The sequence below is a fragment of the Paracoccus sp. IB05 genome, assembly GCF_016405985.1.
Taxonomy (GTDB): domain Bacteria; phylum Pseudomonadota; class Alphaproteobacteria; order Rhodobacterales; family Rhodobacteraceae; genus Pseudogemmobacter.
Genome location: NZ_JAEFCF010000017.1, coordinates 1 through 54,776 on the forward strand (window position 1 = coordinate 1; position 54,776 = coordinate 54,776).

A 54,776-nucleotide genomic window follows, 5' to 3' on the forward strand; every position below is an offset into this window, starting at 1 on the left:
ACCCGCTGACTCACAAACATGAATCCGCAGATCAGAGGGATAGCGCAACAAAGCCGTGCAAGACAGTAATATTTGCGGTTCCGCAACTATTCGGAGATCAATAGGCGGGAAATACTGATATAAGAAGAAACCTGACCAGGTTCAATTTTATTACCCCCTAATTTTGCGCCGTGAGCCTTTTTCATTATCTCGTTTGGCTTCCAAATGTACAAATAATTTTCTTCTCTGATGTCGCTTGTGATATCCGGTACTCCAAAAACTGCGTCACGAAAATCAGGCGCAGTTGCGTTTCCTACCACTTCCCATCCGCCGTATTTTATGCACACATTAAGAAACACATGTGAAAAAAAGTCGCTTTTATTTCGTGATGTATTCTGTGGAGATTCAGGATTGAAGTTCTTCAGAGATACAATAATTTCACTATTGAGTTGCGTCTCGTCTATTCCAATGTAATGAACATACGCAGATCTATCATGATCTATGCTCAAGCGGAAAATGTCTCCGATCTTCTTTCTATATCGAGGCATCTTTCTGTAATTCTAATTTATCTTTGCTTCATCGAATCATCAGGAGAGACTTGCGTCTCACTGTGAGTTTGTTCGGCGTTTACAAACGCGGCCCATGTGCTTGCGTGGCAGATTCGGTCGTCGATGCAGGGGCGAGGCGTTCATGCAGGCATCCCGCTTTGCGTTAAGGATTCGCGCAAGCTATTACAACAGGACAGATTTCATGATCACTCTCGACACCAAGCCCGTCCGTGTCCAGTGTGATATTATCAAGTGCGCACTGGATCAGGCTGGGATCCAGTATCGCGTGATCGACCTGACCAAGGACGCTGAGGCTATGGCCTATGTCCAGAGCCTCGGATACCGGCAGGCGCCTGTCGTGGTCATAGATGATGGCCAGCATTGGGCCGGGTATCAGCCGGGGAAGATCGCCGCGCTGAGGTGAACGCCAGGCAAGGTTTCGGGCTGGAACCTTGCTGATCAAACTTTTGGCCCAGAAATCTGCAGAGAGCCGCCCCGGGATGGCCTGGGCGGCTCTTTTCGTTTCGGCGACCGGCGGCTATGCGGGACAAAGCAGTCATTCGCCGGTTTCAGGATGCGAGTGACGCTGTTGCTTGGCTCGCGACACAGCAAAGATCAGAGCGCCAATTCTAAAGGCCAACGCAGCCGGGATCATGAGCAGCGCACCGACCGAAAGGGCAAAACTGCCTGAAAACGCGATCTTACCCATGACGGCTTCCGGCTCGACATTCCACATGATGAGATGCAGGCAGCATGACGCGACAAAGAGAACAAAGGCCGCAAGGGTCCAATTCGGCAGGACCAGAATCCATGTGATCAACGCGGCGATCAGACAGGCTAGCGGCGAAGCAAACATAAGCGCGGCAAACAGAAAGCCGAAGGCACCTGCACCCGCTCCTCCCATCTGCCTGTCATCCTCACTGTGTCGGCCTCTCGACACAGTAGCATATACTGGGGCGAAAGGCAGCTAAGGGCTCAAAGCAACTTCCACCACCGGTGGAGGTTATCCCCGAAAGTGGGAAAAGCTTCTTCTGGCCGGGAAGAAGCTTGCGGTCCCCGGTTCTGGTGACCGCAAGTCAGACCAGGGATCACCGGTCTGGCAGGCTGGTACGAATGGCGTCCCGACCTCACACCCCGATTTCGGGGTCTGGCCTAAGCAAGAAACCTGGCTTTGCTCCCCCGTTCTGGGGAGCGATCGCTGTCCAGTGTGGACGGGCGGATGGCCTCAGATGTGAGGGCATCTCAGCGCCCTCATAGGGCTTCACGAATCGGAAATGTTCCGCTTATGTTCTAAGCATGAAGCACGCATTCAATCTCACATGCTCTTGCGGTCAGGGTCGACTGCTGCCCGCCCAGGATACCCCGTCTGCTTGGTTAGAGCCCGGCGGCCGGGTGATCAAGGAATCGGCCCTTTCAATCATGAAGTGCCTGCACTGCGGTCACCGTGGGGCGCCAGTAGAGGTATCGCTTGTGATCACTGAAGCGGTGTCAGCGAATGCTTAAGGACGAAGAGATGTGAGGTACCCTCTGCGAGGGCATCTCACTCCCTGAGCCTGCTACTGCTTGGACCTGCCGGTATCACGGCATAGCCACCCATACCGTGATCTCGCTGAATTCAGTGCGGGCACCCATACCGAATTCAGGTTTCAGCCCAGAGATCGCGACTTTGATCTCCGATTCGTACTTCACGGGGGAGGGTGGGGCTGCCTGCCGTAGAGGCATCCAAGGGTGGCGAGACTGTTCCCCCGGTGTTCCCCCGGCCCAGAACGAGAAAGACCCGCCCGAAGGCAGGCCTTTTCTATGTAGCTGATTTTCCTAGGAAAAACTGGCTCCGGCGGTAGGGATCGAACCTACGACCAATTGATTAACAGTCAACTGCTCTACCGCTGAGCTACGCCGGAACACGGGGCGACGTATAGCCAGAGGATCCTGGGGCGGCAAGAGGCAAAACCAGAAAAACATGCGAAAAAATTCTTTTGCGTCATCGGGCGGTTACCAGCGGTGAGGAGCCGGGCCAGGCGGTGGTTGTGACCTGCTCGCGGCTGGTCAGATCGGCGATATGGGCCAGAAGGTTGCGTCTTGCCGCGGGCCAGAGGGTCTTGGGCGTATCGGCGTAGACGATGGGCAGGAGGTCGTCCGGGCTCATCGGCTGCGAGGTGAGGGCGGCGAGGAGTTTCGCCTCGCGCTTCAGGCGGTGACCGATCAGCGCGGCGATTCTTGCGGCGGGATCGTCAATCACCTCGCCATGGCAGGGCAGGAGGCAGCTCCAGCTTTCTGCGGCAAGGCGCTGCAGTGACGTCATATAGGCGCCCATATCGCCATCGGGCAGCGAGACGAGGCTCGGCGCCCAGGCCATGACGTGATCGCCGCAAAACAACGCGCCGCGCCAGGCGAAGCTCAGATGCTCGGCGCTGTGACCGGGGGTGTGGAGGGTGCGAAAGGTCTCGGATCCGATCTGAAACTCCGCGCCATCTGCGAGGCGGATATCCGGCGCGAAGCTTCGGTCGATCCCCTCGCCACCGCTCAGGCCGGCTGCCTCAAGCGCCTGCATCGCCGGGGAACGGCCCGATCCGGCAGGGCCAAAGCCGTAAACCGGGGCGCTGGTCGCGCGGGCGAGATCCGGCACAAGCGCCGAATGGTCGAGATGCGGGTGCGTCACGAGGATGGCGGCGATTCTCTCGTGCGGATCCAGGGCCGCGACAATCGCGTCCAGATGCGCGGGCAAAGCCGGGCCGGGGTCGATCACCGTGACCGCACCGTGACCGACCAGCCAGGTCGTGGTGCCCGGCCCGGTCAGCGGCCCGGGATTATCGGCAAGCACCCGGCGCAGGGGCAGACCGGCAAGCGCTGCCTCGCCAACTGCCGCGGCGACTGTCCCGGCCTGCAAGGACGGCTTTTCTTCTTCGGACGACATCTCTAGCCTCTTCGCATGATCACATTGAAACATCTGCTACCGCGCGGGATCTATGGCAGGGCCGCCCTGATCCTGGTGCTGCCCATCGTCATCATTCAGCTTGTGGTGTCCATGGCTTTCATCCAGCGCCATTATGAGGGGGTGACCCGGCAGATGACGGGGGGGGTGGCGATTGATCTCGCCTATCTCCTGCAGGAATTCGGGGCCGGGAGCAGTGCGGAAGAGGCGCGGGCGCGGGCCGATGCGATTGGCGGGCCGCTGCAGATCACGGTGACCTTTCCGCCAGGTCCGTTTGCGCCGGTCGACGACTCGGTTGCGATCCTCGACTTTTCGGGCCGGGCAATTGTCGAGACCCTCCATGCCGAGATCCCCGAGATGCGCGCGGCAGATGTCTCGGGCGATGACCGGACGGTGCGCACCAGAATCGCGACGCCCTTTGGCGATATCCAGGCCGATATCGCGCGGCGCAGGATGTCTGCGACCAATCCGCATCAGCTTTTGGTGCTGATGGTGCTCACCTCGGTGCTGATGACGGTGATTTCGTTCTTCTTCCTGCGCCGGCAGCTGCGCCCGATCGCGAAACTGGCCGAGGCGGCAGAGGCCTTCGGGCGCGGCGAGCGCATCGCTTACCGGCCGCGCGGCGCGCTGGAAGTGCGGGCGGCAGGGCGCGCTTTCGTCGAGATGCGCGACCGGATCGAGCGGCAGATTGAACAGCGGATGCTGATGCTCTCGGGCGTCAGCCATGATCTCAGGACGCCGCTGACCCGGATGCGACTGGCGCTGTCGCTGATGCCCGAAGATGAGGACAGCCGCGATCTTCAGGCCGATGTGATCCAGATGGAGCGCCTCGTGGATGAGTTTCTCGCTTTCGTGCGCGGCGATGCGACCGAGGGGGAGGAGGATTGCGACCCCGCCGCCATCGCAACCGAGGTGATCCAGGCCGCCCGGCGCGGCGGCGGCACGGTGGCGGATCTTGTTGTGACCGGAGTGTCCCGGCGGGCGAAGCTGCGGGTTCAGGGGGTGCATCGCGCGCTGGAGAACCTCCTGGGCAATGCGCTCCGCCATGGCAGCATGGCGCAGATCAGCCTGAGCTTTTCGCCTCATACCCTTGTCTTCGCGGTGGAAGACAATGGCCCCGGCATTCCTGAGTCTGAGCGTGAAAAAGCGGTGCAGCCCTTTACCCGGCTCGGCAGCGCGCGTGACCCCAACCAGGGCGGCGGCGTCGGGCTTGGCCTTTCGATTACCGCGGATATTGCGGCGAGCCACGGCGGTGCGCTCTGGCTTGGGACCGGCAGGGATCTGGGCGGGCTCAGGGCCGAGATGCGGCTGCGGCGCTAGGGGCGAGGCGCGATGCGGCGGGGAAAGGTGGGAGCCCTCCCTTGCAGCCCCTCTGCCGCATGACTAAGATTCCGGAAACTTTCCGGCAGTAACACAGATTTTGAACTGAAGAGGCAGGCCCCGATGCGCGATCCCGTTGAACACTATATGAATACGCTGGTCCCCATGGTCGTCGAACAGACCAGCCGGGGCGAGCGCGCCTATGACATCTATTCGCGCATGCTGAAGGAACGGATCATCTTCCTCTCCGGCCCGGTGCATGACGGCATGTCCTCGCTGATCTGCGCGCAGTTGCTGTTCCTTGAGGCGGAAAACCCGACCAAGGAAATCTCGATGTATATCAACAGCCCCGGCGGCGTGGTGACCTCGGGTCTGTCGATCTATGACACGATGCAGTACATTCGCCCGAAGGTTTCGACGCTGGTGATCGGCCAGGCGGCCTCGATGGGCTCGCTGCTGCTCCAGGCCGGCGAAAAGGGCATGCGGTTCAGCCTGCCGAATTCCTCGGTGATGGTGCACCAGCCCTCGGGCGGCTACCAGGGCCAGGCGACCGACATCCTGATTCACGCCCGCAATACCGAACGGCTGAAACGGCGCCTGAACGAGATCTATGTCAAACATACCGGCAATGATCTGAAAACGGTCGAGGACGCGCTGGAGCGCGACAATTTCATGACCGCCGAGGAAGCCAGGGCCTGGGGGCTGGTCGATGAGATCGTGGCTGAGCGCGGTAAGGCTGACGATCTCGCCAAGTGAGAACCGGCCAGGGAAGAATCATTTCTGGCACCGGCGCGGCAGGTTTATCGCCTGCCGTGACCGCAGAATGACAGCGATGTGAAGATTGGCCCGGGAGCGGGCCATCCTCGGGCGATTTGGCGTTGTGGAGGTTTCGGACCTGTCCTAGACTTCTGCACTGAAATGGCCGCGTTATCCGCGCGGCGACTGCAAAGGGTTACGCATGGCCACCAATTCGGGCGACAGCAAGAACACGCTTTATTGCTCGTTCTGCGGCAAAAGCCAGCATGAGGTCCGCAAGCTGATCGCCGGACCGACCGTGTTCATCTGTGATGAATGCGTCGAGCTTTGCATGGATATCATCCGCGAAGAGACCAAGACTTCGGGGCTGAAAACCGGCGAGGGCGTGCCGACGCCGCGCGAGATCTGCAAGGTTCTCGACGATTATGTCGTTGGTCAGTCCCATGCGAAACGCGTGCTCTCGGTCGCGGTTCACAACCATTACAAGCGCCTGAACCATTCGTCGAAACAGGATATCGAACTTTCGAAATCGAATATCCTGCTGATCGGCCCGACCGGGACGGGTAAGACGCTGCTGGCGCAGACGCTGGCGCGGATCCTCGATGTGCCGTTTACGATGGCGGATGCGACGACGCTGACCGAAGCCGGCTATGTCGGCGAGGATGTCGAGAACATCATTCTGAAACTGCTGCAGGCCTCGGAATATAATGTCGAGCGTGCGCAGCGCGGCATCGTCTATATCGACGAGGTCGACAAGATCACCCGCAAATCCGACAATCCCTCGATCACCCGTGACGTCTCGGGCGAGGGCGTGCAGCAGGCGCTGTTGAAGATCATGGAGGGCACGGTCGCCTCGGTGCCGCCGCAGGGCGGGCGCAAGCATCCGCAGCAGGAATTCCTCCAGGTCGACACCACCAATATCCTCTTCATCTGCGGCGGCGCCTTTGCCGGTCTTGACCGGATCATCGCGCAGCGCGGCAAGGGTTCGGGGATCGGGTTCGGCGCCACGGTCAAAGGCCCGGATGAGCGCGGTGTTGGCGAGCTTTTCAAAGAGCTGGAGCCGGAAGATCTGCTGAAATTCGGTCTGATCCCGGAATTCGTCGGCCGTCTGCCGGTGCTGGCAACGCTGGAAGACCTCGACGAGGCGGCACTGGTCACCATTCTGACCGAGCCGAAAAACGCGCTGGTGAAACAGTATCAGCGGCTTTTCGAGATCGAGAATGTGAAGCTGACCTTCACCACCGAGGCGCTTTCGGCGATCGCGCAGCGCGCGATCAAGCGCAAAACCGGCGCCCGTGGCCTGCGCTCGATCATGGAAGATATCCTGCTTGATACCATGTTCGAACTCCCTGGCATGGAAGGCGTGCAGGAAGTTGTGGTGAATGAGGAAGTGGTCGGCGGCAAGGCGGTGCCTTTGCTGGTCCATACCGAAACGCCGAACAAGAAAAAGCAGGCCGCCAGCGCCTGAGGGGCTGACGGAGCAGAACAGAGGGGCGTGCCGGTGACGGTGCGCCCTTTTTCTGTGTGGCCGGCTGGCGCAGCTGCGGAAGCCTCCGGCGGGGATATTTAAGGGCGGAAAATGAGCCGGTTCGGTCCTGGCGGGCAGGGCGCGGCGCGCTGGCTCTGGACCTTTGGTGATGGCTGGTTCATATGGGGGAGCGAAGATATGCCCGGAGAAACAGGTATGAAAAAGTTCCTGCTCAGCCTTCTGACCTGGTGGAACAGCGAGACGCTGAACACAAGGTTCTTCACCTGGAGAAACGGGGTGAAGGTGGGCGAGGACGATCAGGGCAATGTTTTTTACCAGTCGAAAGACGGTAAGAAACGCTGGGTGATCTTTAACGGTGAGATGGAGGCGAGCCGGGTTTCGCCCGACTGGCATGGCTGGCTGCATCACACCTGGGAAAAGCCGCCGACCGAGGCGCCGCTGAAGCATAAATCCTGGGAAAAGCCGCATAGCGAGAATCTCTCGGGGTCTGATCTGGCCTATGCGCCGCCCGGCTCGATCCGTCGCGGTGTGCCGGCAGAGCGCAAGGATTACGAGGCCTGGGCGCCCGAATGACGGGATCGCGCAAGCCAGCTGTCAGGGTGAGGTCTGGCATATGAGCCATTCTGTTGCGGAAGTGCTGACCGGGGCCGCTGTGCTCGCCGTCGGGATCGGTTTTGCCGTCTGGGCGGCGAATGGGGCAGGGCGGGGCTTTGGCGCCACCCAGACCTATCCGCTGACCGCGTCTTTTCGCGCCGTGGACGGGATCCAGGTTGGCTCGGATGTCCGGCTTGCGGGGCTGAAGGTTGGCACGATCACGAAGCTTGAGCTGAACCCGGTGACCTTTTTCGCCGATGCCACAATCTCGATGCGGCAGGGTATCGATCTGCCGACTGATTCCGCGATCCTGATCTCACAGGACGGGCTTCTGGGCGGCAATTATGTCGAGATCCAGCCGGGCGGTATGGAGGCTGTGCTGGGCCCGGGCGATGAGATCGAAGACACCCAGGGCTCGGTTTCGCTGATTTCGCTCCTGCTGAAATTCGTCGGCAGCGGCTCCTCTGACAGCGGCGCGGCGGCGCCGGCGGATGGCGGCTGATGCGGCGGCGGGCTCTGGCTTTGCTTCTGATCTGCGCCGGCGGCCCTGCTTTCGCGCAGGGATTTGCGGAAGGTGAAGGCGCCGAGATCCGCTGGCTTGATACGCTGACCGGGCGCACCGGCGATCTGGAGCTGTCGCGCGGTCAGGCGGCGACCAATGGGCGGCTGACGATCCAGCTGAACCAGTGCCGCTACCCCCAGGAAAACCCGGCCGCCGAGGCCGAGGCCCATCTGACCATTCTTGATTCCAGCCGCCAGGACCCGGTGTTTTCGGGCTGGATGCTGGCTTCGGCGCCGGCTTTGTCCGCGATGGATCACCCGCGCTATGACGTCTGGGTGCTGCGCTGCATCGTGCCGGGCTATAAGCCGCCCGAGACAATCGAGACGCCGGAAGAGACCGAAGAGGGCGAGGCCGAGTAACCCGTCGGGAGAAAGCTGGCCGTATGGCCCAGGGCCTCGCGCAGGCGCTCGTGATACGCCGCGCGCGGGATTTCGACGCCACCAAGGCTGGCCAGATGCGGCGTGATGAATTGCGTATCGAGCAGCAGATAGCCACCGGCCCGCAGCCGGTGCGTCAGATAAGCCAGCGCAAGTTTTGACGCATCGGTCCGGCGCGAGAACATGCTTTCACCGAAAAACGCCGCGCCGAGGCTGACGCCGTAAACGCCGCCGACAAGGGCGTCACCTTCGCGCACCTCAAGACTATGGGCGAAGCCCATCTCGTGAAGCGATTGATAAAGCGAGAGGATATGGGGGTTGATCCAGGTCTCTTCGCGGTCGGCACAGGCCAGAACCACATCGCGAAACGCCTCATTGACCGAGACCCGCCAGGGCGCGCGGCGGATCGTTTTCGCGAGGCTGCGCGAGATATGGAACCCGTCCAGCGGCAGCACGCCGCGCCTGCGCGGATCGACCCAGTGGATCTCGGGATCGTCGCGCGATTCCGCCATGGGGAAAACTCCTGCCGCATAGGCGTGCAGCAGGAGCTCCGGCGTAATCTCAGACATCAGGCCGGTCAGTCATCGGGCCGGTCAGTCGCGCGGGGCGAGCTGGGCCGCGAGCCATTTCTCCAGCCAGTGGATATTGTAATCCCCGCTCTGGATATCCGGCTCGTTCAGCAGCGCCTCGAACAAAGGCACCGTGGTCTCGATCCCGTCGACGACCAGCTCGCCAAGCGCGCGGCGCAGACGGGCCAGGGCCTCGGGCCGGTCGCGGCCATGGACGATCAGCTTGCCGATCAGGCTGTCGTAATAGGGCGGAATCGAATAGCCGCCATAGAGTGCCGAATCCATCCGCACCCCAAGCCCGCCCGGCGCGTGGAAGGTCTTCACCCGGCCCGGAGAGGGGGTGAAATTCGGCAGTTTCTCGGCATTGATGCGCACTTCGATCGCATGGCCGTTCACTTCCAGATCGGCCTGGGCGAAGGACATCGGCAGGCCGGCCGCGACGCGGATCTGTTCGCGCACGAGATCGACGCCATAGATGAATTCGGTCACCGGATGTTCGACCTGAAGGCGGGTGTTCATCTCGATGAAATAGAACTTGCCGTCCTCATAGAGGAATTCGACAGTGCCGGCGCCGATGTAATTGATCTTCGCGACAGCATCCGCACAGACTTTGCCGATCTCGGCGCGCAGTTTCGGCGTGATCACCGGACCCGGCGCTTCCTCGAACACCTTCTGGTGGCGGCGCTGCAGCGAGCAGTCGCGCTCGCCCAGATGCACCGCATTGCCTTTGCCATCCCCGAAGACCTGGATCTCGATATGGCGCGGTTTTTGCAGGTATTTCTCGATATAGACTTCGTCATTGCCGAAGGCGGCCTTTGACTCGGACCGGGCGGTGCGGAAGGCAATCTCAAGATCGGCCTCAGTCAGCGCGGTTTTCATGCCGCGCCCGCCGCCGCCGGCAGTGGCCTTGATGATCACCGGATAGCCGATTTCTTTGGCCACGCGCTGCGCGGTCTCGTAATCCGGCACGCCGCCATCCGAGCCGGGAACCACCGGGATCCCCAGTTCTTTCGCGGTCTCTTTCGCGGTGATCTTGTCGCCCATGATGCGGATATGCTGCGCGGTCGGGCCGATAAAGGTGATGCCGTGATCTTCCAGCGCCTGGGCGAAATCGGCATTTTCCGACAGGAAGCCATAGCCCGGATGCACAGCCTGGGCGCCGGAAATCTCGCAGGCCGAGATCACCGCCGCCTTGTTCAGATAGGACCCCGAAGAGGCCGCCGGCCCGATACAGACGGATTCGTCCGCAAGCCGCACATGCATCGCATCGGTGTCGGCAGTCGAATGGACCGCGACCGATTTGATGCCCATTTCCCGGCAGGCCCGGATCACGCGCAGCGCGATCTCGCCCCGGTTGGCGATCAGGAGTTTTTCAAACATCCGATGGCCTCACTCGATGATCATCAGGGGCGCGCCAAATTCGACCGGCGCCGCGTCATCGACGACGATGCGCTTCACCGTGCCGGATTTCGGCGCCGGGATATGGTTCATCGTCTTCATCGCTTCGATGATCAGAAGCGTCTGGCCTTCCTTGACCTGAGCGCCCACGGTGACGAAGGGCGCCGCACCAGGTTCTGCCGACAGATAGACCGTGCCGACCATGGGCGAGGTGACCGCGCCCGGATGCTGGGTCGGATCTTCCGAGGCGACCGGGGCTGCTGCCTGTGCGGTTGCGGGGGCGACCCCGGGCGCGGCGGCATAAAGCGGCGCCGGCGCGGCAACAGCCGTGGTCACGATATTGGCCTGTTTGACGACCCGGACCTCAAGGCTGTCATCTTCGCCATATTCGCGTTTGACGGCGATCTCCGTCAGCTCGTTCTTGTTCAGAAGCTCGGCGAGTGCCGAGATGAATGCGACGTCTGCGTCGGAAGAATGTTTGCTCATGCCGTCCTCTGATGGCGTTTCATCGCCTGTTGACTTTGTTGCACCTGATTGAACGGGGCGGATATGGGCGCAACTGTCAGCGCTCACAAGGCCCCGTTTCTGCTGATCTCCGCTTATAGGGCAGCCATTCACCAGAGAAAAGCGCCGATCCATCCCCCCGCGTCCGAGGCGCTGATTGACGCTTTTTTCAGCTGCGCGTCTGCGGCCCGCAGCCTGAACAGGGTTTAAAATTTTTCCATTTGGTAAAATTTGCGACCTGTGAGACGCTGAACCCGGAAGATGAATCCCAGGAAGAGCCGAAACCAGCCACCATCCCCCAACAGAGAGGTCTTGTGCGATGAGCAACAGCCCGCTGACCCCCGGTATCGCATCGGGACGTTTGCCAGCCGAGGAATATGACCGCAATTTTCTCGATCACCTGCCGGCGCTTGATGTGCATGAGGCGAGGGTGGCCGCAGACCGGTGCTATTTCTGCCATGACGCGCCCTGTATGACGGCCTGTCCGACTTCGATTGATATCCCGCTTTTCATCCGCCAGATCGCAACCGGCACAGCGGAGGCTGCGGCAAAGACCATCTGGTCGCAAAACATCCTTGGCGGCATCTGTGCCCGCGTCTGCCCGACCGAGACCTTGTGCGAAGGGGTCTGTGTGCGCGAGGTGGCCGAAGGCAAACCGGTCGAAATCGGCCGTTTGCAGCGGTTTGCCACGGATTTTGCGATGCCGAAGGGGCATCCGTTCCAGCGCGCGACGCCCACAGGGCGGCGGGTGGCTGTTGTGGGGGCAGGGCCGGCAGGGCTCGCCTGTGCGCATCGGCTGGCGATGCTGGGCCATGATGTCGTGGTGTTTGAGCGCCGCCCCCGGCCGGGTGGCCTGAATGAATATGGCATCGCGAGTTACAAATCGACCGGCGGTTTCGCGCAGGCCGAGGTGGACTGGCTGTTGCAGATCGGCGGGATCGAATTGCGCAATGGGGTGGAGCTTGGCCGTGACATCACGCTGGCCGAGCTGCGCCAGAGCTATGATGCAGTGTTCCTCGGGATCGGTCTGCAGGGCGTGAATCTCCTTTCCGCCGGCGGCGAGGATCTGGAAGGCGTCAGCAATGCGGTCGATTTCATCGCAGATCTGCGCCAGGCAAATGATCTCTCGACGCTGCCAGTCGGGCGCGATGTGGTGGTGATTGGCGGTGGCATGACGGCGGTGGATGCGGCGGTGCAGTCGCGGCTTCTGGGGGCGGAAAACGTCACCATCGTCTATCGCCGCGTCCAGGCGAAAATGGCGGCATCCGAACATGAACAGGATCACGCCACCAGCAAAGGCGTTCGAATCATCCATAATGCGGCGCCGCTGCGGGTGATCGGCGAAACCCGGGCCGAGGCGGTGGAATTCGCCTATACCGAAGACGGGCCCGACGGGTTGCGGCTTTTGCCCGAGACCTTCACGCTGAAAGCCGATCAGGTGCTGCGCGCCATCGGCCAGCGCCTCACCGGTCTGCCCGATGGGGTGACAGCCAAGGGCGGCAAGATTGACACTGCGCCGGCGCAGGTCTGGGCCGGGGGCGACTGTGCTGCCGGAGGCGAGGATCTGACCGTGACCGCCGTCGCCGAAGGCCGTGACGCCGCGCTCTCGATCCATCGCCAGCTCTCGGGGCTGTGACCATGGCTGCACAGCAAAGTGGCATCGCGATGCGGTCAGGGCCTCTTGCGCGAAGTTTTCGTAACGGCGACAGCGCGCCGGAGCTTTGGTCTTGTTCCCAGGGTTTTTCTCGTCCAAAGGTCTCGCAACCAGCGAGGCACCATGACCGATCTGATCGACCAGATAATCGACTTTATCGAGCGCCATCATGCGCTTGCCCCCTGGATCATGCTGGTCTTCGCGGCCGCCGAAACCACCGCATTTCTGTCGATCCTGATCCCTTCGACGGCGATCATGGTCGGCGTGGGCGCCTTTGCCGCCAATGGAATCCTGAACTTCACGACGCTGTGGATCGGGGCCTCGATCGGGGCAATGGCCGGCTCGTTCTTCTCCTATTGGCTGGGCTGGCGCTACGGCACGTCTATTCTGCAGATGCGGCCAATGCGCGACCATCCGGAATGGAAGGCGAAAGCGAACACGGCGTTTCTCAGCTGGGGGCCGGTGACGATCTTCGCGGGTCACTTCGCCACCCTGTTGCGCCCGGTGGTCTTTCTGATGGCAGGGATGAGCGGGATGACGCTGCCGCGCTTTGCTTTCTGGAACATCCTCGGCTGTATCACCTGGGCCGGGGTCGTGCTGAAGTTCGGCGAGGTCGGCGGCTGGCTCATCAGCTGGGCCTGGGGCTGGCTCTTCGGCTGAACGCCCCTTCCTGCACCACATCTCACGGCGCGGCGGATCTGCATCCGGCCGCGCCTTTTTCTTGCGCAAAACCTGTTCCCAGACACCAGAGGCGGCCCAGAGCCGTTCATCTCCAGGGAGACTCAAATGGCTGATCTTTCGACGAATTTCCTCGGTATCCGCTCGCCCAACCCGTTCTGGCTGGCCTCGGCGCCGCCGACCGATAAGGAATATAATGTCGAGCGCGCATTCGAGGCGGGCTGGGGCGGTGTGGTGTGGAAGACGCTCGGGGCCGATGGCCCGCCGGTGGTCAATGTCAATGGCCCGCGCTATGGCGCGGTCTGGGGGGCGGACCGGCGTCTGCTGGGGCTCAACAATATCGAGCTGATCACCGACCGGCCTTTGCAGGTTAATCTGGATGAAATCAAATCGGTACGCCGCCGCTGGCGGGATCGCGCCCTGATCATCTCGCTGATGGTGCCCTGCGATGAGGAAAGCTGGAAAGATATCCTGAAGAAGATTGAGGATACCGAAGCGGATGGGGTCGAGCTGAATTTCGGCTGTCCGCATGGCATGGCGGAACGCGGCATGGGCTCTGCCGTCGGCCAGGTGCCGGACTATATCGAGATGGTGACCCGCTGGGTGAAACAGCATTCGCGTATGCCCTGTATCGTGAAACTCACGCCGAACATCACCGATATCCGCCTGCCGGCCGAGGCCGCCAAACGCGGTGGCGCCGATGCGGTCAGCCTGATCAATACGGTGAATTCGATCACCTCGGTCAATCTCGACACGTTTTCGCCCGAGCCGATGATCGACGGCAAGGGCTCGCATGGCGGCTATTGCGGCCCGGCGGTGAAGCCGATCGCGCTGAATATGGTGGCCGAAATCGCGCGGTCGCGGGAAACTGCGGGCCTGCCGATTTCGGGGATCGGTGGCGTGACCACCTGGCGCGATGCGGCTGAGTTCATCGCCCTTGGCTGCGGCACGGTGCAGGCCTGTACGGTGGCGATGACCTATGGGTTCAAAGTGGTGCAGGAGCTGATTTCGGGCCTCAGCGAATATCTCGATGAAAAGGGAATGACGCTGGATGAGCTGCGCGGCCGCGCGGTACCCAATGTCACCGACTGGCAGTATCTGAACCTGAATTACGTCGCCAAGGCGCATATCAACCAGGAAGATTGCATCAAATGCGGCCGCTGCTATGCCGCCTGCGAGGATACCAGCCATCAGGCGATTGCGATGGGCCCGGGACGCGTCTTCACCGTGAAAGACGATGAATGCGTCGCCTGCAATCTTTGCGTCAATGTCTGCCCGGTTGAGAATTGCATCACGATGGAGCCGATGGCGAAGGGCTCTGTAGATCCTCGCACCGGGCTTGTGGTCGGCGATTACGCGAACTGGACGACGCATCCGAACAACCCGTCCTCACGCCCGGCGGCAGAATAGGCGGAACGGGCTCTGGCGCCGCGCGCGCCTGAACCGGGCTGGCTGCGCCAGGGTCCTCCTGGGGCGACCGGAGATCCCAATAACGATAAGGCCCGGGCGGTGCTTTGCGCATCGCCCTGGTTCTGAGGCTCTGTCCGTTTTTGGCCCAAAAACCGGCGCTGTGTCCGATGCCAAAAGCAAAGGCCAGGCGCGCCTGGTGCGCAGAACGCCGTTTTTATCAAAGGTCACGCGCACACCGCACAGGCCAGAGGCATAGGACGCGGCGCGCGGGCCTCCCGGTGCCCATGGATCGCCGGCGGCTCGCCGCAGGTCGCAATGTTCCGGTGTCGTTCAGGGCACCCGGTTTGCCAGCGGGTTCACCCCGACCGCGCGGAGCGTCATCATATAGGCCCGCTGCGCGGCCTCGACCTTGTCGCGCGCAGCCTCGGAGAGCAGGCTCTGATCGGTCAGAGGCGGTCTTGAACTGTTGCTCCCCGAGGCCTGAGCCACCGGACGCGCGATCTCGCTTGCGGCGGCGGCCGAAGCGCGGCTGCCGCTTTGTGATGCCGGAGCAGATCCGGCAGAAGTCCCGGCCTGGGCATTCGCAACCGGTTCTACGGTCGCCATGACAGGCCGGACGGCGGAAATGAATCCCATAACCGTCACCCCACGATAGAAAGCCCCACCCGAAAAGCCTGACACAGATCAGCGCATCTCCCTAGAAGGTAATGTCTTGCTTTTTATTGGTCTTTCAGGGGGCGGCCATGCCTGGCTGTGGTGACAACAGCCGCAGATAGAGGGTTTCGAGAAAGCTCGCGGCCTCGGACCAGGGATCGTGGCCCTTGCCCAGCACCGCGCGCGTCTGGCTTTCGAAATCGGCGTAATGCTGGGTCAGCGCCCAGACCGAGATGATCAGATGCACCGGGTCCGAACGCCGGATCCGCCCCTGATCCATCCAGCGCGCCAGCAGCCGCGCTTTTTCCTGCACCAGATCGTGCAATTCCCCCTGAATCACCTCGGAAATACGGGGCGCGCCTTGCAGGATCTCATTGGCGAAGAGCCTGCTTTCACGGGGAAAATCGCGCGACAGATCCAGCTTGCGGCGCATATAGCCCAGCATCTCGGCAAGCGGATCACCATCGTCGCGCATCGCCCGCAGCGGCTCCAGCCAGGAGGTCATCAGCCCGGTCAGCAGGTCGCGGTGGATCTCTTCCTTGGACCCGAAATAATACAGAAGATTGGGTTTCGAGAGACCGGCCTCAAGCGCGATCTGATCCAGCGTCGCGCCGCGAAACCCCTGGGCCGAGAACACCTCCAGCGCTGCCGCGAGGATGGTCTCGCGGTTCTTTTGCTGGATACGGCTGCGGCGCGGGGCGCGGACGGTCTTGTTCTCCATAAAGTTTTTAAATCAGGCGCGGGGCATTCGGTCAAACCTCTGACGCGTGTCCGGGGAAAATTCTTGACCATGTGGTCAGGCTGTGCTGGCCTCTGCCTGAGACCACAGCAGGACGGGAACGACCATGGCCAACACCAGCAGAACCGGGGCCGGAACAGGGGCCAGAACAGGCGCAGGTGAAAACCTCCGGATCAATTCGGAACGGCTGTGGGAAAGCCTGATGGAGATGGCGCAGATCGGGCCGGGCGTTGCGGGCGGCAATAACCGCCAGGCGCTGACCGATGCGGATAATGAGGGCCGCCATCTGTTCCGCGCCTGGGCCGAGGCCGCCGGCATGGCCATGGGCGTCGATCAGATGGGCAATATGTTCTTCACCCGCCCCGGCGAGGAGGCGGAGGCTGCGCCGGTCTTCATGGGCAGCCATCTCGACACCCAGCCGACGGGTGGCAAATATGACGGGGTGCTGGGGGTTCTGGGCGCGCTTGAGGCCGTTCGCACGATGAATGATCTCGGCATCCGCACGAAACATCCGATCACGGTGGTGAACTGGTCGAATGAAGAAGGCGCGCGGTTTGCGCCTGCCATGGTGGCCTCGGGCGTTTTCGCAGGCGTGATTGCTCAGGATCATGCCTGGTCGCGCCAGGACCCCGAAGGCAAGCGTTTCGGCGATGAGCTGCGGCGGATCGGCTGGCTTGGGGGCGAGACGACCGGCGCGCGCAAGATCCACGCCTATTATGAACTGCATATCGAACAGGGGCCGATCCTCGAGGCGGAAAGCGTTGATATCGGCGTGGTGACGCATGGCCAGGGGCTGTGGTGGCTTGAATTCACCCTGACCGGGCGCGATGCGCATACCGGCTCGACCCCGATGGCGATGCGCAAGAACGCAGGCCTCGCCATGGCGCGGATCTTCGAACTCGTCCAGGATGTGGCCATGGCGAACCAGCCTGATGCGGTGGGCGGCGTCGGTCAGGTGCGGTTCGCACCGAATTCCAGGAATGTGCTGCCGGGCGTGGTGGTGTTCACCGTCGATATCCGCACCGTGGATCTGGCAAAGCTGAACCGGATGCGGGCGGCAATCGAGGACGGTGCCGCGAAGATCTGCGCTGCACTGGATGTCGGCTGCGCGGTCGAGGCGGTCGGCCATTTCGACCCGGTGACCTTTACGCCCGATCTGGTCGGATCGGTGCGCCGCGCGGCGGAGCGCCTTGGGTATTCCCACCGTGACATCGTTTCGGGTGCGGGCCACGATGCCTGCTGGATCGCGCGCGTGGCGCCGACCACGATGATCTTCTGCCCCTGTGAGGGCGGGTTGTCGCATAATGAGGCCGAAGCGATCAGCCCGGAATGGGCGGCGGCGGGAACGGATGTGCTGCTGCATGCCGTGCTGGAAACGGCGCAGGTCGTGGCGTGAAAAGAAAAGGCTGAGACATGAACTCTTCTCCGGTGATCCTTGCGGCGCTGCTGGCTGTTATGGGCACTACTGCTGCGGCGGAAGGCTGGCAGCTGCAATATCTGGCGGACGGCGGCGGCTCGCGCCCGGTCGTGGTCGAACGCTCCGAGGCCGAATTTTCTGAGGCTTATCTGCGGGATTCGGTCGGGAACGGGCTCTATCTGTCCTGCTGGACCGATGAGGGCGGCAATCGCACCATCCGCTATTCTGCCGCAGGCGAGGCAGCCTTTGGCAGCACGATCACCGCGCGCCTCGGACTTGCCGATGGCGACAGTATCGATCTGAACGAGATGCCCTATGCCGGCGGCAGCTATTTCACCGCCCTCGGCCCGGAATCGGTGGAGCGGTTGCAGAACAGTGCCGGCGTCATCCTCTCTGTCATGGGGGAAGAGGTCGGAACCGAATTCGATTTCGCCGCCGGGGGGGCTGCGCGAGGCGCTGGCCGATCCGGTTTGTGCGGGACAATAACAGGGAGAAGGTCATGAGCACGGTCATCAAAGGCGGCACCATTGTTACGGCGGATCTGAGCTATGTCTCGGATGTGCTGATCGAGGCAGGGCAGATCATTGCCATCGGGCATGGGCTGAAGGGCGACAAGGTGCTTGACGCCACCGGCTGCTATGTGATGCCGGGCGGCATTGACCCCCATACCCATCTCGAAATGCCGTTCATGGGCACCTATACGGCGGATGATTTCGACTCCGGCACCCGCGCCGCGCTGGCGGGCGGCACCACGATGGTGGTCGATTTCGCGCTGCCTGCACCTGGTCAGGGGCTGATGGATGCGCTGAAGCTCTGGGACAATAAGGGCGCGCGGGCGCATTGTGACTATTCGTTCCATATGGCGGTGACCTGGTGGAGCGAGCAGGTCTTTGACGAGATGAAAGAGGTTGCGGATCGCGGCATCAACTCGTTCAAGCATTTCATGGCCTATAAGGGCACGCTGATGGTCAATGACGACGAGATGTTCGCGTCATTCTCGCGCTGCGCCGATCTGGGCGCGATCCCGTTCGTACATGCTGAAAACGGCGATCTCGTCGCGGAACTGCAGACGAAGCTGATGGCCGCAGGCACCACCGGGCCGGAGGGTCATGCCTATTCGCGGCCCCCGGCGGTCGAGGGCGAGGCCACCAATCGCGCCATCATGATTGCCGATATGGCGGGTGTGCCGGTCTATATCGTGCATGTCTCCTGCGAAGAGGCACATGAGGCGATCCGCCGGGCGCGCCAGGCCGGGCAACGGGTCTGGGGCGAGCCACTGGTCCAGCATCTGACGCTGGATGAGGGCGAGTATTTCAACCAGGACTGGGACCATGCCGCGCGCCGCGTGATGTCGCCGCCGTTCCGGAACAAACGGCACCAGGACAGTCTCTGGGCGGGGCTTTCCTCTGGGTCTCTGTCCTGCGTCGCGACCGATCACTGCGCGTTCACCACTGCGCAGAAACGCACCGGGCTGGGCGATTTCACAAAGATCCCCAATGGCACCGGCGGGCTCGAAGACCGGCTTTCGATGCTCTGGACCTATGGGGTGCGGACCGGGCGGATCACGATGAATGAATTTGTCGCGCTGACCTCGACGAATATCGCCAAGATCCTGAATTGTTACCCGAAGAAGGGTGCAGTGCTGGTCGGGGCCGATGCCGATCTGGTGGTCTGGGATCCGGAAAAGACGAAAGCGATTTCGGCGGCGAACCAGCAATCCGCCATTGATTACAACGTCTTCGAGGGGCAGGAGGTCACCGGCCTGCCGCGCTATGTGCTGTCGCGCGGGCATGTGGCGGTGACGGATGGCCAGCTGACCTCGGCCGAGGGCCATGGCAAATTCGTCGCCCGCGATCCGCGCGGGTCGGTCAGCCGTGCCTATACGCAGTGGAAAGACCTCACCGCGCCGCGCCCGGTGCAGCGGGGCAGCATCCCGGTCACGGGTGTGTAGGCCTCGGTTGTAAAGTTTTCACCGCTCTGTAAATTCTCCGGGCGAGCCTGTCGCGCGCCGCCCAGCTGACCTTGCCCGGAGAGACCATGTCACGCGCCCCTTTGATCGGCACCCGGTTGCGGGAACGGCGTATTGCAGCGGGAATGCGGCAGGGCGATCTCAGCCGGGCGGCGGGGATCTCGCCTTCTTACCTCAACCTTATCGAACACAATCGCCGCAATGTGACGCCCGAGGTGCTGGAACGGCTCGCGCGCGCGCTTGATCTTGCGCCGGAGGAGTTTTCCGAACGCGATCCCGGCGCGCTGGTGGCAGAGCTGCGCGCGGCGGCGGCGAGTTTTCCGGGGTCGGGCGCCGAGGCGGACCGGGCAGGTGAACTCGCCGGGCGCTATCCCGGCTGGGCGCAGCTGATCGCCGATCTCCAGACCCATATCGCGGGGCTGAGGCAGGGGATCGCGGCACTGAATGACCGGCTGGGCCATGATCCGCATCTCTCGGCGGCCCTGCATGAACTGTTATCGGCGCTCTCGGCGGTCCGGGCGACGGCGGGGATTCTGGTCGAGACCGAGGATCTCAGCCCCGACTGGCAGCGCCGCTTTCACCTGAACCTGCATCAGGACAGTGAACGTCTGGTGGATGGCGCCGAGGCGCTGGTCTCCTGGCTCGACCATTCCGGGGAAGAGGCGGAGAGCGTCGTTGTTGCGCCCCAGGATGAGCTGGAGGCCTGGCTGGCGCGGATCGGCTGGACGCTGCCGGATGAAGCGGCAGCCGATCAGATCCAGGGGCGTGAGGCGCGGGCACTGGCGCGGGCCTGGTTAGCCCAGGCGCAAAAGGACATTGCGATGATCCCCGAGGCGGGGCTGCGCACGGCGCTGGCGGCGGGGGGCGATCCGGCGCTGATTGCCGCCAGATTCGGGGTGCCGGTTCATGCTGCGATGCGGCGCATGGCCTTCCGGCCCGGGTCTGATGCCGGGCTGGTGGTTTGTGATGCATCAGGAACGCTTTTGTTTCGCAAGCCTGTGCCAGGGTTTTCGCCGCCGCGCTATGGGGCGGCCTGTCCGCTCTGGCCGCTGTTTGCAGCCCTGGCGCGGCCTGGCCAGCCGGTCCGGGCGGTGGTCGAGATGCCGCAGCCTGGCGGCGGGCGGTTTCTCTGTCTTGCCTGGTGCGAGGCGCGGCTGCCCTGGGGTTTTGCCGGGCCGGAACTGCGCGAGGCGGCCATGCTGATCCTGCCGGATCCGGCGCCACCGGCCGACCAGGCGCCCATTGCTGCGGGCACCACCTGCCGCATTTGCCCGCGCGAGGCCTGTCCCGCGCGCCGCGAACCCTCGATCCTTGGAACAGCGCCGGCAGCGGCGGCAAAGCCGCAGCGCAGCGCGGCACGCCCCGGTTGAACCCTCGTGCCGCAATGCAGCGCGAGATCGCCTTTTGACAGGGGAAGGCAAATCATAAGATACTGGCGTTCCGGGCCAGGGGTCCGGAACCGGGAGGGCCGGGAGCGCTGCGGTTCAGGCGGCTGGCCGGGGCGGAAGAAAGGCGGGGGACGGGCATGGAAAACAGCCGCAAGGTGCTGCTGGTCGAAGATGAACCCAATATCGCCGAGGCGATCCAGTTCATCCTGTCGCGCGCCGGCTGGGAGGTGATCCACCATGCCGAGGGTCGCGACGCGGCGCAGATCGCGCGGAGGCTGCAGCCGGGCCTTGTGATCCTTGACCATATGCTGCCAGGGCTTTCCGGGATCGAGGTGCTGACGGCCCTGCGCGCCGATCCGGTGACTGCCGATGTGCCGGTGCTGATGCTGACCGCCAAGGGCCTGCCACGCGACCGCGAGGCCGCCGAACGGGCCGGGGCGACGCGTTTCATGACAAAACCCTTTTCCAATGCCGAGATCGTGGCCGAGGTGCGCAGCCTGACCGGGGCAGGTGACATAGCCGGCCGGGCCGGGGCGGAGTCCGGCAATGTCACGCCATAATGTCGCCGCAGAGTTTGCGCATCTGCTGCGCCCCGGGCCCGGTTCTGGCTCTGCAGAAAGCGGGTGCCTTTGCCAGGCGGGGTCGCGCCCTGTCTGCTGTCGCGTCGCGCAGCGTCCCGGTCCGTCGCACAGGGCCCGCCCGGCCGAGATGGCAGGTCACCCGTGAGGCGGCCGCTTTTTCTGGGACGCATCCCCTATCGCCGCCGCCGCCTGCGCGACGCTGCGCGGCTTTTGCCGGTGGCGGGGGTTTTTCTGATGATCCTGCCGATCCTCTGGACGCCTGCGGGCGGTGATGGCAACCGGCTCCTGTCCTCGGATGTGATCTGGTTCTTTGTGACCTGGGCCTTGCTGATCCTTGCCGCTGCGCAGCTGGCACCGGGCCTCGCGAGCCCCGACGCGCCGCGCCCGGATGCCGCGCGCCCCGGCATGCTGACGGGCGACGAGGAAGAAGGCTGATCCGCTGATGTCCTTCAACCTGCTGGTTGCTTCCTGCCTCGCCTATGTGATCTTCCTCTTTGCCGTGGCATTTCTCGTGGAACGGCGCTCGGGGCAGGGCAAGCTCGGCTGGCTGCGCTCGCCTCTGGTCTATACGCTGTCTCTGTCGATCTATTGCACTGCCTGGACCTTTTACGGCGCTGTGGGATATGGCGCGCGTTCGGGACTGGAATTCATCACCATCTATCTTGGCCCGACGCTGGTCTTCATCGGCTGGTGGTGGATCTTGCGCAAGCTCGTCTATATCGGGCGCCAGCAGCGGCTGACCTCGATCGCTGATCTGATTTCCTCGCGCTATGGCAAATCGAACTCGCTTGGCGTTCTGGTCACGGTGATCGCGATTGTTGCGGTGACGCCCTATATCGCGCTGCAACTGCAATCAGTGGTGCTGGCCTTCGAGGTTTTCGCCAGCGCCGCCCCGGGCGAGGCCCGACCGGCCGCCGGGCAGACCGCGATCTGGGTGGCGGCGGGGCTGGCGCTGTTCACCATTCTCTTCGGCACCCGCAATCTGGATGCGAAAGAACAGCATACCGGCATCGTCACCGCCATCGCAGTTGAGGCGGTGGTGAAGCTGGTCGCGCTGATCGCGGTTGGCTGTTTCGTGGTCTGGGGCCTTGCGGGTGGTGTCTCGGGGATCATGGCAAAGATCGACGCCTCATCCCTTCACGACTGGCAGTTGCAACCGGGGCGCTGGACCGCGATCCTGTTCCTTGCAGGCGCCGCCGTGATCTGCCTGCCGCGCATGTTCCAGGTGATCGTGGTCGAGAATTCCGACGACCGCCAGCTGGCCCGCGCCTCCTGGGCCTTTCCGGCCTATTTGCTGGCGATGAGCCTCTTCATCATTCCCATCGCGGTCATGGGAATTGAGCGGATGCCTGCGGGATCTAATCCGGATATGTTTGTCCTGACTTTGCCTCTGGCCGAAGGGCAGGGCGGGCTTGCGATGCTGGCCTTCCTGGGCGGATTCTCCTCGGCCACCTCGATGGTGATTGTCGAGGCGATTGCGCTCGCGACGATGGTGTCGAACCATATCGTGATCCCGACCTGGCTCAGGCTGCGCCGGTCGGGCGCGATTTCCGAGGATGTGCGCTCGCTGGTGCTGACGGCGCGGAGGCTTTCGATCGCGCTCGTTCTGGCGCTTGGGCTGGGATATTACCGGCTTTCGGGCGGTTCCGGGGCGCTGGCCGAGATCGGGCTGATCTCTTTCGCCGGGGTCGCGCAGTTTCTGCCGGCGATGATCGGCGGCATCTTCTGGCGCGGCGCCACGCGGACAGGCGCGCTCCTCGGGCTGGCGACGGGCTTTTTGCTCTGGGCCTATTGCCTGTTCCTGCCGTCATTCGGGGATGCGATCCTGCCGGCCTCGGTGCTGCAGGCGGGGCCCTGGGGGCTGGGCTGGCTGCGGCCCAATGCCATGTTCGGGACCGAGGTGATGGACCCGCTGGTCCATGCGCTGTTCTGGTCGCTGATCGGCAATACCGCAGCCTTTTGCGCCGCCTCGATCCTCAGCTTCCCCGGCCCGGTCGAAAGGCTGCAAAGCGCCGCCTTCGTCAATGTCTTTGATGGCCCCGTCGGCCCGCAACGCTGGGCGCGCGGCGAGGCCGAACCCGAGGCGCTTTTGATGATGACGCAGCGCATCATGGGCGAAGAAGAGGCGCAGGGCCTCTTTGAGCGCGCCGCCCGCGACCAGGGCAAGAGCGAGACGATGCTGCCCGACCCGACCCCGGCCTTTCTGGCGGCGCTGGAAGAACGGCTTGCGGGCTCGATCGGGGCGGCCACCGCCCATGCGATGATTTCGAAACTGGTCGGCCTCGATACGGTCACGGTCGAGGATCTGATGGTGGTCGCGCGCGAATCCGCGCAGCTGATGGAACATTCCGCCCAGCTTGAGGAGCAGCGCGGCGAGCTTGCCCGTACCGCCACTGCATTGCGCGAGGCCAATGAGAAGCTGACTGCTCTGTCGGTGCAGAAAGACGCGTTCCTGTCGCAGATCAGCCATGAGCTGCGAACGCCCATGACCTCGATCCGCGCCTTTTCCGAGATCCTCGCCGAGGGTGACCTGCCGGTCGGCACCGTGGCGCGTTCGGGCGGGATCATCCGCGACGAGGCGGTGCGGCTGACCCGGCTGCTCGATGACCTGCTGGATCTTTCGGTGCTGGAAAGCGGCAAGGTGCAGCTGTCCGTCAGCCTTGTGAGCATGCGCGATCTGATCGACCGGTCGATCCTCGCCACCGAAAAGGTCAAGCCAGAGCGCGATATCGAGTTCACCCGTGACCAGGTCGCCGAATCCGTCTGGATGCGGACCGATGCGGACCGGCTGACGCAGGTGTTCATCAATCTGATCGCCAATGCGCGCAAATATTGCGATTCGAGCCATCCGCGCATCCGCATCGCGGTGCGGGTCAGGGCCGGGCGGGTGCGGGTCGATGTCGCGGACAATGGCAAGGGCATCCCCAAGGCCCTGCAATCCATGGTGTTCGAGAAATTCTGGCGCCTTCCGGGGGAGGCGCGGGCCTCGGGCGCCGGGCTTGGCCTCGCGATCTGCCGTGAGATCGTGACCAATCTCGGCGGCACGATCGACTATCTTCCGGGGCAGGGCGGGGCGGCATTCCGCGTGGTGCTGCCGCTGCGGATCGAGCCGGGCTGAGAAACCAGGCAATGCGGCGCTGGCGGCGGTTTTTAGACGATTTTCTGTGTCCCGTTAACTTGGTGCAAACATTCTTGCGCCCAGAATGGCGCTGCCTGGACAGAACGGGAAGCATTGGCATGAGCGAGATCCTGCGCCGCAAACTCCGCCCCGCGCATGACGAACAGGCCCGGCCCCATGCGCTGGTTGATCAGGCCTGGCGGCTGGCGCTCGCGCGTGCCTTGCGCGAAGGGGCGGGATTGCCGGCCGAGACCACGGCCCTGACGTCGCGGCCCTGCGATCTGGTGGAACTGCCGGAGCTGCCGGCTGAGCGCGCGCTGATTGCGCTGCTGGATGGGCCGGGTGGCGCGATGGGGGTGGCGGCGCTGTCGCCGGAACTCACGGCCTCGCTGATCGAGATGCAGACAATCGGCCGCATCGGCGCGGGTCCGCCGGGGCCGCGGCGTCCGACCCGAACGGATGCTGCGATGATCTCGCCGGTGCTTGACCGGGCGCTGGCACGATTCGATTTCCTGGTCCGTGATCTGCCGGACCGCCGGGTGGAGGCCGGATTCCGTTTTGCCTCGCAGCTTGATGACGCGCGCAGCATCGGGCTTTTGCTCGATGATCAGCCCTATCACCTGATGAGCGCGACGCTTTCGCTGGCCGATGGCAAACGCAGCGGCGAGATATTGCTCGCTTTGCCACTGACCGGGCCCACGGTCGCCCTCACGCAATCCAGCGCATCCGGGTCTGAGGGATTTGCTGCGGATCTGGGGCAGACCGAATGCGAATTGCAGGCCGTGCTGGGGCGGCGGATGCTGACGCTTAATGAGGTGATGCAGCTGGAGCCGGGGCAGCTTTTGGCGCTGAACGATGCCAGTATTGCGAAGATCAGCCTGCATGGGATTGACGGGAGGGCGGTGGCGGCGGCGCGTCTCGGGCAGCAAAATGGCTATCGCGCGCTGCGGATCAGCACTGTTGCGACGCCTCGGGGCGAGGTTGAAGCCTGCGGCCCTGACATGGCCGCAGGGCAGGATCCGCCATCAGAGACCTCTGTCGGATCTTTGGATTTCCCGGCGGGCTTTCCGATGGAACAGGGGCCTGTCGCACAAGGGACTGCACCCGATCCTGGGTTCGGGCTGGACGCGGGATTGGGCGAAGGGTTTAATGTCCGTGTCCCGGCCTGAGCGGCTGGTCCGGCTCGGGAGGGGAAGGGCTGCGCGATCCCCGCAGCCCCCCGGCTCCGGTATCTCAGCCAGCGGCTTTTTGCGCGGCAAGCGCCTCGATCTGCGGGGCGAGATGGGCGAGCTGGTAGCCATGCTGCGCTGCGGCGGCGATCAGCTCGCTCGCGGGGCGCGTTCCGGCCTGGGACAGGGCCCAGACGATCGAGGATCGGTTGCCGCTGGCGCAATAGGCCAGGACCGGGCCTGGCGCTGTGGCAATGGCCTCGGCCTGGGCCGTGACATTCTGCATCGTCAGCGCGCCGCCGATCACCGGATTGGCAAAGAAGACAAGGCCAAGCGCTTCGGCCTGCGCCCGCATTTCCCCGGTATGAAGCTCGTCGGGGATCTCGGCATCGGGGCGGTTGTCGATCACCGCGCGATAGCCTGCGGCCCTGATCGCCTCAAGATCCTCAAGGGCGATCTGGGGCGAAACGGCATAGGTGTCACTGAGCGGGCGGATTTCCATCTTGACGTCCTTTCGGAAATTCTGCCGCAGCCTACTCTGCGGAACGGCGGGGGAAAAGCCCCGATGCGGGGGGCAGCAGCAGGCGAAAAGCGGCGTGATCCTGATCTGGATCATAGTCTGGAAACGGAATCTGAGTAAAATCACACCGGACGTACCGGCAGCCGGAGGAGGAACGGCCATGGAAATTTACAACCGATTTTCACAATTGCAGCATCTGACGCGGGAGGCGGTCAGGCTTGCAGAAGACGGCGCTTTGCAGGAGCTGAACGCGACACTTTCAGAGCTTCAGGCCCTGGCGCATCGCTTTCCGGTCTTGCCCGACAGCGGCGGGCGCGAAAGCCAGCTGCAACGCGAGGCGCGGCGCCTGCGCGAAGAAGAGGAAATCGAACAAAGCTTCGACAATATGCCGGTGTGACATTCGCCGGCCCGGCAATGGCTGTTCCTTATGGGCCTCTCGCAAGGGCAGATCTTTGTTGCGCCCGACAGAATTGCGATGGGTTCGGGACGCGATCTGCCAGGATGTCCTGGGCCTGGTTGTGGAAGAGGTGTGGAGGCCTGAGTGCTGGTAAGCAGGGGCCTCCTCTGGGGGGAGGTTGCCGGAGAAGCGGTGTAAGCTCTTGTCAAGCAACCGGAATGTCCTGTTAACTTGCATCCCATAGATTGACGGGTGAAGGCGGGGGCATGACTCGGGTTGAGGGGAGCGGGACTGCGGGCGGCGGTTCGGCCAGAAATGCAGCTGACGCGCATGAAACGGCGGCGCCGGATAATGCTGTTGCGGGCACAGCTGCGGCGGGGCCGGTGCAGCAAAGCCTTGTCGGGCCCGACGGGCGCGTTCTTCTGCTGGAGATCGGCCATCCGCCCCTCGATGGCCTGACCCGGGAGGTGAGGGCTGCACTTGCGGCAGCGCTTGCGGTGGAATGCAGTGCAGGCGAGACACGGGCCGGCGGCGCCCGCCCGGTGGTGATCGCCGGTGCCGCAGGCGCCTTTCCTTCGGCGACCCTTGTCGAGACCGGTGCCGCGCTCCTCGAGGGCAACCCCTCGCTGGCCCAGATTTGCCGGCAGATCGACCTTTATCCTGCGCCGGTGGTGGCGGCGATTTCCGGCCGTGCCGCCGGGCCGGGGGCAGAGCTGGCACTCGCCTGTCACGCGCGGATCATGGCGATCAGTGCGCGGATCCAGTTTCCCGAGGCCGGGCTCGGCCTTTCGCCCATGGCCGGCAGCAGCCAGCGTCTGCCACGGCTGACCGGGCCGGATGAGGCGATCTCGCTGCTTTTGAATGCGATACCGCTCGATGCCGACCAGGCGCTCGCCATCGGCCTCGCCGATCATGTGACCGAGGGCGACCCCGTCCCGGCGGCGATTGCGCTTGCAGCGCAGATGCCGGCCCCGGCGCCGGTGATTGCCCGCGAGGACGGGATCCGCGACAGCTCTGCCTTTGCCGCCGCCATCGCCCGGGCGCGGCGCGATCTGGCGCGCAACCCGATGCCGGCTCCGGCGCGGATCATCGACTGCATTGAGGCCGCACTTTATCTGCCGCCGGAAAACGGCTTCGCGCTGGAGGCGGTTGTCTTCGATGACCTGCTGGCCACCGGGGAAAGCCGGGGGCTGATCGCCGCCGCGCGGGCCGAACGTGCGGCGCATATTTTGCCGCCGGGCGTGGCAGGCGGCGGTGGCGAGGAGATCCGCACGCTTGGGCTGACCGGGGCTGGCCCGCAACTGGCGGCGCTGGCGCTCTTGGCGCTTGGCCGGGGCCTCCGGGTGATCTGGACCGGGCCTGACGGCGGCGGGGACGCGGCCTCGCTGGAGCGGATCGCGGCCTGGGTGCGCGAGCGGCTGGAGGCCGAGACGCGTTCGGGCCGGCTGAGCCAGGCGCAGCGCGACGCCGATTTCCTGCGTTTTGAGACCGGGCAGCCGGCTGGCGCGCTGGCCCAGGCGGGGCTGGTGGTCCATGCACGGCCCGGGGCTGTGGCGGATGGCCTGGCCCGGCAATATCCTGCGGCGCTGCATCTGGGGATTGGCGGGGGGGGCGGACGCGCCGGCCTGACCATCGCGCCGTCCGGGCGGGTCTGCGAGATCAGCACCGGTGGCGTGGCGGGGCCGGTGGCGATGGGCGGGCTCTGGCGGCTGATGCGCAGTTTTGGCCTGCAGCCGGTGCTCAGCGGCACCCTGCCGCAGGTCGGGCGCCGTGTCGCGGCAAGCGGTCAGGCGGCTTTGTCGCGGATGCTGGCGATGGGCGTGCCGCGCCGGCTGATTGCGACGGCGCTGGAAGGCTTTGGCCAGGCGATGCCCGATCTGCCGGAGCCGGGATCTGAGGTCACAATGCGCGGTATGGCCGCCGAAGAGGTGATCCGGCGCTGGCTGGCGGCACTGGCGAATGAGGGCTACCGCCAGATTGCGGATGGGGCGGTATCAGGGCCGGCTGCGGTGGATTTTCTGATGGTGCAGGGGCATGCCTTCCCGCGCTGGCGCGGGGGGCCGATGCATCTGGCGGGCGAGCGGGGCGCTATGGTGCTGCGCAGCGATCTGCGCCGCTGGCAGGAGGATGATCCGGTCTGGACGCCGCATCCGTCCCTTGACCGGCTGGTCTCGAAGGGGCGGTCGGCGGCGTAAGTCTGCGCCCCGGCGTAAGCCTGTGCCCCGTTCCGGGGCTCAGCCCAGCGAAATGCCCATGATCACCATCGCGAGGCCCAGCACCGAAAGGCCAAGTGCGCCGAAATTCACCGCGAAAAGCTTTTGCAGCTCGCTGCGCATCTGATCATCCGTGACGCCCGAGCGGCGGATTTTCAGCCCGCGCAGGATGCACCAGAGCAGGCCGAAGACGCCAAGAAGCGACAGGAAGGCGCCGGGCCAGATCAGATAGGGCATTGAAAGCTCCGCCATGTGCTGCGGGATGCTGGCTAAACGCTGGCGGGCTTTCGCGCAAGAGGGGTCACAAGAGCGGGCGGCAGCGCTTGAAATCTGCGGCCCTGGCAGGGTATCTGTCGGGCAAAGCATAAAGCGGAGAGCAGGAATGAATGACGCCTTCAATGTGACCGCCGATGAGCTGCGTCAGCTGATCGAGCGGATCGAACAGTACGAAGCCGAGAAGAAGGATATCGCCGAGCAGCTGAAAGAGGTCTATGCCGAGGCCAAAGGCCGGGGCTTTGACACCAAGGCGCTCCGCAAGATCGTGTCTCTGCGCAAGCAGGATGCCGATGAGCGCCAGGAAGCGGATGCGATCCTCGAAGTCTATATGACCGCGCTCGGGATGACCTGAGCAGGGGATGCCGGACAGAGAAACGGGGGCCATTGGCCCCCGATTTCATATCGCAATGCGGCTTTGGTTTCAGATCGCGGCGCGGCTTTGAGCGCGGATTTGCAGGCTGCGCCGGAAGAAGGCGGCGAGGAACATCGCGGTCAGAACCAGGATGATGGTGGCGGCGGGCGAGGCATCAAGCCAGAAGCTCGCCCAGATCCCGGTCATCATCGCGGTAAAGCAGGCGATGCAGGCCACGACCAGCATCTGGCCGAAGCGGCGCACCAGCAGGAAGGCGATAGCGCCGGGCGCGATCAGAAGGCCCACCGCCAGGATCAGCCCGGTTGCCGACAGCGTCGCGACGATGGTCAGCGACAGAACTGCAAGCAGCCCGTAATGCAGCATCCCGACCCTGAGCCCCGAGGCCCGCGCCTGAGCCGGATCGAAGGCCTGCAGCATCAGGTCTTTCCAGCTTACCACCAGCGCCAGCGTCACGAACCCGGCGATCAGTCCGGCGGTCCAGAGATCCTGGACACTGACCCTCAGCATATTCCCGAACAGGATATGGTCGAGATGCGCGTCGCTTTCGATCGAGGTGTAAAGCACGATCCCGGCGGCAAACATCCCGGAAAACACCACCCCCATGATGGTGTCAGGCTTGATGCGGCTGTTTTCCGACAGCCAGCCGGTCGCGACCGAGGTGAACATGCCGGCGGCAAAGGCGCCGATGATCAGCGGAAAGCCCCAGATATAGGCCAGCACAATCCCCGGCAGCACGGCATGGCTGACCGCATCCCCCATCAAAGCCCAGCCTTTCAGAACAAGAAAGCAGGACAAAAGTGCGCAGGGCACTGAAATCATGGCCGAAATCAGGAACGCCTTTTGCATGAAAGGAAACTGGAACGGCAAAAGAAACGTCTCGATCATATCGCGTCCTCCGCATGCAGGGCAGCAGCGGCGCGGCGTTTCGCGGCCAAAAGCCCGTGTTTCGGGGCGAAGATGAAGACGAGGAGGAAGATCGCGGTTTGCAGGCAGACGATCACCCCTCCGGTCGCACCATCGAGGAAATAGCTGACATAGGCACCGGCAAAGCTGGTCACGGTGCCGATGACAACTGACAGCACGATCAGCCGGCCAAAGCGGTCACAGATCAGCCAGGCGGTGGCTCCGGGTGTCACGACCAGCGCGATCACCAGAAAGGCGCCGACGGTCTGCATCGCCGCCACAACCGAGGCCGACAGCAATGTGAAAAAAACGCCTTTCAGAAGCCCCGGATGCAGCCCGACCGAGCGCGCATGGTTCTCGTCAAAGAACACCACCATCAGGTCTTTCCATTTCACCAGCAAGACCGCCAGGGTCACAAAGCCAATCACCGCCAGTTGCAGCGTGTCTTCGGGCGTGATGGCGAGGATATTGCCCATTGTGATCGTCTGGATCGAGACCGCCATCGGGTTCAGGGACACCATGAACAGGCCCAGTCCGAAAAACGCGGTGAAGATCAGCCCGATCACCACATCCGATTTCAGCCCGCTCCGGTCTGACAGAAACAGCATGGCGAGGGCCGCCAGCCCGCCCGAGAGAAAGGCGCCAAGTGCGAAGGGCAGGCCCAGCATATAGGCACCAGCGACCCCGGGCACGACCGAATGCGAAAGCGCATCGCCGATCAGCGACCAGCCTTTCAGCATGAGATAGGCCGAGAGAAAGGCGCAGACGCCGCCGACAAGCGCCGAGACCCACATCGCATTAAGCATGTAGGAATAGGTGAACGGCTCCCAGAGGATCTCCATTCAGTGACCCTCCCGCGTGCGGGTCTCATGGCCATATTGCACCAGCGGCCGTTCGTCATCGGTCAGGATCGAGACATGGCGCGGGTCGTCATCGTCATGCAGCTGATCGCCCGAAAGGGTGAAGCGCCGCAACACGCCGCCAAACGCCTCTTCGAGATTGTCATGGGTGAAGGTCTCGGCGGTCAGGCCGTAGGCCAGAACCGTGCCCCGGACCAGCACGACGCGGTCGCAAAACTCCGGCACCGAGCCGAGGTTATGGGTCGAGACCAGCATGACGCGGCCTTCATCGCGCAGCTCGCGCAGAAGGGTGATGATCTGTTCCTCGGTCTTGACGTCAACGCCGGTAAAAGGCTCGTCGAGCAAGATCACCTGGCCGTCCTGCGCCAGAGCACGGGCCAGAAAGACGCGTTTCTTCTGGCCACCTGACAGCTCTCCGATCTGGCGGTGGCGGTAATCGAGCATATTGACCCGCGCCAGCGCCTGGTCGACCGCTGCGCGATCCGCCGCAGAAGGGATGCGCAGGAACCCCATATGGCCGTAGCGCCCCATCATCACCACATCCTCGACAAGGACGGGGAAGGACCAGTCGACCTCTTCGGATTGCGGAACGTAAGCCACGAGGTTCTGTTTCAGTGCCTCGCGAACTGATCGGCCAAGCAGGCTGATCTGACCTTTCGCAACCGGCACAAATCCCATGATCGCCTTGAAAAGCGTGGATTTTCCGGCGCCGTTCACGCCCACAAGTGCGGTAACGGTGCCGCGCGGGATCTGGAACGAGGCCTGGCGCAGCGCGGTATGGCCGTTGCGATAGGTGACCGTCACATCCTGCGCGGTGATGCCGCCGCCCGGATCATCGGCTGCTGTGGCCTCGATCCGGGGGTCTGGGGTCTGCGACATGATCTGACGGGCCTTCTCGGCTGGGTTTGGGGAACTCTGCCATGGGAAACCGCGGCAGAGAAGCGTTTTTGAGAATGGGTCTCAGTTGGCGGGGCTCTCAAGCCCGATGGCGATGGTCTCTGCCGTGACTTTCAGCAGGTCGAGATAGGTCGGGACCGGGCCATCTGCGGTCGAAAGACTGTCGACGTAAAGCACGCCGCCATAAGCGGCGCCGGTCTCGCGCGCGACCTGCTCGGCGGGGGCGGTATTGACCGTGCTTTCACAGAAGACGACCGGGATATGGTGCTCTTTCACCCCATCCACCACAGCGCGGACCTGCTGCGGCGTGCCCATCTGATCGGCATTCATCGGCCAGAGATAGAGCTCTTTCATGCCGAAATCGCGGGCGAGGTAGGAAAACGCGCCTTCGCAGGTCACCAGCCAGCGCTTGTCTTCGGGAATGGCGGCAATGCGGGCACGCAGCGGCTCGATCGCGGCCTTCATTTCTGCCTTATAGGCCGTGGCATTGGCGGCATAGGTCGCGGCATTTTCGGGGTCGTGTTCTGTCAGGGCTTTCTCGATATTATCGATATAGATCAGAGCATTATCCAGCCCCATCCAGGCATGCGGATTGGCTTTGCCCTGATAGGATCCCGATGAGACCGCAATCGGGTCGATCCCATCGGTCAGCGTGGCCGAAGGCAGGTCGCCGAGGTTTTCCAGAAAGCCCGCGAACCAGAGTTCCAGGTTCAGCCCGTTCCACAGGATCAGATCGGCATCCATCGCGCGGACCAGGTCCTGCGGGGTCGGCTCGTAGCCATGGATCTCGGCGCCGGGGCGGGTGACCGAGACCACCTCGGCGGCATCCCCCGCCACATGCTGCGCCATATCGGCGATCACGGTGAAGGTGGTGACGACTTTCAGCTTCTCTCCGGCAAAGGCCAGGCCGGTGGTCAACAGAAGGGCGGCGAGGGCGGTGGTCGGGGTTTTCAGCCAGGCTTGCATTATCTCTCCTCTCGGCATGTGCAGATGTAAATGCAAATCATTCTCAACTGTCAACCATTGATTTGCGAGGGATCGCGGCTGCTGTCGCTGTCGGGCGTTGCGAATGTCGCAAACGGCACAAAAGCGCCGCAAACCCGAAGCGGTGAAGGCCCCGGCAGGAGTATTTCCGATTCAGAGCCGTTCAGGAGGATAAGATGTCGGAAGTGATCGAGGGTCGTCGGGCGCGGGGTGGCGGTGCGGCGCGGCGCGCGGAACGCACGGCTGTCAGCTTCGAGACGGCGAAATTCATCAGCCGCAACATCCCGAATTTCGAAGTGCTGAATGAAGAGGCGCTTCAGATCATCGAATATAATGCCGAGACGATCCTCGAAGAGATCGGCGTCAATTTCGTGGAAAATCCTGCAGCGCTGGTGCGCTGGCGCGAGGCCGGCGCAGATGTGCGCGGTGAGCGGGTGCATATCCCGCGCGGCCTTGCGCGCAAGCTTTGTTCGACCGCGCCTGCGACGTTCACCCAGCACGCCCGCAATCCCGAGCGCAATGTCGAGATCGGCGGCAGGAATCTGGTTCTGGCACCGGTTTACGGCCCGCCCTTCGTGCGTGATCTGGACGGCGGTCGCCGTTACGCGACCATCGCGGATTTCCAGAATTTCGTGAAGCTGGGCTATATGTCGAAATGGCTGCACCATTCCGGCGGCACGGTTTGCGAGCCGACCGACATCCCGGTGAACAAGCGCCATTTCGATATGCTGCACGCGCATATGACGCTTTCTGACAAACCCTATATGGGCTCTGTTACCGAGCCGTCGCGGGCGCAGGATTCGGTCGATATGTCGAAGATCCTGTTCGGCGACGATTTCGTCGACCAGAACACGGTGATGACCTCGCTGATCAACATCAACTCGCCGATGACCTTTGACGGGATCATGATGGGCGCGCTTGAGGTCTATGCGGCCAATAACCAGGCCTCGATCGTGTCGCCCTTCATCGTCGGTGGCGCGATGGCGCCGGTGACGGTGGCGGGCACGCTGACCCAGGTGCTGGCCGAGATCCTCGCCGGTGTGGCCTATAGCCAGCTGGTGCGCGCAGGCTCGCCGGTGATTGCGGGGGCGTTTGTCACCTCGATTGACATGAATTCCGGCGCGCCGACCTTTGGCACGCCCGAGGCCGCGCATATCACCTATGGGGCCGGTCAGCTGGTCCGCCGTCTGGGGCTGCCTTACCGGTCGGCCGGGTCGTTCTGCGGCTCGAAACTCCCGGATGCGCAGGCAGCCTATGAGACCGCGAACAGCCTGAATATGGGGCTGCTGGCGGGCGTGAACTTCATGCTCCATGCCTGCGGCTGGCTGGAGGGCGGGCTGGTCTCGTCTTACGAGAAATTCGTGATGGATGCCGACCAGCTGGGCGCCTTGCACGGCATCGCCAAGGGCGTTGCGGTGGACGAAAACGCCCAGGCGCTGGATGCGATCCGTGAGGTCGGTCCGGGCGGCCATTACCTTGGCTGCGCCCATACCCAGGCCAATTTCAAGACCGCGTTCTGGCGCTCGGATGTGCTGGATTACAAGCCGTTCGAGACCTGGGAGGAAGAGGGCGCCCGCGATACATCGCAACTGGCCGCGCTGAAGGTCAGGAAGATGCTGGCGGATTATGTGGCGCCGGAGCTCGATGTGGCAAAGCGCGAGGCGCTGGATGACTATGTCGCGAAACGCAAGGCCGAGATGCCCGACGCCTTCATGTAACAGTTTCCCGATTCGAAACAATTGGCCCCGCCCTGGCAACAGAGCGGGGCTTTTTTCTGTTGGAACGGCTCAGTCAGGGTCAAAACGCAGGATGCCCGCAAGGCGCGCTTTGCCCCCGTTGTCGCTGGGGTGGCGGATGCCATCCGACACCGGGACTTCGCGGAAATCAAACGGGCTGACCCCTTCGATACAGGCGACATTGACGCCGTACTGATCGGTATTCGAGCGGCGCTGATGATGGGTATAGATGCCGCAGGTTTTGCAGAAATAGTGTTTCGCGGTGCCGGTGTTGAACTGGTAGAGTGTGAGATTGTCTTCGCCGGCTTCGAACCCGATATCCTGCAGCCCGGCCGAGACTGCAATCGCGCCGCGCATCCTGCAATAAGAACAGGTGCAGCGGCGGATCGAGGCGAAGCCGCCGGTCAGACGCAGCCGGAAGCGGACAGTGCCGCAATGACAGGCTGCGCTGAGATCCTCTGTATTCTGGCTCATTGGCCCCTCCCTGAAGTGGTGAGAGGCTATGTCCCGGCAGTAACGGCCACAAGACCGCCGGGAAGGTCAGGGGGCGGATTTCAGCCGGCGGCTGTCCGCGGTTGCAAAAGCCGGCACTCGGCCACGAGAGCTGCGAGCACCTCGATATGGTCGCAGATCGAATAGGTGGACGCGCCGCTCTGACGGATTTCCTCGATCCGCGCCTCGGTCTCGAACAGCTTCGAGACAATGCGCTCGGGGCGGTTTTCTTCCGGGGCAAAGCGCTTCAGCGCAGTTGGCCGGTGGTAATCGGCCAGGGCAAACCGGACAGCGCGCATCAGGATTCCGGGGCGGCGGATTTCAGAGAGGTTGGTGCGGAAATCAGACATTCATGGCTCCTTCTGCGGGTGAGAAGGGCAGTCTGTCCTGGAAAATCCCACCGTTGCGCAGGCGTGAAAACCGGCGCGCGCCCGGGAAGGGGCTGTTTAGCATTTGGTTACCATTATCGACAAATCGTAACCAGTTAACATCTGAGTAACCACGATTCCCTAAACTGCATTTCGCACCAGCCGGATGTTCAGACCTGAAAATGGAACAGATCAGAGCTTTTGAAAGCCCAGCCCGCGCGTCCCGGTTGCCGGGCTCTCTGCCGGCCTGGATTCCGGATCAGGTCAGGCTCTATCTCGGTCACACCGAAGAGGGGATCTCACTCAGGGCGCTGGCGCGCGAACGGGGGGTGCATGCCTCGACCGTGATGCGTCAGGTGCGCCGGTATGAGTGCCGTCGCGACGATCCGCTGATGGATGCGGCTCTCAGCCAGCTCAGCCGGTCGGCGCGGCTTTCCCCCAATCCGGTCCGCCAGAAGGTAATCCCCGCGATGCCAGCCCATATTCCGCAAGAGGTCACCCGCCGCGCCAAAGCCGTCCCGGTGAGGAGCGCCGCCCTTCCCGATGAAAGCGAACTCGACCGCGAGGCGCGCCGCATCCTGCGCCGCCTGGCCGAGCCGGGCGCGGTGCTGGCCTTTGCCGGCGATATGGACAAGGCGGCGGTGCTGCGCGAGTTTCCCGATGGGCGCGCGGTCAGGACGGCGGTGCTGGAGCGCGCGGTCGCCCAGGCCTTTTGCCTCAAGGACTGGATCTCGTGCCGCAAAAGCGGGCGGATCTCGACCTATGGCATCACCCAGGCGGGGCGGGCGGCGCTGCGCCGGCTGATGGGTGACGAGGAGATGCAGCCGGGTCTGGCCGAGGCGGCGACGCCTTTCGCCGATCAGCATCGCGACTTTGCCGAGCGTGAGGTGCAGACCCCGGAAGGCCCGCGCCGGATGCGGTTTAACATCGCGGAAAGCCCGGTTGCGGTGCTGGGGCGGCGGCGCGAGAAGAATGGCGAGCTGTTCCTGACCTCGGATCTGGTGGCGGCGGCCGAGCGGCTGCGCGAGGATTTTGAGCTTGCACAGATGGGGCCGCGTGTGGCGCAGAACTGGGAGAATTTCCTGACCTGCGGCGACCGGGGCGGCTTTCGCGGTGACAGCGGACTAGCCGAGGGGCCGGGCCGGGCGCGGGACCGGGTGGCGCTCGCCCTGCGCGATCTTGGGCCGGGGCTTGGCGATATTGCCCTCAGGGTCTGTTGTTTTCTCGAAGGGGTGGAAAGTGCCGAGCGCCGTATGGGCTGGGCGGCGCGGTCGGGGAAAATCGTGCTTCGGATCGCGCTGCTCCGGCTCCGCCGGCATTATGATGAGACCTATGGCCGGTCGGGCCCACTGATCGGGTGAGGCTCTGGGGCCCGACCCGCCAGAGCGCCGGAATGGGATAAAGAGGCGCGCCCTTTTCGGGGCGCGCGGTTGCAGATCAGTCCGCGCAGATCAGTCCGCGCGCGTCAGGCCGGCCGCATGCACGATACCGGCCAGGGCACCCCCCACCAGAGGGGCCAGGATGAACACCCAGAGCTGGCTCAGCGCGGCGCCGCCGGCAAAAAGTGCCGGGCCCACGGAGCGGGCCGGGTTCACCGAGACGCCGGTGACCTGGATGCCGACAAGGTGGATCCCGGTCAGGGTCAGGCCGATGGCAAGCCCTGCAAGGATCGTCGAAGCGCCGGGATGGGTCGCGCCAAGGATCACCGTGACAAAGAGGAAGGTCGCCACGATCTCGAAGATCAGCGCCGAGGTCAGGTTGTATTTGCCGAGATAATTCTCGCCATAGCCGTTCGAGCCGAGCCCATATTCCCCAAGCGTGAAGCCGGTTTTACCGGTCATGATCAGGTAAAGCACCGCCGCGCCAAGGATGGCGCCGGCCAGCTGGGCGATCACATAGGTGATGAACGCGCCGGGGGACATCTTGCCCGCCAGCAATATGCCAAGGCTGACCGCCGGATTGAGATGCGCGCCCGAGATCGCGCCGATGCCATAGGCGGCGGCGACGATCGAGATGCCGAAGGCCAGCGAGATGCCGGTCAGGCCCACACCGGTTGTGCCATCAGCGCCGGCGATCACCGCCGCGCCACAGCCAAAGAAAACGAGGATGAATGTGCCGATAACTTCGGCGCTGAACTTTTTAGACATTGCCCCTCCTGGTGACAGGGCCGGGGGGAATTCCCCGGCGGATCCTGGTCAGACGGCTCCCGGGACGTGTACTCGCACTATCCGTTGCCTTGGAGCCTCTCTCAGCTTATGTCTGGGAAGACCCCCGGAAAAGGGGGAAAAATTCCAGAGGTCAGCCCATGCGCGATCTGAAGATCCCCGATCAGCGTCACCCCGAAAAGGCGCATCGCCCCGATCAGGAGCAGCCGAAAAAGCCGTCCTGGATCCGGGTTCGGGCGCCGAATTCGGAAGGGTATAAAAAGACCCGCGACATCATGAAGGAAAACCGCCTGGTGACGGTCTGCGAAGAAGCGGGCTGCCCCAATGTCGGCGAATGCTGGAGCCAGGGTCACGCCACCATGATGATCATGGGCGAGATCTGCACCAGAGGCTGCACCTTTTGCAATGTGGCGACCGGCAAGCCGCAAAATCTTGATGCTTTCGAGCCGGGGCGGGTGGCGCATGCGGTCTCGAAGCTCGGGCTGAACCATGTTGTGATCACCAGCGTTGACCGCGACGATCTGGAAGATGGCGGCGCCGAGCATTTTGCCCAGACCATCCGCGCCGTGCGGCACCGCTCGCCGGACACCACGATCGAGATCCTGACGCCCGACTTCCTGAAATGCGCACCCTCGGCGCTGGAGAAAGTGGTCGAAGCGCGGCCTGATGTCTTCAACCACAATCTCGAAACCGTGCCGGCGCTTTACCATGAGGTCCGTCCCGGCGCGCGCTATTTCCATTCGTTGCGGCTCTTGCAGCGGGTGAAGGAACTTGATCCGGCGATGTTTACCAAATCGGGGATCATGGTCGGCCTTGGCGAGACCCGACCCCAGGTCTTGCAGGTGATGGATGATATGCGCTCGGCCGATATCGATTTCCTGACCGTTGGCCAATATCTGCAACCGACCCCGAAACATCACCGCGTGGCGGAGTTTGTTACGCCGGAAGATTTCAGGGCCTATGAAAAATCGGCCTGGAACAAGGGCTTCCTGATGGTGTCGGCCACGCCGCTGACGCGGTCTTCCTATCATGCGGGCGATGATTTCGCTCAGCTGCGCCAGGCGCGGATGGAGAAACTCGGCCAGGCCTGAGCCTGGCCCGGGCCGCCCCGGGCGGCTCACTCAGCCGGCGCGACCTTTTTCAGCCAGGCCGCGACGGCTGTCGCCTCTTCCGGGGGAAGACGGGCGAAATTCTCGACCACATGCGCCATATGGCCGCCGACGGAATCATAATCCGGGGTGAAGCCGGTGGTCAGATAATCGGCGATCTCTGCCGCGCTCCAGTCGAGGGCGGCGGGGGTGATGTTCGGGATCTGTCCGCGCCCCGAAGGATTTGGCGCGCCCGCCAGCCAGCGCGAGCGCTCCATCGCCCCGAAAAGGTTGCGCGGCGTATGGCATTCGCCACAATGCGCCATGGCCTCGCCAATATAGCGGCCGCGTTCCTCCCCGGGCGTCAGATCGCCGGTCACCACCCAATCCTTGCGCAGGAACAGGAGCTTCCAGCCGCCCAGCAGCCAGCGCTGGCTGAAGGGGAAGATCAGGTCATGCGCGAGGCTGGGTGTGGGATCTGAGGGCAGGGTTTTCAGCCAGGCGTCAAGGTCGGCCACATCCTGCAGGGTGAGCTTTGTATAAGAGGCGTAAGGCAGCGCCGGATAAAGATGTTCGCCGCCACGCGAGACGCCCCTGGTCAGGGCATTGGCAAGATCAAGCGCCGACCAGGCGCCGATGCCATGCTGCTTGTCCTGGCTGATATTTGGCGCATAGAACGTGCCGAATTGTGACGGGAAGGCCTGGCCTCCGGCAAGGACCGGCCGGTCATCGGCGCTGTTCTCCTGCCCGGGCGCAAGATGGCAGGAGGCGCAGCCGGTGGCGAGGAAGACCAGCCGCCCGGCTTCGGCATCACCGGTGAGCCCCTCCATCGCATCCGCCGCAAGCGGGGCGGGCAATGTGGCCCAGGTCAGAGCGGCTGCTGCAAGCGCGGCGGCTGACACCAGGATCAATGCAGCGCGGCGCAGGGGATGGGGGGCTCTTGGCATCGGCTTGCCTTTCCGGGCTGGCTTTCCCCCATCCTGGACCGCTCAGGCCGGTTTGTCAGCGCCGTTTGTCAGCGCGGTTTCCTGTGGCGTTCAGAATCGCATCCGGTTCACCCGGAGCCAGTCCGGCCAGCCCCAGATCCATTCAAAGGCCGCGAAGGCGAGACAGGCGGCGATCACGCCCAGCACCAGCAGCACCCGCTTCATCGGCGGCGGGTTCTGCACCCAGCGTTTCGCGCGCAACAGCCAGACGGTTATATTCATCGACACTCCCTCATCGCGGTATTCGGCCTTTTCCGGGATATAATCAGGGCGCCATTCTCTTCAGGCGCCGGGGGAAAGCCACCGGTACGGCGGCTGGCGCGACCGAAACCGTTCAGGTCACGTAGCCCGGCGGTGTGCCCGTCGACCGAACCCGTGACCTTGCCGCGAACCTGCGGGCAATGCTCAGGCACCGTCGGTGAATCTGACTTTTCCAATATAGGGAAGATTTCTGTTTCTCTGTGCAAAATCAATTCCATAGCCGACAACAAATTCATCGGCGATCTCAAATCCTGTCCATGTTGCGCGGATCGGCACCTCGCGCCGCGACGGTTTGTCAAGCAGCGCACAGATCTCGAGCCGGCGCGGCAGCCGTGACATCAGCAGGTTTTTCACATGGGTAAGCGTGTGGCCGGTATCGACGATATCCTCGACCACAAGCACATCACGGCCCTGGATCTCGCCGCGCAGATCCTTGAGGATCCGCACCTCGCGCGAGCTTTGCGTGGAATTGCCGTAAGAAGAGGCCTCGAGAAAATCGACCTCGACCGGCAGATCCAGCTCGCGGACCAGATCTGCAATGAAGACGAAAGAGCCGCGCAACAGACCGACGACGACCAGCTTCTCGGTTCCCTGATAGGCGGCGGTGATTTCGCGCGCCAGCGTCTCGATCCGCGCAGCAATCGCTTTGGGGCTGATCATCTGGTCGATGACATAGGGCCGCCCCGCCGGGGTTTCGAGTGCCGGGGTTTCGAGTGCCGGGGTCTCGAGTGCCGGAGGTTCGGATGCCGGAGGTCTGGTGGCAGGCTGGGTTTTGGTGGGATCGGTCATGGCTGGCGCTCGGTTCTGGCGGAATGATTTCTTTTCACCCCGAAAGCGGGTGGGGGAAAGCGGAAACTCCCGCAATGGGCCCGCAATGGGGTTGAATTCCGGCGGTCGTGCGGTGAGATGGGGGAGTATCCGCAAGATTATCAGACATGCCCAGACATCAAGAGACCCGCAAATTGCCATGGTCGGCACAAGAGATGTTCGATCTCGTCGCCGATGTGGAGAATTATCCGAAATTTCTGCCCTGGAATGCGGCGGCACGGATCAAGTCGCGCCGGCCGGTCGAGGGCGGCGCCGAGGGCGACACCGTGATCGAGGCCGATCTGGTGATCTCGTTTAAGGTGTTTCGCGAACGCTTTGGCAGCCGGGTCACGCTTTTGGGCGGCGAAAAGCGGATCCTGACAGAATATATCGACGGTCCGTTCCGCTATCTGCGGTCGACCTGGGAGTTTCGCGATCTGGTGGACGGAGGCTCGGAGGTCGGGTTCTTTGTCGATTTCGAGTTCCGCAATGCGATCCTGCAAGGCGTGATCGGGCTGGTTTTCAACGAGGCGATGCAGAGGATCGTGCGGGCGTTCGAGCGGCGCGCGGCAGAGCTTTACGGCGCAGGCGGGTAGCGGACGCGTCTGTAAGGGCGGAGGTGTAAAAATGCGCGCCCCTGCGGGCGCAGGCCTCCGGCGGGAGTATTCGGGCGCGGGCCTCCGGCGGGAGTATTTAAGTCAAGAGGAAGCGGTTCAGGGCTGTGCTGTCAGATCTGGGCGGTCAGGCCTTTGCCGTCGGGGCGGCGGCGTTATGGAGGAGGCGCAGCGCGTATTCAGTGGCGGCCTTGCGCACATTGCTGCGCCCCAGGGCGCCGAAATCGCGGGTCTCGGTGAGTGTGATGCGGCCTGCTGTCGCGAGGCCGAAACAGACCCGGCCTTCGGGCTTATGCTCGCTGCCGCCGGGGCCGGCGATGCCGGTGACCGAGACTGCGAGACCGGCGCCGGACTGGCGGAGCGCGCCTTCGGCCATTTCACGCGCGACCTCCTGGCTGACGGCGCCGAAACGGGCAAGGGTGAGCGGATCCACGCCGAGCATCGCCTGTTTTGCCTCATTGGAATAGGTGACGAAGCCGCAGTCGATAACATCGGAAGAGCCGGGAATATCGGTCAGTGCAGCCGAAACGAGGCCGCCGGTGCAGCTTTCGGCCGTGGCGATCCTGAGCCCGCGCGCGCGGGCCTCCTGCAGGACGGCTTCGGCGAGGCTTGCGATTACATCAGCCATGGCTGCAACACCGCATGATATAGCCCGGCAAGGACGACCGATCCGATGCCGGCGAACAGCCCTGCAAGGATGTCGTCCAGCATCACCCCGATGGCATCATGGCGCCGGTCGGCCTGGCCGATGATCCAGGGTTTCCAGATGTCAAAGAGGCGAAACAGCAGGAAAGGTGCGACCCAGGCCGGCCAGGCGCCCCACCAGAGCCCGATATCAAGGCTGTGATTCATCGCCGGAATGGCGGTGAAGCTCAGCGCGATCCATTGGCCGGCAACCTCGTCGATCACCACTTCAGACGGGTCGGTGTCGGATGTGCCGCGCAGGTAAAGCGGCACCGCCCAGAAGCCGAGCAGTGTCGCCAGAACCGCCCCTACCGGCACCAGCCAGTAAAACCCCTGGTTCATCGCCAGCAGCGCCAGCAGTGCCGCCGCCAGCGAGGCCCAGGTGCCCGAAGCCGGGCGGAGATGGCCAAGGCCGAAGAAAGTGGCGGTCAGGTTGATCATGCTTTCACCAATACCACGGTTGCGATCGAGGCTATACCTTCTTCGCGACCGGTAAAGCCCAGTCGCTCCGAAGTTGTTGCTTTGACGCTGATCCGGCTTGCGTTGAGCCCCATGATAGCCGCGAGGGCGGATTGCATGGATGCGGCATGTGGTCCGATCTTCGGGCGCTCGCAGATCAGGGTCACGTCGCAATTCGAGATTGCGAAGCCCTGGTCCCGGGCAAGGCCTGCAGCGTGACGCAGGAAGATATGGCTTGCAGCGCCCTTCCATTGCGGATCCGAGGGCGGGAAATGCCGTCCGATATCGCCTTCGGCCAGCGCGCCATAAATCGCATCCGTCAGCGCATGCATCCCCACATCAGCATCGGAATGGCCCAGAAGCGCGTGGTCATGTGCGATCTTCACGCCACAAAGCCAGAGATGATCGCCCTCGGTGAAGGCATGGACGTCAAAGCCATTGCCCATGCGGATATCCATTCTGCTTTCCTTTCCGCGCCGTTGCGCGAGGATCTGTTCCGCGCGGGGGAAATCCGGCGGGAAGGTGAGTTTGAGATTGTCTTCCTCGCCTTCGACAATCGCGACCTCGAGCCCGGACGCGAGGGCGAGTTCGACATCATCGGCGGCCTGGCCTGCCGTATCGGCGCGATGGGCGGCGAGGATGGCGTCGAAATGGAAGGCCTGGGGGGTTTGCGCGCGCCAGAGCCCGTCGCGGGGCTGAAGGCCGGTCACAACCGCGCTTTGGCCCCGCCAGAGCGCATCGCTGACCGCGAGCGCAGGGGCGGCGGCCCTGTTGTGATCGAGGGCCGCCAGCATCCGCGCGATCAGGGCGGGGCTGGTCAGGGGCCGGGCGCCGTCCTGGATCAGGACCCGTGAATAGCCCTGGCCCGCCATGGCTTCGAGCGCGTTTCGCACCGATGCGGCCCGCGTGGCGCCGCCTTCGATCAGCTGTGCCCCAGGCGCAATTCCGGCGACAATTCCGGCGGCGGTCTCGCGGTCCTCGGGATGGATCACCAGCGCCAGATCAAAGCCCTGAAAGGCGCGCAGCGTATGGGCCAGCACCGGTTCTCCGGCGAGGAGGCGCCATTGTTTCGGCACCCCGCTGCCCGCCCGCACCCCACGCCCGGCGGCGGTGATCACCACCAGGGTCTTTGGCCCCGGGCCGGCGGGACCGGGTTCCGGCATATGTGATACAATCTGGGGATGGGACACGGAATTTTTGCCTGGATCGGACTGGGGCTGTTGCGGCGGTTTTAGGCCAGGGAAAGCATGCTGGCAATCTGCGCGTCTTTGCTCAAAATGCGGGCAAGTTTGATTAATTGTTGTGCAGTTCTTCATTCCGGTGCAGGGCTGTCCGCGAAATATCCGGGCATCTGCCTTGGAACTATGCCGGTCTCCCAATAGCACTTTCCCTGAGATAAAAGGAACCCGATCTTGGCTTTGACTCCTGGCACTCTGGAAAACGGTCCTTCGCAAGGGGATCTGCCTGCGGCGCCCGCCGCAGTGACTCCTGCCGCAGTGAAGCCAGTCGCAGTGGCTATCGGGGCGCATATCCTTTACCCGCCGGTATTTCTGGCACCGCTTGCGGGGATCACTGATCTGCCGAACCGCCGGCTGGTAGGGTCTTTCGGCGCGGGGCTTGTGGTGTCGGAAATGGTCGCCTCGGATGAGGTGCTCAGGAACCGCCCCGAAGCGCGGGCGCGGGCAGAGCTGGGCTTTGGCGAGAATATCACTTCGGTCCAGCTGGCGGGGCGCGACCCTGCGCTGATGGCCGAGGCCGCGAAATGGTGTGAGGATCAGGGCGCTGAGATCATCGATATCAATATGGGCTGCCCGTCAAAGCGGGTGACGACGGGGCTCTGCGGTTCGGCGCTTTTGAAGGATCTCGACCTTGCGGTCGGGCTGATCGAGGCGGTGGTTGGCGCGGTGAAAGTGCCGGTGACGCTCAAGACCCGGCTGGGCTGGGATGAACATCTGCTGAATGCGCCTGACCTGGCGGCGCGCGCCGAACAGGCAGGGGTGAAGATGGTGGTGATCCATGGCCGCACCCGCTGTCAGTTCTACAAAGGCCAGGCCGACTGGGCCGCGATCCGCCGCGTGAAAGAGGCCGTGACGATCCCGGTGATCGCCAATGGCGACATTATTGATGCGGCCACGGCTGCCGAGGCGCTGGCGCTGTCGGGCGCGGATGGTGTCATGGTCGGGCGCGGTGCCCAGGGCGCACCCTGGCGGCTGGCCGAGATCGCCCATGCGCTTTACGGCACGCCCGCGCCTGTGATCCCCGAAGGGCTGGCGCGGGGCGAGATGATCGTCCGGCATTACGATGAGATCCTCGGGTTCTACGGGCGCGAGCTGGGCTTGCGCTGCGCGAGGAAACATCTTGGCTGGTATCTGGAAGAGGCCGGGATGGACCATGCCCGCGAGACCGTGCTGACCGCCACCGACCCGGCATTGGTCCGCGACCTGATCCTGCGCGCCTTCGGCGAGACAGAGGAGGCAGCATGAGCAGCTATCGCTCTCCCTGGCCGGTTCCCGGCGTGATCTGGGCGTCTTTGCCCCTGCCGGCATTGCTGGTCGGGCCGGATGGCATGATCCGCGAGGCCAATCCGGCGGCGGAGAGCTTTCTGAACGCCTCGGCGAAATCCCTGTTCGGTCAGCCGGTGCTGGACCGCATCATGATCGACGCGCCGATGGAGGAAGCCTTTTTGCGCGCGCGGGCCAATCAGGCGCCGATGAAGATCAACAATGCCGATGTGACCAGCGGCGAGCGCCCTCCGGTGCAATGTTCGGTGCATATCGCGCCGATGCATGATCAGCCGGATTACCTCATGCTGCTGTTTTCCCCGCGCGAGATCGCGGACCGGCTCGGCCGGGCGGGGGCTTCGAAAACGGCGGCGAAATCGGCGATCGGCATGGCCGAGATGCTGGCGCATGAGATCAAGAACCCGCTCGCAGGCATCGCCGGTGCCGCGCAGCTTTTGTCGATGTCGCTGACGCCGGAAGATCGCGAGATGACCGATCTGATCGTTGAAGAAACACGGCGCATCGTCAAATTGCTGGAACAGGTCGAACAATTCGGCAATCTGCGCCCGCCGGAACGCCGCGCGGTAAATATCCATGACGCGCTTGACCGGGCGCGGCGCTCGGGGCTGGTGGGGTTCGCGTCGCATATGGTGATCCAGGAGGATTACGACCCCTCGCTGCCGCCGACTTTTGCCGACCCCGATCAGCTGATGCAGGTTTTTCTGAACCTGATCAAAAACGCCGCCGAAGCTGCAGGGCGCAAGGGCGGCACCATCCGGCTGCGCACCTTCTATGACCTGAGCCTGAGGATGCGCCGCAAGGATGGCAGCCAGGGCGCGCTGCCGCTGAATGTCGAGGTGATCGACGATGGCCCCGGCCTGCCGCCCGATATCGCGGCTGAGGTCTTTGATCCCTTCGTTTCGGGGCGCGAGAACGGCACCGGGCTGGGCCTCGCGCTGGTCTCGAAAATCATCGCCGACCATGAGGGCTGGATCTCGGTCGAGTCCGTTCCGGGGCGAACGGTGTTCCGTCTCTCGCTGCCGATGGTGCCCAAAGAACCAAAGAAAGAGGTGTAACCCATGGATGGAACGGTTCTGGTCGCTGATGACGACCGCACGATCCGCACGGTTCTGACCCAGGCGCTGACCCGGGCGGGCTGCAAGGTGCATGCGACCTCAAGTCTGATGACGCTGATGCGATGGGTGGAAGAGGGCAAGGGGGATCTGGTGATCTCGGATGTGATCATGCCCGATGGCAACGGGCTGGATGCATTGCCGCGCATCGCGCGTATGCGGCCCGGCCTGCCGGTGATCGTGATATCGGCGCAAAATACCATCATGACCGCAATTCAGGCCGCCGAGGCCGAGGCGTTCGACTATCTGCCCAAACCCTTCGATCTGCCCGATCTGATGAAACGTTCGGCCCGCGCGCTGGAGCAAAAACGCCGCGCCGCCCCGGTCGCGCAACCGGTTCGCGAACCGGTCGAGGAATTGCCGCTGGTCGGGCGCACCCCCGCGATGCAGGCACTCTACCGGCTGGTGGCGCGGGTGATGAACACCGATATTCCGGCGCTGATCTCAGGCGAATCCGGCACCGGCAAAAGCCTGCTGGCGCGGGCGATCCATGATTTTTCGGACCGCCGGACGCTGCCCTTCGTCACCGCGACCGCGAGCGATCTGCAAGGGGTCGAGGGCCCATCTTCGCTGATCGCGAAGGCGCGCGGCGGCTCGGTCGTATTCGATGAGATCGGGGATTTCGACGAGGATGCCCAGGCGCGGGTGGTGCGGCTCCTCGATATGCTCGGGGACGATTCGATGGCCGGCAAGGCGCCGCGGATCATGGCGACAAGCCAGGTCGATCTCGCCGCTCGGATGGAGACCGGCAGCTTCCGCCAGGATCTCTATTACCGGCTCGGGGGGGTGACGCTGCATGTGCCGGGTTTGCGCGAAAGGGTCGAGGATATCCCGCTGCTGGCGGAACATTTCCTCTCAAGGGGCGAGCGCGATTTCGGCACCACGCGCCAGCTGGCCCCCGACGCGCGCGAGCTGATCCGCAACCATTCCTGGCCGGGCAATGTGCGGCAGCTGGAGAATGCGATTCGCCGCCTGCTGGTCACCGCATCGGACGCCGAAATCAACCGGGCCGAAGTGGCGGCGGTGCTGGGTCAACTCCCGGTGGCGGAGCCGAGCCGCGGCGTCATGGAGGGTGAGAAACTTTCCGCCACCGTCATGCGCCACCTGAAACGCTACTTCGATCTGCATGGCGGGCAGCTGCCACCCCCCGGCGTTTACCAGCGTATCCTGCGTGAAGTGGAGATGCCGCTGATCGAAATCGCGCTGGATGCGACCGGCGGCAACCAGGCAAGATGTGCCGATCTTCTCGGGATAAACCGCAATACTTTGCGCAAGAAGATCACCGATCTGGATATTCGCGTGACACGGCGCCGCAAGCTGATGTAAAACCGCAACATCAAGCGTGGCAGACGGGTCGCACAAGGACCCGTCCACAAGATGTTGAAGGTGATGGCGGGAGTTGAATCCGGTCGGGTTGTGAAGCGCGATGTCTGGCAAAGGGTCTCGCGCCTGCGCCGGCAGCGGCGGATTCAGACAGCCTTCACCCTGGGGCTGGTCTTCCTTGGCCCGGTGCTGGTGGTGGCGAGCTCCCTCCTCCTCGGGCCAATGAACCATAGCGGCAACTCGCCGGCGTTGCGGCTGATCCTGCTGGCTGACCTGGTCTATGTGCTGCTGATTGCGGCTTTGGTGCTGGCGCGGGTGATGCGGATGGTGGCCGATCGCCGCCGCCGCTCGGCCGGGTCGAACTTGCATATGCGGCTGACCGGCGTTTTCGCCGGCATGGCGCTGGTGCCGACCATCCTCGTCGCGGTTTTCGCGGTGCTTTCGGTCAATCTCGGTCTGGAAGGCTGGTTTTCCGAGCGTGTCCGTTCGGTGGTGGGTGCGTCGCTGGCGGCGGCCCAGGCCTATGAGGGCGAACAAAGTGCGAGCCTTGCGCAGGATGCGATGGCGCTGGCGGTCTATCTGAATGCCGCGCGCGAACAAAGCGTGATGCTGCGCGATGACCAGCTGCGGCCGCTTTTGGCCAAGGGGCAGGAGCAGATCCAGCGCGGGCTGAAAGAAGCTTATCTTGTCGATGGCACCGGCCAGCTGAAGACGCGGGGCGAAAGCTCTTATCTTTTTGACTTTGAAGTGATTTCTTCCGAGAATCTGCAACAGAGCCAGGCCGGTGGCGTCGTGCTGATTCCCGACTGGCAGAACAATGAATTCCGCGCGCTGGTGCGGCTGCCCGCCTATGCCGACCGCTATCTCTATGTCTCGCGCGCCGTGGACGGGCGGCTCCTGTCGCTGCTCGATGAGACGACCGAGACGGTGAAGCTTTACACCCAGCTGGAAGCGGATCGCGGCAAGCTCCTGCTGAATTTCGGCTTCATCTATCTGGGCTTTGCACTGATCCTGATCCTGGCCGCGATCTGGCTGGGCCTGTGGTTCGCCGAACGCTTGTCGCGCCCGGTGGGGCGGCTGACCGGCGCTGCGCAGCGGGTCGGCGAAGGTGATCTTGACGTGCAGGTCGCCGAGGAGCAGGGCGATGACGAGATCGCCATGCTGGGCCGTATCTTCAACCGCATGACCCGGCAACTGAAAGGCCAGCGGCTTGCGCTGGAGGCCAGCCATGCCGAGACCGAGGAACGCCGGCGGATGTTCGATTCCGTGCTGTCGAATGTGACGGCGGGGGTGATTGGCCTTGGCGGCGACGGACGGGTGGATTTCATCAACCGCGCGGCTTTGCGGGTGCTGGATCTGGGCGACGAGGTCGAAGACCGGCTTCTGGACGAGATCGTGCCGGAATTCGCGGGGCTGTTTGAGACGCTGCAGGCGATCTCGGGCCAGGTCGCGCAGGAGGAAATCCGTATCACCCGGCGCGGCCAGATTGAGAGCCTGCTGGTCAGGATGGGCGAGCGGCGCTCGGACAGCGGCGAGGCCGAAGGCTATGTGGTGGCCTTTGACGATGTGACCGACCTTGTGTCAGCGCAGCGTATGGCGGCCTGGGGCGATGTCGCGCGCCGCATCGCGCATGAGATCAAGAACCCGCTGACCCCCATTCAGCTTTCGGCAGAACGGGTGAAACGCAAATTCTCGAAACAGGTGCAGGATGTCGAGGAACTCGCGAGCCTCACCGATGTTATCGTGCGGCAAACCAATGACTTGCGCCGCATTGTTGATGAGTTTTCTAAATTCGCCCGTATGCCGGAACCCGACCGGCGCGAGACCGATCTTCTGGCGATCCTGCGGGATGCCGTGACCTTGCAGCGCGCGGGTCAGCCCGGCGTGGCCTTTACCGCCGGGATCCCGGAGGGCCAGCTCCTGATGGATCTGGATGCGACCATGATCAGCCAGGCCCTGACAAACCTTATCAAGAACGCCGGAGAAGCCACTGACTCCCATATTGAAAATGGGGCAGGCGAGGGATATCATCCACAGATCTGCGTTACACTTGTCTGGGATGAGGCGGAAAGCGTGATCCGCATCATGGACAATGGCACCGGCCTGCCGGAAGACCGGGCGCGGCTGTTTGAGCCCTATGTCACGACGCGCGCCAAAGGGACGGGCCTCGGCCTGCCGATCGTGCGCAAGATCATCGAGGAACATGGCGGCACGCTGACCCTCTCCGATGCGCCGGTCTTCGAGGGAGAGACCCATGCCGGCGCCATGGCCGAGATCAGGCTCCCGCGTCTGAACCGGCGGCGGATGGGGCGCAATATGGCGCCGCAAGGGACTGCTGCGGCTGAGAAAACGGAAAACAACTCCCGGAACGGGGCGGCTTTGGCCCCAGGCAACGGGCCCGGGAACGGGAATGGAGGCTGAGATGAGCATTCTGATCGTCGATGACGAAAAGGACATTCGCGAACTGATCGGCGATATCCTGAAAGACGAAGGTTACGCGATACGACTCGCCGGGAATTCCGAGGATTGTATCAACGAAATCAATACAGAAGCGCCCGATCTTATGGTGCTCGACATCTGGCTGAAAGACAGCCGGATGGATGGGATCGACATTCTGAAGACCGTCAAACGCGATAACCCGGATGTGCCGGTGATCATCATTTCGGGGCACGGCAATATCGAGATTGCGGTCGCTGCGATCAAACAGGGCGCTTACGATTTCATCGAAAAACCCTTTAATATCGACCAGTTGGTGCTGGTTGTTGCGCGGGCGATGGAGACCTCAAGGCTGCGCCGCGAGAACAGCGAGCTCAAGCGCCGCGATGTGACCTCGACCGAGATGATCGGATCGAGCCCCGCGTTCAAAGGGCTGCGCGCCCAGCTCGACAAGGTGACGAAATCGAATGGCCGCGTCATGCTGACCGGGCAGCCGGGATCGGGCAAGGAACTGGCGGCGCGCTATATCCATCTCAACTCGAACCGCGCCTCGGCGCCCTTCATCACCGTGTCTTCGGCAACCATCGAGCCCGAGCGGATGGAGGAGGTGCTTTTCGGCCGCGAGACGCCGGAACGCGGCATCGAGCCGGGTCTTCTGGAACAGGCGCATGGCGGCGTGGTCTATTTTGACGAGGTCGGCGACATGCCGACCGGCACGCAGTCCAAGATCCTGCGCGTGCTGACCGAACAGCAATTCAACCGCGCCGGGGGCAGCGACAAGGTGCGGGTCGATCTGCGGGTGATCTCCTCGACCTCGCGCGATCTGCCGGGGGAAATCCGCGCCGGGCGTTTCCGCCAGGAGCTGTTTGACCGCCTGAACGTGGTGCCAATTCCGGTGCCCTCGCTGGCGGATCGTCGCGATGACATCCCCGAACTTGCGCGCCATTTCGTGGCCTGGTTCCATCGCAGCCAGGGCCTGCCTTTGCGCCCGATCAGCCCTGATGCCGAGGCGATGCTGCAGACCATGTCCTGGCCGGGCAATATCCGTCAGCTGAGGAATATGATCGAACGTGTGCTGATACTTGGTGAGGGCAGTGACGAGATCGAGGCGCGTGAGCTTCCCGGGGCCGAAGGGGCCAGCGGTGCCGGCGAGACCATGGTGCTGGGCGGTGCGGTGGCGACACTGCCGCTGCGCGAGGCGCGCGAGCTTTTTGAACGCGAATATCTTCTCACCCAGATCAACCGCTTCGGCGGCAATATCTCGCGGACGGCGAATTTCGTCGGCATGGAACGTTCGGCGCTGCACCGGAAGCTGAAAAGCCTCGGTGTGGTGACCTCGTCGAAATCCGGCACCCGCAGCGCCTATTTCGACGACGAATTCCAGGACGGCGAGGCGGGCTGAGCACGGCCCGGGCAGCATCTCTGGCGGGGGGGAATTGACCTTTCGGGAGCGCTTTGCGAAACAGGGCAAATGACGGCGGGCGAGGCCAGAGGAGAACCCTATGAAGGTCATCATCTGCGGCGCCGGCCAGGTCGGCTGGCAGATTGCGCGCCAGCTGGCCGGTGAGAAAAACGATGTCACCATCGTTGACACCAATGCCGATCTGATCCGCCGCGCGACCGAGGTTCTGGATGTTCAGGGCGTGGTGGGCTTTGCAAGCCATCCCGACATTCTGGAAAAAGCCGGCGCCCGCGACGCCGATATGGTGATCGCCGCGACCTATTCCGACGAGGTGAATATGGTCACCTGTCAGATTGCCGCGTCAGCCTTTAACGTCACCCGCCGCATCGCGCGGATCCGGGCGCAGAACTACCTCGAGACCGGCTATTCCGATCTCTACAACACCGACCGGCTGGCGATTGACGTGATCATCAGCCCGGAGCTTGAGGTGGCCGAGGCCGCGCTGCAACGGCTTGCTGCGCCCGAGACCTTTGACACCGAAGTCTTCATGTCGGGGCGCGCGCATCTGCTGGGGATCCGTCTTGGTCCGGAATGCCCGGTGCTGAACACGCCCTTGCGCCAGCTCAATGACCTCTTTCCCTCGCTTCGGGCGATCGTGGTGGGGGTGCGCCGCAATGAGAAGCTCTTCGCGCCGCATCCCGAAGATCAGCTGCTGGAAGATGATCAGATCTATCTCTTCGTCCATACCGAGGATATGAGCCGCAGCCTCGGGATCTTTGGCAAGCGTGAACATAAGCAGGACCGGATCGTCATAGTCGGAGGGGGCAATGTCGGGCTGACGGTCGCGCGGGCGCTGGAGGCGCGGTCCGACCGGGTCCGGGTGCGGATGATCGAGAAGAACCGCCAGATCGCCGAGGCCGCCGCCGATCAGCTGTCGCGCACCATCGTGCTGAATGGTGACGGGATGGATATGGATCTGCTGGCCGAGGCAGGCGTTGACCGCGCCGATGCGGTCCTGGTGGTCACCGATGATGACAAGACCAATCTGCTGGTCTCGGTGCGTGCCAAACAGGCGGGCTGCCCGCTGACCATCGCGCTGATCAATGACCCGACCATGGCGCCTTTGATGGCGGCGCTGGACCTTGACGCCTGGATCAATCCGCGCGCGACCACGGTCTCGTCGATCCTGCGCCATATCCGGCATGGCCGCGTCCGCGCCGTCTATTCGCTGGGCGATGGCGAGGCCGAGATGATCGAGGCCCAGGTGATGTCGACCTCGCCGATCTCGGGCAAGATGATCCGCGATATTGCATTCCCCGAAGGCGTGCTGGTCGGCGGCGTGATGAAGGGCGACCGGATGCTGAAGCCTGAACCCGATACGCGGATCGAGCCCGGTGATCTGGTCGCGGTCTTTGCGCTGGTGAAAGATGTGCCCGAGGTCGAGCGCCTGTTCCAGGTCTCGATTGATTTCTTCTGATGCGGCCGCTGGCCGGGCTCCCGCGGGGTGGCAAGCGCCCGCTGTTATGGGATGTGCCGCTTCTGGTGCTGGCTCTGGGCGTGGTCGGGGTCCTGTGCTGGATCCCGGCGGCTCATGCCGCAAGTCTGCGCGATCACCGCACGGCGCAGAGCTTTTTCTATTCCGGGCTCCTCCTTGTCGTGCTGACTGTGATGCTGGCCATGGTGACCCGCGACCCAAAGCGCCGCCATTCCACCCATAGCCAGCTGGCAGCCCTGGCGGGAACCTATGCTATTCTGCCCATTGCCTTCGCGCTGCCTTTGGTGCCGCTGATCCGCGATACCACGCTGCTCAATCTGTGGTTCGAGATGATCTCGTCTTTCACCACCACCGGCGCCACAGGTTATGCACCCGACCGGCTGCCGGCGTCTGTCCATCTGTGGCGGGCGATGGCGGGCTGGCTCGGCGGCTATTTCGTGCTGATCGCGGCCTGGGCGGTGCTGGCACCTCTGAACCTGGGCGGGGCCGAGGTGATCTCGGGGCAGCTTCCGGGGCAAAAGAGCCAGCTGATCGGCCGCGCCGGCGGGTTGACCGACCCGCGCGAGCGGCTGACCCGTGCCTCCTCGGCGATCCTGCCGGTCTATGCCGGGCTGACCTTCGCGCTGTGGATCATGTTGCTGATCGCGGGCGAAAACGGGCTGATTGCGCTGACCCATGCGATGGGGACGCTTTCGACCAGCGGCATTTCGGCGGGGACGGGGCAGGCGGTGCTATATTCCGGCCTCGCGGGCGAGGTGCTGATCTTCTTTTTCTTCCTGCTGGCGCTCAGCCGTCATCTGATGCCGTTCAACCTGCCGGGCCAGGTGCATGGATCGCTGCGCCAGGATCCCGAGATCCGGCTCGGCCTGTTCCTGATCTCGCTTGTGGTCGTCGTCCTGCTGCTCCGCCATCTGGTGGCGGATGCCGGGGCGGGCGGCGAGGAAAGCCTTGCCGCGCTGATCCGCGCCTTCTGGGGATCCCTCTTTACCGCCGCCTCCTTCCTGACCACCACCGGCTATGAAAGCATCTGGTGGAGTTCGGCGCGCAACTGGGCGGGGATGGGATCGCCGGGGCTGATGCTGATGGGGCTTGCGATCATCGGCGGCGGGGTGGCGACGACCGCCGGGGGGGTGACGCTGCTTCGGGTCTGGGCGCTTGGTCTCCAGGGCAAGCGCGAGCTGGAGCGCATCATCCACCCCCATTCCATCGGCAGCGGCGCCGAGATGCGCAGGCTTGCCGGTCTTGGCGCCTGGTTCGCCTGGATTTTCTTCATGCTTTTCGCGATTTCGGTCGCGCTGATCACCGCCGCGCTGACCCTGTTCGGGCTGCGGTTCACCGAAGCGCTGATCTTTTGCCTTTCGGCCCTGACCACGACCGGCCAGCTTGCCTGGCTTGCCGGGGCCGAGCCGCTGTCCTGGGCGGCGCTCTCCGCCCCGGTGAAGGTGATTCTCGCTTTGACCATGGTGCTTGGCCGGGTGGAGACACTGGCGCTGATTGCGCTGATCGCACCGGGCAACTGGTCGGGAGGCTGGTCGGCCCCCTGGTCGGGCAAGGTGGGGCGCTGATAAGGCGGGGCTCTGACGGGCTTTTGCGCAACA

At 63.5% G+C, this 54,776-nt stretch carries 55 protein-coding genes and 1 tRNA gene; 32 read left to right on the plus strand and 24 right to left on the minus strand.

The features are described 5' to 3' along the window. Positions 1-86 precede the first annotated feature (86 nt). Entirely contained in the window at positions 87-488 is a 402-nt protein-coding gene (locus tag JC607_RS12400; RefSeq protein ID WP_198837240.1) for a hypothetical protein, read from the minus strand. 241 nt (positions 489-729) lie between these two features. Between JC607_RS12400 and JC607_RS12405 the strand changes: the two genes are divergently transcribed. Beyond that, positions 730-951 carry a glutaredoxin domain-containing protein gene (locus JC607_RS12405; protein WP_198837241.1) on the plus strand — a complete coding sequence of 74 codons (222 nt, stop codon included), beginning with the start codon at positions 730-732 and terminating at the stop codon, positions 949-951. 132 nt (positions 952-1,083) lie between these two features. On the opposite strand, the gene JC607_RS12410 is transcribed toward JC607_RS12405, so the two are convergent. From JC607_RS12410 to JC607_RS12420, 3 genes are all read right to left on the minus strand, one after another. Then, positions 1,084-1,431 (minus strand): hypothetical protein, encoded by a 348-nt coding sequence (locus JC607_RS12410; RefSeq protein WP_198837242.1) that lies wholly within the window; start codon positions 1,429-1,431, stop codon positions 1,084-1,086. A gap of 922 nt (positions 1,432-2,353) precedes the next feature. Beyond that, positions 2,354-2,428 (minus strand) — tRNA-Asn (locus tag JC607_RS12415). A gap of 80 nt (positions 2,429-2,508) precedes the next feature. Next, positions 2,509-3,441 (minus strand): MBL fold metallo-hydrolase, encoded by a 933-nt coding sequence (locus JC607_RS12420; RefSeq protein ID WP_198837243.1) that lies wholly within the window; start codon positions 3,439-3,441, stop codon positions 2,509-2,511. A gap of 15 nt (positions 3,442-3,456) precedes the next feature. Here JC607_RS12420 and JC607_RS12425 point away from each other — a divergent pair, with 15 nt between their 5' ends. The 6 genes from JC607_RS12425 (at position 3,457) to JC607_RS12450 (ending at position 8,539) form a co-directional block, all read left to right on the plus strand. Then, positions 3,457-4,779: an ATP-binding protein gene (locus JC607_RS12425; protein ID WP_198837244.1), complete on the plus strand. Its 1,323-nt coding sequence runs from the start codon at positions 3,457-3,459 to the stop codon at positions 4,777-4,779. Positions 4,780-4,902: 123 nt separating this feature from the next. After that, entirely contained in the window at positions 4,903-5,535 is a 633-nt protein-coding gene (locus JC607_RS12430) for an ATP-dependent Clp protease proteolytic subunit (RefSeq protein WP_198837245.1), read from the plus strand. A 202-nt stretch (positions 5,536-5,737) separates the two neighbouring features. Next, on the plus strand, positions 5,738-7,003 hold the full coding sequence (gene clpX / locus JC607_RS12435) for an ATP-dependent Clp protease ATP-binding subunit ClpX (protein ID WP_198837246.1): 1,266 nt from the start codon (positions 5,738-5,740) through the stop codon (positions 7,001-7,003). 216 nt (positions 7,004-7,219) lie between these two features. Next, on the plus strand, positions 7,220-7,597 hold the full coding sequence (locus tag JC607_RS12440; RefSeq protein ID WP_198837247.1) for an NADH:ubiquinone oxidoreductase subunit NDUFA12: 378 nt from the start codon (positions 7,220-7,222) through the stop codon (positions 7,595-7,597). A gap of 40 nt (positions 7,598-7,637) precedes the next feature. Beyond that, a complete protein-coding gene (gene mlaD / locus JC607_RS12445; RefSeq protein WP_198837248.1) occupies positions 7,638-8,120 on the plus strand; it encodes an outer membrane lipid asymmetry maintenance protein MlaD in 483 nt (160 codons plus the stop codon). Next, on the plus strand, positions 8,120-8,539 hold the full coding sequence (locus tag JC607_RS12450; protein ID WP_198837249.1) for a DUF2155 domain-containing protein: 420 nt from the start codon (positions 8,120-8,122) through the stop codon (positions 8,537-8,539). The genes mlaD and JC607_RS12450 overlap by 1 nt, the downstream gene beginning before the upstream one ends. Here JC607_RS12450 and aat read toward each other — a convergent pair. The 3 genes from aat to accB are packed head-to-tail and all read right to left on the minus strand — an operon-like array spanning position 8,479 to position 11,010. Next, the gene (aat, locus tag JC607_RS12455) at positions 8,479-9,126 is read right to left on the minus strand and encodes a leucyl/phenylalanyl-tRNA--protein transferase (RefSeq protein WP_198837250.1); all 648 of its coding nucleotides are present in this window, start codon (positions 9,124-9,126) and stop codon (positions 8,479-8,481) included. The two genes, JC607_RS12450 and aat, sit on opposite strands and share 61 nt — an antisense overlap. 24 nt (positions 9,127-9,150) lie before the next feature. Continuing rightward, positions 9,151-10,506, minus strand: a complete 1,356-nt coding sequence (gene accC, locus JC607_RS12460; RefSeq protein WP_198837251.1) for an acetyl-CoA carboxylase biotin carboxylase subunit — start codon at positions 10,504-10,506, stop codon at positions 9,151-9,153. A gap of 9 nt (positions 10,507-10,515) precedes the next feature. Further along, complete coding sequence (gene accB / locus JC607_RS12465) at positions 10,516-11,010, minus strand: acetyl-CoA carboxylase biotin carboxyl carrier protein (RefSeq protein WP_198837252.1); 495 nt, start codon at positions 11,008-11,010, stop codon at positions 10,516-10,518. A gap of 337 nt (positions 11,011-11,347) precedes the next feature. Between accB and JC607_RS12470 the strand changes: the two genes are divergently transcribed. From JC607_RS12470 to preA, 3 genes are all read left to right on the plus strand, one after another. Beyond that, positions 11,348-12,664 (plus strand): NAD(P)-dependent oxidoreductase, encoded by a 1,317-nt coding sequence (locus tag JC607_RS12470; protein WP_198837253.1) that lies wholly within the window; start codon positions 11,348-11,350, stop codon positions 12,662-12,664. 141 nt (positions 12,665-12,805) lie between these two features. After that, positions 12,806-13,342, plus strand: coding sequence for a DedA family protein (locus JC607_RS12475; protein ID WP_198837254.1), 537 nt, complete (start codon positions 12,806-12,808; stop codon positions 13,340-13,342). A 126-nt stretch (positions 13,343-13,468) separates the two neighbouring features. Further along, on the plus strand, positions 13,469-14,770 hold the full coding sequence (gene preA, locus JC607_RS12480; protein WP_198837255.1) for an NAD-dependent dihydropyrimidine dehydrogenase subunit PreA: 1,302 nt from the start codon (positions 13,469-13,471) through the stop codon (positions 14,768-14,770). 330 nt (positions 14,771-15,100) lie between these two features. On the opposite strand, the gene JC607_RS12485 is transcribed toward preA, so the two are convergent. Together JC607_RS12485 and JC607_RS12490 are read right to left on the minus strand one after the other, a co-directional pair. Then, the gene (locus JC607_RS12485; protein ID WP_198837256.1) at positions 15,101-15,406 is read right to left on the minus strand and encodes a hypothetical protein; all 306 of its coding nucleotides are present in this window, start codon (positions 15,404-15,406) and stop codon (positions 15,101-15,103) included. A 94-nt stretch (positions 15,407-15,500) separates the two neighbouring features. Continuing rightward, positions 15,501-16,145, minus strand: a complete 645-nt coding sequence (locus JC607_RS12490) for a TetR family transcriptional regulator C-terminal domain-containing protein (RefSeq protein ID WP_198837257.1) — start codon at positions 16,143-16,145, stop codon at positions 15,501-15,503. Between the two features lie 124 nt (positions 16,146-16,269). Here JC607_RS12490 and JC607_RS12495 point away from each other — a divergent pair, with 124 nt between their 5' ends. The 8 genes from JC607_RS12495 to JC607_RS12530 all read left to right on the plus strand — a co-directional run bounded on the left by JC607_RS12495 (position 16,270) and on the right by JC607_RS12530 (position 25,805). Next, positions 16,270-17,559 (plus strand): Zn-dependent hydrolase, encoded by a 1,290-nt coding sequence (locus JC607_RS12495; RefSeq protein WP_198837258.1) that lies wholly within the window; start codon positions 16,270-16,272, stop codon positions 17,557-17,559. A gap of 17 nt (positions 17,560-17,576) precedes the next feature. Beyond that, positions 17,577-18,083 (plus strand): hypothetical protein, encoded by a 507-nt coding sequence (locus JC607_RS12500; protein ID WP_198837259.1) that lies wholly within the window; start codon positions 17,577-17,579, stop codon positions 18,081-18,083. Continuing rightward, positions 18,080-19,531 carry a dihydropyrimidinase gene (hydA, locus tag JC607_RS12505; RefSeq protein WP_198837260.1) on the plus strand — a complete coding sequence of 484 codons (1,452 nt, stop codon included), beginning with the start codon at positions 18,080-18,082 and terminating at the stop codon, positions 19,529-19,531. The genes JC607_RS12500 and hydA overlap by 4 nt, the downstream gene beginning before the upstream one ends. 86 nt (positions 19,532-19,617) lie before the next feature. Further along, the gene (locus JC607_RS12510) at positions 19,618-20,919 is read left to right on the plus strand and encodes a helix-turn-helix transcriptional regulator (RefSeq protein WP_198837261.1); all 1,302 of its coding nucleotides are present in this window, start codon (positions 19,618-19,620) and stop codon (positions 20,917-20,919) included. Between the two features lie 155 nt (positions 20,920-21,074). Beyond that, a complete protein-coding gene (locus tag JC607_RS12515) occupies positions 21,075-21,497 on the plus strand; it encodes a response regulator transcription factor (protein ID WP_198837262.1) in 423 nt (140 codons plus the stop codon). 162 nt (positions 21,498-21,659) lie between these two features. After that, the gene (locus JC607_RS12520; protein WP_370584798.1) at positions 21,660-21,953 is read left to right on the plus strand and encodes a hypothetical protein; all 294 of its coding nucleotides are present in this window, start codon (positions 21,660-21,662) and stop codon (positions 21,951-21,953) included. Positions 21,954-21,960: 7 nt separating this feature from the next. Further along, positions 21,961-24,636 (plus strand): ATP-binding protein, encoded by a 2,676-nt coding sequence (locus JC607_RS12525; protein ID WP_198837263.1) that lies wholly within the window; start codon positions 21,961-21,963, stop codon positions 24,634-24,636. Positions 24,637-24,755: 119 nt separating this feature from the next. Beyond that, complete coding sequence (locus tag JC607_RS12530; RefSeq protein WP_198837264.1) at positions 24,756-25,805, plus strand: FliM/FliN family flagellar motor switch protein; 1,050 nt, start codon at positions 24,756-24,758, stop codon at positions 25,803-25,805. A 64-nt stretch (positions 25,806-25,869) separates the two neighbouring features. On the opposite strand, the gene JC607_RS12535 is transcribed toward JC607_RS12530, so the two are convergent. Then, positions 25,870-26,307 carry a TIGR01244 family sulfur transferase gene (locus JC607_RS12535; protein ID WP_198837265.1) on the minus strand — a complete coding sequence of 146 codons (438 nt, stop codon included), beginning with the start codon at positions 26,305-26,307 and terminating at the stop codon, positions 25,870-25,872. Positions 26,308-26,485: 178 nt separating this feature from the next. Here JC607_RS12535 and JC607_RS12540 point away from each other — a divergent pair, with 178 nt between their 5' ends. After that, on the plus strand, positions 26,486-26,722 hold the full coding sequence (locus JC607_RS12540; protein ID WP_198837266.1) for a hypothetical protein: 237 nt from the start codon (positions 26,486-26,488) through the stop codon (positions 26,720-26,722). 266 nt (positions 26,723-26,988) lie between these two features. Next, positions 26,989-28,917, plus strand: a complete 1,929-nt coding sequence (locus JC607_RS12545) for an enoyl-CoA hydratase/isomerase family protein (protein WP_198837267.1) — start codon at positions 26,989-26,991, stop codon at positions 28,915-28,917. A 39-nt stretch (positions 28,918-28,956) separates the two neighbouring features. Here the strand turns inward: JC607_RS12545 and JC607_RS12550 are convergent, their stop codons facing one another. Then, a complete protein-coding gene (locus JC607_RS12550; RefSeq protein ID WP_198837268.1) occupies positions 28,957-29,172 on the minus strand; it encodes a hypothetical protein in 216 nt (71 codons plus the stop codon). A 145-nt stretch (positions 29,173-29,317) separates the two neighbouring features. Here JC607_RS12550 and JC607_RS12555 point away from each other — a divergent pair, with 145 nt between their 5' ends. After that, positions 29,318-29,563 carry a DUF2312 domain-containing protein gene (locus JC607_RS12555; protein ID WP_198837269.1) on the plus strand — a complete coding sequence of 82 codons (246 nt, stop codon included), beginning with the start codon at positions 29,318-29,320 and terminating at the stop codon, positions 29,561-29,563. Between the two features lie 69 nt (positions 29,564-29,632). On the opposite strand, the gene JC607_RS12560 is transcribed toward JC607_RS12555, so the two are convergent. The 4 genes from JC607_RS12560 to JC607_RS12575 form a co-directional block, all read right to left on the minus strand. Then, positions 29,633-30,469: a metal ABC transporter permease gene (locus tag JC607_RS12560; protein WP_092897946.1), complete on the minus strand. Its 837-nt coding sequence runs from the start codon at positions 30,467-30,469 to the stop codon at positions 29,633-29,635. After that, entirely contained in the window at positions 30,466-31,329 is an 864-nt protein-coding gene (locus tag JC607_RS12565; protein ID WP_198837270.1) for a metal ABC transporter permease, read from the minus strand. Before JC607_RS12565 ends, JC607_RS12560 begins: the two co-directional genes overlap by 4 nt. Further along, positions 31,330-32,226 (minus strand): manganese/iron ABC transporter ATP-binding protein, encoded by an 897-nt coding sequence (locus tag JC607_RS12570; RefSeq protein WP_198837271.1) that lies wholly within the window; start codon positions 32,224-32,226, stop codon positions 31,330-31,332. Between the two features lie 81 nt (positions 32,227-32,307). Beyond that, on the minus strand, positions 32,308-33,210 hold the full coding sequence (locus tag JC607_RS12575) for a metal ABC transporter substrate-binding protein (protein ID WP_198837272.1): 903 nt from the start codon (positions 33,208-33,210) through the stop codon (positions 32,308-32,310). Between the two features lie 194 nt (positions 33,211-33,404). Here JC607_RS12575 and JC607_RS12580 point away from each other — a divergent pair, with 194 nt between their 5' ends. Beyond that, on the plus strand, positions 33,405-34,946 hold the full coding sequence (locus JC607_RS12580; RefSeq protein WP_198837273.1) for a trimethylamine methyltransferase family protein: 1,542 nt from the start codon (positions 33,405-33,407) through the stop codon (positions 34,944-34,946). Between the two features lie 69 nt (positions 34,947-35,015). Here JC607_RS12580 and JC607_RS12585 read toward each other — a convergent pair whose 3' ends face one another. Further along, on the minus strand, positions 35,016-35,438 hold the full coding sequence (locus JC607_RS12585; RefSeq protein WP_198837274.1) for a GFA family protein: 423 nt from the start codon (positions 35,436-35,438) through the stop codon (positions 35,016-35,018). 80 nt (positions 35,439-35,518) lie between these two features. Beyond that, complete coding sequence (locus tag JC607_RS12590; protein WP_198837275.1) at positions 35,519-35,806, minus strand: DUF6477 family protein; 288 nt, start codon at positions 35,804-35,806, stop codon at positions 35,519-35,521. Positions 35,807-36,006: 200 nt separating this feature from the next. Here JC607_RS12590 and JC607_RS12595 point away from each other — a divergent pair, with 200 nt between their 5' ends. Beyond that, positions 36,007-37,185, plus strand: coding sequence for a DUF6456 domain-containing protein (locus JC607_RS12595; protein ID WP_198837276.1), 1,179 nt, complete (start codon positions 36,007-36,009; stop codon positions 37,183-37,185). Positions 37,186-37,275: 90 nt separating this feature from the next. Here JC607_RS12595 and aqpZ read toward each other — a convergent pair whose 3' ends face one another. Next, positions 37,276-37,971 carry an aquaporin Z gene (aqpZ, locus tag JC607_RS12600; RefSeq protein WP_198837277.1) on the minus strand — a complete coding sequence of 232 codons (696 nt, stop codon included), beginning with the start codon at positions 37,969-37,971 and terminating at the stop codon, positions 37,276-37,278. 158 nt (positions 37,972-38,129) lie between these two features. On the opposite strand from aqpZ, the gene lipA reads away from it, so the two are divergent. Further along, positions 38,130-39,080 (plus strand): lipoyl synthase, encoded by a 951-nt coding sequence (lipA, locus tag JC607_RS12605; RefSeq protein ID WP_198837278.1) that lies wholly within the window; start codon positions 38,130-38,132, stop codon positions 39,078-39,080. A 26-nt stretch (positions 39,081-39,106) separates the two neighbouring features. On the opposite strand, the gene JC607_RS12610 is transcribed toward lipA, so the two are convergent. From JC607_RS12610 to hpt, 3 genes are all read right to left on the minus strand, one after another. Next, entirely contained in the window at positions 39,107-40,003 is an 897-nt protein-coding gene (locus JC607_RS12610) for a cytochrome c (protein ID WP_370584800.1), read from the minus strand. Positions 40,004-40,114: 111 nt separating this feature from the next. After that, the gene (locus JC607_RS12615; protein WP_171909509.1) at positions 40,115-40,285 is read right to left on the minus strand and encodes a hypothetical protein; all 171 of its coding nucleotides are present in this window, start codon (positions 40,283-40,285) and stop codon (positions 40,115-40,117) included. Positions 40,286-40,468: 183 nt separating this feature from the next. Continuing rightward, a complete protein-coding gene (hpt, locus tag JC607_RS12620; protein ID WP_198837319.1) occupies positions 40,469-40,984 on the minus strand; it encodes a hypoxanthine phosphoribosyltransferase in 516 nt (171 codons plus the stop codon). A 275-nt stretch (positions 40,985-41,259) separates the two neighbouring features. Between hpt and JC607_RS12625 the strand changes: the two genes are divergently transcribed. After that, on the plus strand, positions 41,260-41,727 hold the full coding sequence (locus JC607_RS12625) for a type II toxin-antitoxin system RatA family toxin (RefSeq protein WP_198837280.1): 468 nt from the start codon (positions 41,260-41,262) through the stop codon (positions 41,725-41,727). 145 nt (positions 41,728-41,872) lie between these two features. Here JC607_RS12625 and JC607_RS12630 read toward each other — a convergent pair whose 3' ends face one another. Genes JC607_RS12630 through JC607_RS12640 form a run of 3 tightly spaced genes read right to left on the minus strand, consistent with a single transcriptional unit; the run spans position 41,873 to position 44,051 of the window. After that, positions 41,873-42,373 carry a CinA family protein gene (locus JC607_RS12630; protein WP_198837281.1) on the minus strand — a complete coding sequence of 167 codons (501 nt, stop codon included), beginning with the start codon at positions 42,371-42,373 and terminating at the stop codon, positions 41,873-41,875. Next, complete coding sequence (locus tag JC607_RS12635) at positions 42,361-42,870, minus strand: phosphatidylglycerophosphatase A (RefSeq protein WP_198837282.1); 510 nt, start codon at positions 42,868-42,870, stop codon at positions 42,361-42,363. Before JC607_RS12635 ends, JC607_RS12630 begins: the two co-directional genes overlap by 13 nt. After that, the gene (locus JC607_RS12640) at positions 42,867-44,051 is read right to left on the minus strand and encodes a bifunctional 2-C-methyl-D-erythritol 4-phosphate cytidylyltransferase/2-C-methyl-D-erythritol 2,4-cyclodiphosphate synthase (protein ID WP_198837283.1); all 1,185 of its coding nucleotides are present in this window, start codon (positions 44,049-44,051) and stop codon (positions 42,867-42,869) included. Before JC607_RS12640 ends, JC607_RS12635 begins: the two co-directional genes overlap by 4 nt. Before the next feature lie 354 nt (positions 44,052-44,405). Between JC607_RS12640 and dusB the strand changes: the two genes are divergently transcribed. From dusB to JC607_RS12675, 7 genes are all read left to right on the plus strand, one after another. Further along, positions 44,406-45,371, plus strand: a complete 966-nt coding sequence (dusB, locus tag JC607_RS12645) for a tRNA dihydrouridine synthase DusB (protein ID WP_198837320.1) — start codon at positions 44,406-44,408, stop codon at positions 45,369-45,371. Beyond that, positions 45,368-46,465, plus strand: a complete 1,098-nt coding sequence (locus tag JC607_RS12650) for a nitrogen regulation protein NR(II) (protein WP_198837284.1) — start codon at positions 45,368-45,370, stop codon at positions 46,463-46,465. The genes dusB and JC607_RS12650 overlap by 4 nt, the downstream gene beginning before the upstream one ends. A gap of 3 nt (positions 46,466-46,468) precedes the next feature. After that, on the plus strand, positions 46,469-47,848 hold the full coding sequence (locus tag JC607_RS12655; protein ID WP_198837285.1) for a response regulator: 1,380 nt from the start codon (positions 46,469-46,471) through the stop codon (positions 47,846-47,848). A gap of 63 nt (positions 47,849-47,911) precedes the next feature. Further along, on the plus strand, positions 47,912-50,266 hold the full coding sequence (locus JC607_RS12660) for a PAS domain-containing sensor histidine kinase (RefSeq protein WP_198837286.1): 2,355 nt from the start codon (positions 47,912-47,914) through the stop codon (positions 50,264-50,266). Between the two features lies 1 nt (position 50,267). Beyond that, positions 50,268-51,683, plus strand: a complete 1,416-nt coding sequence (locus JC607_RS12665; RefSeq protein WP_304612929.1) for a sigma-54 dependent transcriptional regulator — start codon at positions 50,268-50,270, stop codon at positions 51,681-51,683. Between the two features lie 100 nt (positions 51,684-51,783). Then, positions 51,784-53,160: a Trk system potassium transporter TrkA gene (trkA, locus tag JC607_RS12670; RefSeq protein WP_198837288.1), complete on the plus strand. Its 1,377-nt coding sequence runs from the start codon at positions 51,784-51,786 to the stop codon at positions 53,158-53,160. Next, a complete protein-coding gene (locus JC607_RS12675) occupies positions 53,160-54,743 on the plus strand; it encodes a TrkH family potassium uptake protein (RefSeq protein ID WP_198837289.1) in 1,584 nt (527 codons plus the stop codon). The genes trkA and JC607_RS12675 overlap by 1 nt, the downstream gene beginning before the upstream one ends. Positions 54,744-54,776: the final 33 nt, after the last annotated feature.

What these genes read in the sequence shown, in the direction of transcription:
- JC607_RS12660 (WP_198837286.1), top strand. Translation starts at nt 47,912, where the DNA reads ATGGCGGGAGTTGAATCCGGTCGGGTTGTGAAGCGCGATGTCTGGCAA.
- JC607_RS12490 (WP_198837257.1), bottom strand. Translation starts at nt 16,145, where the DNA reads ATGGAGAACAAGACCGTCCGCGCCCCGCGCCGCAGCCGTATCCAGCAA.
- JC607_RS12555 (WP_198837269.1), top strand. Translation starts at nt 29,318, where the DNA reads ATGAATGACGCCTTCAATGTGACCGCCGATGAGCTGCGTCAGCTGATC.
- JC607_RS12475 (WP_198837254.1), top strand. Translation starts at nt 12,806, where the DNA reads ATGACCGATCTGATCGACCAGATAATCGACTTTATCGAGCGCCATCAT.
- lipA (WP_198837278.1), top strand. Translation starts at nt 38,130, where the DNA reads ATGCGCGATCTGAAGATCCCCGATCAGCGTCACCCCGAAAAGGCGCAT.
- JC607_RS12450 (WP_198837249.1), top strand. Translation starts at nt 8,120, where the DNA reads ATGCGGCGGCGGGCTCTGGCTTTGCTTCTGATCTGCGCCGGCGGCCCT.
- JC607_RS12650 (WP_198837284.1), top strand. Translation starts at nt 45,368, where the DNA reads ATGAGCAGCTATCGCTCTCCCTGGCCGGTTCCCGGCGTGATCTGGGCG.
- JC607_RS12420 (WP_198837243.1), bottom strand. Translation starts at nt 3,441, where the DNA reads ATGTCGTCCGAAGAAGAAAAGCCGTCCTTGCAGGCCGGGACAGTCGCC.
- JC607_RS12585 (WP_198837274.1), bottom strand. Translation starts at nt 35,438, where the DNA reads ATGAGCCAGAATACAGAGGATCTCAGCGCAGCCTGTCATTGCGGCACT.
- JC607_RS12550 (WP_198837268.1), bottom strand. Translation starts at nt 29,172, where the DNA reads ATGCCCTATCTGATCTGGCCCGGCGCCTTCCTGTCGCTTCTTGGCGTC.
- accC (WP_198837251.1), bottom strand. Translation starts at nt 10,506, where the DNA reads ATGTTTGAAAAACTCCTGATCGCCAACCGGGGCGAGATCGCGCTGCGC.
- JC607_RS12470 (WP_198837253.1), top strand. Translation starts at nt 11,348, where the DNA reads ATGAGCAACAGCCCGCTGACCCCCGGTATCGCATCGGGACGTTTGCCA.
- JC607_RS12525 (WP_198837263.1), top strand. Translation starts at nt 21,961, where the DNA reads ATGTCCTTCAACCTGCTGGTTGCTTCCTGCCTCGCCTATGTGATCTTC.
- JC607_RS12515 (WP_198837262.1), top strand. Translation starts at nt 21,075, where the DNA reads ATGGAAAACAGCCGCAAGGTGCTGCTGGTCGAAGATGAACCCAATATC.
- JC607_RS12575 (WP_198837272.1), bottom strand. Translation starts at nt 33,210, where the DNA reads ATGCAAGCCTGGCTGAAAACCCCGACCACCGCCCTCGCCGCCCTTCTG.
- JC607_RS12485 (WP_198837256.1), bottom strand. Translation starts at nt 15,406, where the DNA reads ATGGGATTCATTTCCGCCGTCCGGCCTGTCATGGCGACCGTAGAACCG.
- accB (WP_198837252.1), bottom strand. Translation starts at nt 11,010, where the DNA reads ATGAGCAAACATTCTTCCGACGCAGACGTCGCATTCATCTCGGCACTC.
- JC607_RS12540 (WP_198837266.1), top strand. Translation starts at nt 26,486, where the DNA reads ATGGAAATTTACAACCGATTTTCACAATTGCAGCATCTGACGCGGGAG.
- JC607_RS12430 (WP_198837245.1), top strand. Translation starts at nt 4,903, where the DNA reads ATGCGCGATCCCGTTGAACACTATATGAATACGCTGGTCCCCATGGTC.
- JC607_RS12580 (WP_198837273.1), top strand. Translation starts at nt 33,405, where the DNA reads ATGTCGGAAGTGATCGAGGGTCGTCGGGCGCGGGGTGGCGGTGCGGCG.
- hydA (WP_198837260.1), top strand. Translation starts at nt 18,080, where the DNA reads ATGAGCACGGTCATCAAAGGCGGCACCATTGTTACGGCGGATCTGAGC.
- JC607_RS12530 (WP_198837264.1), top strand. Translation starts at nt 24,756, where the DNA reads ATGAGCGAGATCCTGCGCCGCAAACTCCGCCCCGCGCATGACGAACAG.
- JC607_RS12590 (WP_198837275.1), bottom strand. Translation starts at nt 35,806, where the DNA reads ATGTCTGATTTCCGCACCAACCTCTCTGAAATCCGCCGCCCCGGAATC.
- JC607_RS12640 (WP_198837283.1), bottom strand. Translation starts at nt 44,051, where the DNA reads ATGCCGGAACCCGGTCCCGCCGGCCCGGGGCCAAAGACCCTGGTGGTG.
- JC607_RS12615 (WP_171909509.1), bottom strand. Translation starts at nt 40,285, where the DNA reads ATGAATATAACCGTCTGGCTGTTGCGCGCGAAACGCTGGGTGCAGAAC.
- JC607_RS12570 (WP_198837271.1), bottom strand. Translation starts at nt 32,226, where the DNA reads ATGTCGCAGACCCCAGACCCCCGGATCGAGGCCACAGCAGCCGATGAT.
- JC607_RS12535 (WP_198837265.1), bottom strand. Translation starts at nt 26,307, where the DNA reads ATGGAAATCCGCCCGCTCAGTGACACCTATGCCGTTTCGCCCCAGATC.
- preA (WP_198837255.1), top strand. Translation starts at nt 13,469, where the DNA reads ATGGCTGATCTTTCGACGAATTTCCTCGGTATCCGCTCGCCCAACCCG.
- JC607_RS12405 (WP_198837241.1), top strand. Translation starts at nt 730, where the DNA reads ATGATCACTCTCGACACCAAGCCCGTCCGTGTCCAGTGTGATATTATC.
- JC607_RS12440 (WP_198837247.1), top strand. Translation starts at nt 7,220, where the DNA reads ATGAAAAAGTTCCTGCTCAGCCTTCTGACCTGGTGGAACAGCGAGACG.
- clpX (WP_198837246.1), top strand. Translation starts at nt 5,738, where the DNA reads ATGGCCACCAATTCGGGCGACAGCAAGAACACGCTTTATTGCTCGTTC.
- JC607_RS12510 (WP_198837261.1), top strand. Translation starts at nt 19,618, where the DNA reads ATGTCACGCGCCCCTTTGATCGGCACCCGGTTGCGGGAACGGCGTATT.
- aat (WP_198837250.1), bottom strand. Translation starts at nt 9,126, where the DNA reads ATGTCTGAGATTACGCCGGAGCTCCTGCTGCACGCCTATGCGGCAGGA.
- JC607_RS12425 (WP_198837244.1), top strand. Translation starts at nt 3,457, where the DNA reads ATGATCACATTGAAACATCTGCTACCGCGCGGGATCTATGGCAGGGCC.
- JC607_RS12545 (WP_198837267.1), top strand. Translation starts at nt 26,989, where the DNA reads ATGACTCGGGTTGAGGGGAGCGGGACTGCGGGCGGCGGTTCGGCCAGA.
- JC607_RS12630 (WP_198837281.1), bottom strand. Translation starts at nt 42,373, where the DNA reads ATGGCTGATGTAATCGCAAGCCTCGCCGAAGCCGTCCTGCAGGAGGCC.
- JC607_RS12560 (WP_092897946.1), bottom strand. Translation starts at nt 30,469, where the DNA reads ATGATCGAGACGTTTCTTTTGCCGTTCCAGTTTCCTTTCATGCAAAAG.
- JC607_RS12410 (WP_198837242.1), bottom strand. Translation starts at nt 1,431, where the DNA reads ATGGGAGGAGCGGGTGCAGGTGCCTTCGGCTTTCTGTTTGCCGCGCTT.
- JC607_RS12595 (WP_198837276.1), top strand. Translation starts at nt 36,007, where the DNA reads ATGGAACAGATCAGAGCTTTTGAAAGCCCAGCCCGCGCGTCCCGGTTG.
- JC607_RS12635 (WP_198837282.1), bottom strand. Translation starts at nt 42,870, where the DNA reads ATGATCAACCTGACCGCCACTTTCTTCGGCCTTGGCCATCTCCGCCCG.
- JC607_RS12625 (WP_198837280.1), top strand. Translation starts at nt 41,260, where the DNA reads ATGCCCAGACATCAAGAGACCCGCAAATTGCCATGGTCGGCACAAGAG.
- mlaD (WP_198837248.1), top strand. Translation starts at nt 7,638, where the DNA reads ATGAGCCATTCTGTTGCGGAAGTGCTGACCGGGGCCGCTGTGCTCGCC.
- trkA (WP_198837288.1), top strand. Translation starts at nt 51,784, where the DNA reads ATGAAGGTCATCATCTGCGGCGCCGGCCAGGTCGGCTGGCAGATTGCG.
- JC607_RS12495 (WP_198837258.1), top strand. Translation starts at nt 16,270, where the DNA reads ATGGCCAACACCAGCAGAACCGGGGCCGGAACAGGGGCCAGAACAGGC.
- JC607_RS12500 (WP_198837259.1), top strand. Translation starts at nt 17,577, where the DNA reads ATGAACTCTTCTCCGGTGATCCTTGCGGCGCTGCTGGCTGTTATGGGC.
- JC607_RS12565 (WP_198837270.1), bottom strand. Translation starts at nt 31,329, where the DNA reads ATGGAGATCCTCTGGGAGCCGTTCACCTATTCCTACATGCTTAATGCG.
- JC607_RS12675 (WP_198837289.1), top strand. Translation starts at nt 53,160, where the DNA reads ATGCGGCCGCTGGCCGGGCTCCCGCGGGGTGGCAAGCGCCCGCTGTTA.
- JC607_RS12655 (WP_198837285.1), top strand. Translation starts at nt 46,469, where the DNA reads ATGGATGGAACGGTTCTGGTCGCTGATGACGACCGCACGATCCGCACG.
- aqpZ (WP_198837277.1), bottom strand. Translation starts at nt 37,971, where the DNA reads ATGTCTAAAAAGTTCAGCGCCGAAGTTATCGGCACATTCATCCTCGTT.
- hpt (WP_198837319.1), bottom strand. Translation starts at nt 40,984, where the DNA reads ATGATCAGCCCCAAAGCGATTGCTGCGCGGATCGAGACGCTGGCGCGC.
- JC607_RS12665 (WP_304612929.1), top strand. Translation starts at nt 50,268, where the DNA reads ATGAGCATTCTGATCGTCGATGACGAAAAGGACATTCGCGAACTGATC.